At 65.6% G+C, this 57671-nt stretch carries 51 protein-coding genes (2 of these 51 cut by a window edge); 19 read left to right on the top strand and 32 right to left on the bottom strand.

Annotated features, from left to right (window positions below; translation table 11 throughout):
- From FQU96_RS21795 to FQU96_RS21835, 9 genes are all read right to left on the bottom strand, one after another.
- Positions 1-378: the 5' end (the start) of a hydantoinase/oxoprolinase family protein gene (locus FQU96_RS21795; protein WP_146543451.1), read on the bottom strand. The gene continues 1776 nt to the left of window position 1, outside the view; the window shows 378 of its 2154 coding nt (coding positions 1-378); the start codon lies at positions 376-378; its stop codon lies beyond the left edge, outside the window.
- 5 nt (positions 379-383) lie between these two features.
- Entirely contained in the window at positions 384-1667 is a 1284-nt protein-coding gene (locus tag FQU96_RS21800; protein WP_146543452.1) for a hypothetical protein, read from the bottom strand.
- A gap of 123 nt (positions 1668-1790) precedes the next feature.
- On the bottom strand, positions 1791-2624 hold the full coding sequence (locus tag FQU96_RS21805; protein ID WP_146543453.1) for a phytanoyl-CoA dioxygenase family protein: 834 nt from the start codon (positions 2622-2624) through the stop codon (positions 1791-1793).
- Between the two features lie 144 nt (positions 2625-2768).
- Complete coding sequence (locus FQU96_RS21810) at positions 2769-3557, bottom strand: 2-keto-4-pentenoate hydratase (RefSeq protein WP_146543454.1); 789 nt, start codon at positions 3555-3557, stop codon at positions 2769-2771.
- A gap of 7 nt (positions 3558-3564) precedes the next feature.
- Entirely contained in the window at positions 3565-4896 is a 1332-nt protein-coding gene (locus FQU96_RS21815) for a TRAP transporter large permease subunit (RefSeq protein ID WP_146543455.1), read from the bottom strand.
- Entirely contained in the window at positions 4896-5405 is a 510-nt protein-coding gene (locus FQU96_RS21820) for a TRAP transporter small permease (protein ID WP_146543456.1), read from the bottom strand. The genes FQU96_RS21815 and FQU96_RS21820 overlap by 1 nt, the downstream gene beginning before the upstream one ends.
- Before the next feature lie 27 nt (positions 5406-5432).
- Positions 5433-6416: a TRAP transporter substrate-binding protein DctP gene (gene dctP / locus FQU96_RS21825; RefSeq protein WP_146543457.1), complete on the bottom strand. Its 984-nt coding sequence runs from the start codon at positions 6414-6416 to the stop codon at positions 5433-5435.
- 33 nt (positions 6417-6449) lie between these two features.
- Positions 6450-7256: an IclR family transcriptional regulator gene (locus FQU96_RS21830; RefSeq protein WP_146543458.1), complete on the bottom strand. Its 807-nt coding sequence runs from the start codon at positions 7254-7256 to the stop codon at positions 6450-6452.
- A 170-nt stretch (positions 7257-7426) separates the two neighbouring features.
- Entirely contained in the window at positions 7427-8326 is a 900-nt protein-coding gene (locus FQU96_RS21835; protein ID WP_146543459.1) for an amidohydrolase, read from the bottom strand.
- Positions 8327-8467: 141 nt separating this feature from the next.
- On the opposite strand from FQU96_RS21835, the gene FQU96_RS21840 reads away from it, so the two are divergent.
- The 3 genes from FQU96_RS21840 to FQU96_RS21850 are packed head-to-tail and all read left to right on the top strand — an operon-like array spanning position 8468 to position 11656.
- Positions 8468-9658: a nitrate/nitrite transporter gene (locus FQU96_RS21840; protein ID WP_178130634.1), complete on the top strand. Its 1191-nt coding sequence runs from the start codon at positions 8468-8470 to the stop codon at positions 9656-9658.
- A 56-nt stretch (positions 9659-9714) separates the two neighbouring features.
- Positions 9715-11298 carry an ABC transporter substrate-binding protein gene (locus FQU96_RS21845; protein ID WP_146543461.1) on the top strand — a complete coding sequence of 528 codons (1584 nt, stop codon included), beginning with the start codon at positions 9715-9717 and terminating at the stop codon, positions 11296-11298.
- A gap of 7 nt (positions 11299-11305) precedes the next feature.
- Positions 11306-11656 carry a hypothetical protein gene (locus FQU96_RS21850; RefSeq protein WP_146543462.1) on the top strand — a complete coding sequence of 117 codons (351 nt, stop codon included), beginning with the start codon at positions 11306-11308 and terminating at the stop codon, positions 11654-11656.
- A gap of 56 nt (positions 11657-11712) precedes the next feature.
- Here the strand turns inward: FQU96_RS21850 and FQU96_RS21855 are convergent, their stop codons facing one another.
- Positions 11713-12849, bottom strand: a complete 1137-nt coding sequence (locus FQU96_RS21855; RefSeq protein WP_178130635.1) for a mandelate racemase/muconate lactonizing enzyme family protein — start codon at positions 12847-12849, stop codon at positions 11713-11715.
- A 237-nt stretch (positions 12850-13086) separates the two neighbouring features.
- On the opposite strand from FQU96_RS21855, the gene FQU96_RS21860 reads away from it, so the two are divergent.
- The gene (locus FQU96_RS21860) at positions 13087-15309 is read left to right on the top strand and encodes an LPS-assembly protein LptD (protein ID WP_178130636.1); all 2223 of its coding nucleotides are present in this window, start codon (positions 13087-13089) and stop codon (positions 15307-15309) included.
- An 87-nt stretch (positions 15310-15396) separates the two neighbouring features.
- Here the strand turns inward: FQU96_RS21860 and FQU96_RS42235 are convergent, their stop codons facing one another.
- Both FQU96_RS42235 and FQU96_RS42490 read right to left on the bottom strand, forming a co-directional pair.
- Entirely contained in the window at positions 15397-16326 is a 930-nt protein-coding gene (locus FQU96_RS42235; protein ID WP_218574805.1) for a hypothetical protein, read from the bottom strand.
- 515 nt (positions 16327-16841) lie between these two features.
- Positions 16842-17723 carry a hypothetical protein gene (locus FQU96_RS42490; protein WP_218574806.1) on the bottom strand — a complete coding sequence of 294 codons (882 nt, stop codon included), beginning with the start codon at positions 17721-17723 and terminating at the stop codon, positions 16842-16844.
- A 50-nt stretch (positions 17724-17773) separates the two neighbouring features.
- Here FQU96_RS42490 and FQU96_RS42495 point away from each other — a divergent pair, with 50 nt between their 5' ends.
- Positions 17774-18292: a hypothetical protein gene (locus tag FQU96_RS42495; RefSeq protein ID WP_218574807.1), complete on the top strand. Its 519-nt coding sequence runs from the start codon at positions 17774-17776 to the stop codon at positions 18290-18292.
- 151 nt (positions 18293-18443) lie between these two features.
- On the opposite strand, the gene FQU96_RS21875 is transcribed toward FQU96_RS42495, so the two are convergent.
- Positions 18444-19148, bottom strand: a complete 705-nt coding sequence (locus tag FQU96_RS21875) for a tetratricopeptide repeat protein (RefSeq protein WP_178130638.1) — start codon at positions 19146-19148, stop codon at positions 18444-18446.
- A 532-nt stretch (positions 19149-19680) separates the two neighbouring features.
- Here FQU96_RS21875 and FQU96_RS21880 point away from each other — a divergent pair.
- Positions 19681-20994 carry an isoprenylcysteine carboxylmethyltransferase family protein gene (locus FQU96_RS21880; protein ID WP_146543467.1) on the top strand — a complete coding sequence of 438 codons (1314 nt, stop codon included), beginning with the start codon at positions 19681-19683 and terminating at the stop codon, positions 20992-20994.
- A 14-nt stretch (positions 20995-21008) separates the two neighbouring features.
- Here FQU96_RS21880 and FQU96_RS21885 read toward each other — a convergent pair whose 3' ends face one another.
- The 14 genes from FQU96_RS21885 to FQU96_RS21950 form a co-directional block, all read right to left on the bottom strand.
- Positions 21009-21902 carry an MBL fold metallo-hydrolase gene (locus FQU96_RS21885; protein WP_146543468.1) on the bottom strand — a complete coding sequence of 298 codons (894 nt, stop codon included), beginning with the start codon at positions 21900-21902 and terminating at the stop codon, positions 21009-21011.
- Positions 21903-23405, bottom strand: coding sequence for a tripartite tricarboxylate transporter permease (locus tag FQU96_RS21890; protein WP_146543469.1), 1503 nt, complete (start codon positions 23403-23405; stop codon positions 21903-21905). It abuts the gene before it with no gap.
- Between the two features lie 2 nt (positions 23406-23407).
- Complete coding sequence (locus tag FQU96_RS21895; protein WP_146543470.1) at positions 23408-23857, bottom strand: tripartite tricarboxylate transporter TctB family protein; 450 nt, start codon at positions 23855-23857, stop codon at positions 23408-23410.
- Between the two features lie 4 nt (positions 23858-23861).
- Positions 23862-24824, bottom strand: coding sequence for a tripartite tricarboxylate transporter substrate binding protein (locus FQU96_RS21900; protein ID WP_146543471.1), 963 nt, complete (start codon positions 24822-24824; stop codon positions 23862-23864).
- A 27-nt stretch (positions 24825-24851) separates the two neighbouring features.
- Positions 24852-25808, bottom strand: a complete 957-nt coding sequence (locus FQU96_RS21905) for an alpha/beta hydrolase (protein WP_146543472.1) — start codon at positions 25806-25808, stop codon at positions 24852-24854.
- Between the two features lie 38 nt (positions 25809-25846).
- Positions 25847-27328: an FAD-binding oxidoreductase gene (locus tag FQU96_RS21910; RefSeq protein ID WP_146543473.1), complete on the bottom strand. Its 1482-nt coding sequence runs from the start codon at positions 27326-27328 to the stop codon at positions 25847-25849.
- Positions 27329-27349: 21 nt separating this feature from the next.
- On the bottom strand, positions 27350-28441 hold the full coding sequence (locus tag FQU96_RS21915) for an ABC transporter substrate-binding protein (RefSeq protein ID WP_146543474.1): 1092 nt from the start codon (positions 28439-28441) through the stop codon (positions 27350-27352).
- Positions 28438-30231: an iron ABC transporter permease gene (locus tag FQU96_RS21920; RefSeq protein ID WP_146543475.1), complete on the bottom strand. Its 1794-nt coding sequence runs from the start codon at positions 30229-30231 to the stop codon at positions 28438-28440. The genes FQU96_RS21915 and FQU96_RS21920 overlap by 4 nt, the downstream gene beginning before the upstream one ends.
- 66 nt (positions 30232-30297) lie before the next feature.
- A complete protein-coding gene (locus tag FQU96_RS21925) occupies positions 30298-31335 on the bottom strand; it encodes an ABC transporter substrate-binding protein (protein ID WP_178130639.1) in 1038 nt (345 codons plus the stop codon).
- A 32-nt stretch (positions 31336-31367) separates the two neighbouring features.
- Positions 31368-33203: an iron ABC transporter permease gene (locus FQU96_RS21930; RefSeq protein WP_146543477.1), complete on the bottom strand. Its 1836-nt coding sequence runs from the start codon at positions 33201-33203 to the stop codon at positions 31368-31370.
- Positions 33191-34363, bottom strand: a complete 1173-nt coding sequence (locus FQU96_RS21935) for an ABC transporter ATP-binding protein (protein ID WP_146543478.1) — start codon at positions 34361-34363, stop codon at positions 33191-33193. The genes FQU96_RS21930 and FQU96_RS21935 overlap by 13 nt, the downstream gene beginning before the upstream one ends.
- Positions 34360-35334, bottom strand: coding sequence for an alpha/beta hydrolase (locus tag FQU96_RS21940; protein ID WP_146543479.1), 975 nt, complete (start codon positions 35332-35334; stop codon positions 34360-34362). Before FQU96_RS21940 ends, FQU96_RS21935 begins: the two co-directional genes overlap by 4 nt.
- A gap of 222 nt (positions 35335-35556) precedes the next feature.
- Complete coding sequence (locus tag FQU96_RS21945) at positions 35557-36066, bottom strand: 3-hydroxybutyryl-CoA dehydratase (RefSeq protein ID WP_146543480.1); 510 nt, start codon at positions 36064-36066, stop codon at positions 35557-35559.
- 33 nt (positions 36067-36099) lie between these two features.
- Positions 36100-36501 (bottom strand): RidA family protein, encoded by a 402-nt coding sequence (locus FQU96_RS21950; RefSeq protein WP_255468434.1) that lies wholly within the window; start codon positions 36499-36501, stop codon positions 36100-36102.
- A 308-nt stretch (positions 36502-36809) separates the two neighbouring features.
- On the opposite strand from FQU96_RS21950, the gene FQU96_RS21955 reads away from it, so the two are divergent.
- The 3 genes from FQU96_RS21955 to FQU96_RS21965 all read left to right on the top strand — a co-directional run bounded on the left by FQU96_RS21955 (position 36810) and on the right by FQU96_RS21965 (position 39630).
- A complete protein-coding gene (locus FQU96_RS21955) occupies positions 36810-37547 on the top strand; it encodes a GntR family transcriptional regulator (RefSeq protein WP_218574808.1) in 738 nt (245 codons plus the stop codon).
- Between the two features lie 76 nt (positions 37548-37623).
- Positions 37624-38583, top strand: a complete 960-nt coding sequence (locus tag FQU96_RS21960) for an amidohydrolase family protein (RefSeq protein WP_146543483.1) — start codon at positions 37624-37626, stop codon at positions 38581-38583.
- Positions 38584-38637: 54 nt separating this feature from the next.
- Positions 38638-39630, top strand: coding sequence for an aldo/keto reductase (locus FQU96_RS21965; RefSeq protein ID WP_146543484.1), 993 nt, complete (start codon positions 38638-38640; stop codon positions 39628-39630).
- A gap of 3 nt (positions 39631-39633) precedes the next feature.
- Here FQU96_RS21965 and FQU96_RS21970 read toward each other — a convergent pair whose 3' ends face one another.
- Positions 39634-40749, bottom strand: a complete 1116-nt coding sequence (locus tag FQU96_RS21970) for a 5-methyltetrahydropteroyltriglutamate--homocysteine S-methyltransferase (RefSeq protein ID WP_146543485.1) — start codon at positions 40747-40749, stop codon at positions 39634-39636.
- A 216-nt stretch (positions 40750-40965) separates the two neighbouring features.
- Between FQU96_RS21970 and FQU96_RS21975 the strand changes: the two genes are divergently transcribed.
- From FQU96_RS21975 to FQU96_RS21985, 3 genes are all read left to right on the top strand, one after another.
- The gene (locus FQU96_RS21975) at positions 40966-41415 is read left to right on the top strand and encodes a response regulator transcription factor (RefSeq protein ID WP_146543486.1); all 450 of its coding nucleotides are present in this window, start codon (positions 40966-40968) and stop codon (positions 41413-41415) included.
- 129 nt (positions 41416-41544) lie between these two features.
- A complete protein-coding gene (locus FQU96_RS21980) occupies positions 41545-42009 on the top strand; it encodes a hypothetical protein (RefSeq protein WP_146543487.1) in 465 nt (154 codons plus the stop codon).
- 239 nt (positions 42010-42248) lie between these two features.
- Positions 42249-43052: a MarR family winged helix-turn-helix transcriptional regulator gene (locus tag FQU96_RS21985; RefSeq protein ID WP_146543488.1), complete on the top strand. Its 804-nt coding sequence runs from the start codon at positions 42249-42251 to the stop codon at positions 43050-43052.
- 62 nt (positions 43053-43114) lie between these two features.
- Here the strand turns inward: FQU96_RS21985 and FQU96_RS21990 are convergent, their stop codons facing one another.
- Positions 43115-43891 (bottom strand): hypothetical protein, encoded by a 777-nt coding sequence (locus FQU96_RS21990; RefSeq protein ID WP_146543489.1) that lies wholly within the window; start codon positions 43889-43891, stop codon positions 43115-43117.
- A gap of 334 nt (positions 43892-44225) precedes the next feature.
- On the opposite strand from FQU96_RS21990, the gene FQU96_RS21995 reads away from it, so the two are divergent.
- The 4 genes from FQU96_RS21995 (at position 44226) to FQU96_RS22010 (ending at position 49061) form a co-directional block, all read left to right on the top strand.
- Positions 44226-44981: a response regulator gene (locus FQU96_RS21995; RefSeq protein ID WP_178130640.1), complete on the top strand. Its 756-nt coding sequence runs from the start codon at positions 44226-44228 to the stop codon at positions 44979-44981.
- A 117-nt stretch (positions 44982-45098) separates the two neighbouring features.
- Positions 45099-45491: a response regulator gene (locus FQU96_RS22000; RefSeq protein WP_178130641.1), complete on the top strand. Its 393-nt coding sequence runs from the start codon at positions 45099-45101 to the stop codon at positions 45489-45491.
- 325 nt (positions 45492-45816) lie between these two features.
- Complete coding sequence (gene tssH / locus FQU96_RS22005) at positions 45817-48453, top strand: type VI secretion system ATPase TssH (protein WP_146543492.1); 2637 nt, start codon at positions 45817-45819, stop codon at positions 48451-48453.
- Between the two features lie 122 nt (positions 48454-48575).
- Positions 48576-49061, top strand: a complete 486-nt coding sequence (locus FQU96_RS22010; protein ID WP_146543493.1) for a type VI secretion system tube protein Hcp — start codon at positions 48576-48578, stop codon at positions 49059-49061.
- 66 nt (positions 49062-49127) lie between these two features.
- Here FQU96_RS22010 and FQU96_RS22015 read toward each other — a convergent pair whose 3' ends face one another.
- Positions 49128-49808, bottom strand: coding sequence for a hypothetical protein (locus FQU96_RS22015; RefSeq protein WP_146543494.1), 681 nt, complete (start codon positions 49806-49808; stop codon positions 49128-49130).
- 123 nt (positions 49809-49931) lie between these two features.
- On the opposite strand from FQU96_RS22015, the gene FQU96_RS22020 reads away from it, so the two are divergent.
- From FQU96_RS22020 to tagH, 3 genes are all read left to right on the top strand, one after another.
- Positions 49932-51779, top strand: a complete 1848-nt coding sequence (locus tag FQU96_RS22020; protein ID WP_146543495.1) for a type VI secretion system Vgr family protein — start codon at positions 49932-49934, stop codon at positions 51777-51779.
- Positions 51780-51810: 31 nt separating this feature from the next.
- Positions 51811-52410, top strand: coding sequence for a hypothetical protein (locus tag FQU96_RS22025; RefSeq protein WP_146543496.1), 600 nt, complete (start codon positions 51811-51813; stop codon positions 52408-52410).
- Between the two features lie 208 nt (positions 52411-52618).
- The gene (gene tagH, locus FQU96_RS22030) at positions 52619-54832 is read left to right on the top strand and encodes a type VI secretion system-associated FHA domain protein TagH (protein WP_178130642.1); all 2214 of its coding nucleotides are present in this window, start codon (positions 52619-52621) and stop codon (positions 54830-54832) included.
- A gap of 4 nt (positions 54833-54836) precedes the next feature.
- On the opposite strand, the gene tssG is transcribed toward tagH, so the two are convergent.
- Both tssG and tssF read right to left on the bottom strand, forming a co-directional pair.
- Positions 54837-55916: a type VI secretion system baseplate subunit TssG gene (gene tssG / locus FQU96_RS22035; RefSeq protein ID WP_146543498.1), complete on the bottom strand. Its 1080-nt coding sequence runs from the start codon at positions 55914-55916 to the stop codon at positions 54837-54839.
- On the bottom strand, positions 55880-57671 hold the 3' portion of the coding sequence (gene tssF, locus FQU96_RS22040; RefSeq protein ID WP_146543499.1) for a type VI secretion system baseplate subunit TssF. It continues 23 nt past the right edge of the window; only the last 1792 of its 1815 coding nucleotides appear in the window; the start codon falls outside the window, past its right edge; the stop codon is at positions 55880-55882. Before tssF ends, tssG begins: the two co-directional genes overlap by 37 nt.

The raw sequence follows: 57671 nt of genomic DNA on the forward strand, positions 1-57671 counted from the left end.
GAAGCGGTGCGCCGGGCGCAGGAAACGCCCGGGCGCCAGTTCGATCTCCCGGATATTGCTCTGGCCGCGCGCCAGCACCGCCTCGACGCGGCTCGCCATGCCGATCACGCCGACCGCAGCAACGTCGCCCTCGAGCAATGCATTGGTCGCCTGCGTCGTGCTGTGCGCCAGGAAGATCACGTCCCGGGGATCGACGCCGGAGCGTTCCAGGACGTTGCGAAAGACGTCGACGACGCCCTTGGCGACGCCGCGCGGGTCGGCATGCGTGGTCAGCACCGAGTAGCGGCCCACCACGTCGTGCGTGGCGTTGTCGATCAGCACCGCCTTGGTGAAGGTGCCGCCGACATCGATGCCGATGCGATACGCCTTGTGGTCCATGACGCCTACGCCAGCAGGAGGTAGGCGATGGTGGAGTTGATCGCCACCATCAGGCAGCCGAACGGCAGCGCCGTCTTCAAGAACTCGCCGTGCGAGATCTTGGTGTAGCCGATGGTCCACAAGGTCCAGGAGTTCGTCGGATCGACGCTGCCCTGCATCACCGTCGGCGCCAGCCACAGCGAATAGAGCAGCGGCACCGGCAGGTCCTTGTTGGCCAGCACCAGTGCCAGCACGGCGGCACCCGTGCCGATCACCACCAGCGGACCGCGATAGATGCTGCCGATGCCGCCCAGGACGCCGAAGAAGATGGCGGCCTGCAGCGGCGTGTGCGGCAGGATCGGCCCGAAGATCGGCTTCAGCGCCGCCGAGACCTGCGGCATCTGCCCGCACACGATGATCATGCCGCAGATGGTCCACAGCGCGGCGATGGTCGCGATGTCGGGGAACGCATCGTAGAAGGTCTTGTTGAAGAGATTGATGTGGCCCTGCACCGTGCGGTCGTTCCAGGTCAGCGCCAGGGCCAGCACGATGCTGAGGATGAAGGTGGGGATGATCTCCCACTTGGCGATGATGATCATCAGAACCGGAAAGATCGGCACGATGTAGGTGTAGTACGGCGTGCGTCGCCGCGCCGGCGCGCCGCCGGCGGTATCGACCGACGCCATCTGGCGCACGCCGGTCCGTTTCAGCACGATCGCCGTCATCAGCCAGGCGCAGAGCACGTAGACGCAGCCGCCGATCGCCCAGTAGATCAGGTGCGGGCCGCCGTACTCGATGCCGGGAAACAGCTTCTGGAACGTCCCGAACTGCACCAGGTTCACCATGGTGCCGGCACCGATGCCCATGGTGAAGGCCGGCGCCGCCAGCCGCGGCGGGATGCCCTGGCTCATCATGATCGGCAGCGCGATGACCCCGATGGCGATCGCCGCACCGACGCCGTACATCGACGTGAACAGCAGCGCCGTGACAACGGTGACGATCATCGCCGAGACCATGGGCCGATCGCCGGCCAGCTCGACGGCCGAGCGGATCACGCTCTCGGCGATGCCGGTCTGGATCAGGATCTGCGCGAACCAGGCGCCGAACACGATGATGATGACGGCGCTGGCGAACTGCACGCCGCCGCCTTGCAGGATCTTGGCCTGGATGTCGTTCACGCCGATGCCGGAAATCGCCGCCCAGGCGATGGCCAGCACCAGCAGCATGATCACCGGGCTCTGGCCCCGGATGATCAGCACGACGACGATCAGGAACGCCAGCAGCAGCGCCAGGCCGGTCAGCATCTCCATCGGGCTTCCTCCCCTTTTTGTATTTTCGTCGTCCCGAGCGCAGCGAGGGATCTCCCGCAAGGACGCACCATGCGCCATTCGCAGGAGATCCCTCGCTGCGCTCGAGATGACAGCGCACCCGCGCTATGGCCGGAAATGTTCCTGGCCGGTGCCGCGGTAGAGCACCTGCACCTGCCGGCCGACGATGGCGGCGTGGGCCGCCAGCGCCTCGGGCGCGCAATCCGCCGACGGCCGCTCTTCGTGCTCGAAGTGATGATAGGTATCGACGCCGCGCACCAGGGTGGCGCTGTCCTTGGCGCCGACAGCCTGGCTGACGTAGGTCGGCACGTAGCGGATGGCGAAGCCGATCCGGCGGTCGTTGGACTTGTTGGGCGCCGATCCGTGCGCCAGCAGCACGTGATGCAGCGACGCCTGCCCCGGCTTGAGGATCGCCGCCACGCCCTTGGCTTCGTCAACGTTGACAGCAATCTCCTGGCCGCGGCTCAGCAGATTGTTCTTGTCGAAGGTGTCGCGATGCTCGAGCTGCTCGCGGTGGGAATGCGGCATGAATTTCATGCAGCCGTTCAGGAGATTGGCCGGCGTGAAAGCAACCCACACCGTCATCACATCGGGCGAGCTCAGGCCCCAGTAGGTCGCATCCTGGTGCCAGGACACGAAGCCGGCATCCGAGGCTTCCTTGATGAAGAAGCTGGTGCTCCAGCACAGCAGGTTCGGACCCAGCACGTCCTCGACCGCGTCCAGAATCCGCGGATGACGGATGAGGTCGTTCAGCCACGTCAAATAGAGATGCGCCTTGTGGCGCCGGTCACCCTGGATGGGGCTACCCATCGCGGCCTCATGCGCCTCCAGGCGCTGGCGCAGATCACGGGTCTCCGCTTCCGACAGGATATCGAGCGGGAAATAGTAGCCGTCGCGCTGGTACGCCGCGACGGCGTCGTCGGAAAGAAGCTTGGGCATCGGCTTGCCTCTTTGGTCCGAGCATTCCTCGCGCCAGCACATGTCCAGGATTTCACGTGCAAGCGTCGTGAAACTCTAGGGAAGCGCTTCCATTGCCGTCAAGTCGGGCTCACGCATCGCTGGGCTGCGCCGCGTTGCGGGCCGTCAGGCCACCACCGTCATGCCGACCGTGCCGAGGCTGCCAAAATCGGCCACCACGTTAGCCGGTGCGTGGACGATGTGCAGGCCGGTGCAGGTGCCGGCCGCGACGATCGCGCCTGCCGTGAGCGAACGGCCGCGGCGCGACAGGTCGGTGGCGAGCCAGGCCAGGCTGTCGAGCGGATGGCCCAGCACAAGCTGGCCCGTCCCGCGGCCACGCAGCACGCCGTCGATCCGCAGCGTGACGTCATGCGTTGCCAAATCCAGGCCACGCCAGTCTGCGACATCGCCGGCCAGGACCATGCCGCCATGGAATCCGTTGTCGGCCACCATCTGCGCCACGCCGGCCGCCTTCCAGTCCGCCAACCGCGTGTCACAGATCTCGATCGATGGCAGCACCGCCGCCACGGCCTCGGTGACCTCGGCGCGGCTGTACGGACGCTCACGGCTGGGCAGATCGCGGCCGAGTCGGAACGTGAACTCGGCTTCCACGCCGATGGAGAAGAAATCCCCAGCGGCGATCACGGCCGGCGAGTCGAAGCAGGTCGCGGCGTAGACATGCCCGGCGAACGGCCCGGACACGCCGACGAAGCGCTGCGACTCCACCGAGGCGGCGCCGACCTTGTATCCGGCCAGTCGCGATCCGCAGGCCTGCGCGAACGCCTCCTGAATCAGGTAGGCGTCATCGATGGACTGCGGCGCGCTCGCCGCCGGCAGCCGCGCCATCGGCCGGCGCTCGCGACGTGCCGCCAGCAGAGCATCGACGGCGCCATCGAGCGCCCGGGCATCCAGCATGCATGCCTCACATGGTGCGAGTCAGGATCGTGGCGACCGACGGCACGAAGATCACCAGGAACAGCACGGCGAACACCATTACCGTATACGGCAATGCCGCGGCCCAGACCTGCCGCATCGTGATGTGCGGCGGCGCAACGCCTTTCATCACGAACAGGAGCAGTCCGAACGGCGGCGTCAACAGGCCGATCTGCAGCGAGATCAGCAGGATGACGCCGAGCCACACGAGGTCGAGCTGCAACGCGTTGGCCAGCGGCATGAAGAACGGGAAGGTCAGCAGCATCATGCTGACCTGATCCATGAAGCAGCCGAGCACGAGCAGCACGCCAACCATCATCAGCACGGCGATCAGCGGCGTCATCTCCAGCTTGGCCAGTTCGGCGAGCGCGCCATCGGTCGCGCCGGAGAAGGCCAGGATCTGCGCGAATGTCGTCGAGGCGGCGATGATGAAGAAGATCATCGTCGTCACGATGGCGGTGTTCTTGAGGCTCTCCAGCAGGATGGTCCAGCTCAGCGCGCGATACAACAGCGCCAGCACGACCGTCGCCAGGCAGCCGAGCGCCGCCGAATCGGTGGGCGACGCCAGTCCGGCGAACATGCTGCCCATGACGACGACGAAAATCGCCGACAGCGGCACCACATGCACGAAGAAGGGCCGCCAGCGCTGCCACCAACTCATCGGTGGCGGGCTCGCCTCGGCGGGCGCCAGGTCAGGCCGCATCCAGCAGCGCAGCACGATCCAGCAGATGAACAGCGCGCTCATGATGAGCCCCGGCAGGGTGCCGGCGATCAGCAGCTCGGTCACCGACACCTTGTCGCGGCTGACGCCGCTGGCCAGCGTCGCCAGCAGGACCGTGAGCGCCGACGGCGGGATCAGCATGTCGACGCCGCCGATGGCCATGATCGGGCCCATGGCCATGGACGGGTGATAACCGCGGCGCAGCATGTCGGGCAGCAGCGACTGTCCCAGCATGGCGGTGGTGGCGATGGTCGAGCCCGACAGCGCCGAGAACACCGTGCCGCCGGTCACCGCGACAACGGACAGCCGACCGGGCACACGGCGGATCAGCCGGTCGATCGCCTCGATGGCGCGGAAGGCCATGCCCGAGCGCAGCAGGATCTCGCCCATCACCAGGAAGAGCGGCACCGGCGCCAGGTTGAAGTTGCTGATCGACGCCATCGAGCCGCGCACGAACGACATGATGCCGACCTCGCCGCCGAGGAATATCCACGATCCGGCGATGTTGGTCAGGAAGAACGCGAAGGCGACCGGCAGGCCGACGATCATCCACAGGCAGATGAGCCCCAGCATGAGCCCGAGAGCAGCAGGCCAGGCCATCAGATGCTCGGCCGATCGGCGATGGCGTAGTCGTCGCGCACGACACCGCGGACCCGCAGGACACGCAGCACGAACTCGGCCGCCAGCAGCGCGGCGCTCACCGGAATGGCCAGCAACAGCAACCATTCCGGCACATACCACGTCTTGTACTGGACCATGCCGCTGCGCCAGGCGTCGGCCACCACGGCGCTGCCGTAGTAGAGCAGGACCAGGCTGATCAGCAGTCCGCACAGGTCGACCGCCTGTTCCAGCCGCACCGCCAGCCGTTTGGGCACGGCCACGAGCAGTATGTCGACGCGCACGTGGCTGCCCTGGCGCAGCACCCAGGGCGCCGCCAGGAAGGTGCCGGCATACATCAGGTATTCCGTCAGCTCGATCAGCCAGGGCAGCGAGCCCAGGCCCAGATCGCGCAGTCCGACGTCGAGGCAGATGAGCACGATGATCGCGCCCAGCGACAACCCGAAGAGGGTACAGAGGAAGCCGATCAGCTTCTCGAACAGGACAAGCATGGGATCGCCCAGCCCGGCTCGCGGCGTCTATTGTTCGCTCACGAAAAGACGGCGCAGCTTGGGCCCATTGTCGGGGCTGATCCTGTTGACGACATCCCAGGCCGCATCGCGCGCCGCCTTGATGTAGGCCTTCTCATCTTCCGGTGAGAAGCGGATCACCTTCAGCCCGGCGTCGAGATGCTTCTGGCGTTCGGCATCGATCACCGCCTTGTCGGCGTCGCTCTGTTCGACCACCAGCGCCAGGTCCAGGAGCAGCTTGCGCTGCGCATCGTTGAGCTTCTTCGTCCACGTGTCGTTGTTGATCAGCAGCGTGATGTCGGGCTTGTAGAAGCCGGGATCGACCCGGTACTTCGTCACCTTCTGCCAGGAATAGTCGAAGATGCCGCGCGACGCCCAGCCATAGCCATCGACGGTATTGCGCTCCAGCAGCGTATAGACCTCGGGCGGCGCCGAGTTGATGGCGGTGCCGCCCAGCCGCTCGACCAGCGGGCGGTACATCGGCGTCACGCGGATCTTCAGGCCCGTGAAGTCGGGCCTGGTGATCTCCTTGTTCAGGAAGATATGGGCCTGGTCGTAGTTGTAGAACCGGGCCAGGAAATGCGTGTTGGCCTTCTCGATGTGCAGCTTGTCGATCAGTTCAAGGCCGCCGTTGCGCCGCAGCTCGGCCATCGGCACCTCGATCAGCTTCATCGCCTCGGCTTCCGGCAGCACGTTGCCGTAGTAGGCGCCCGATGTGGTGACGATGTCGACGATGCCGTCCTTCAGATTCTTGCCGACATCGAACAGCGGCATCACCTTGGGCGCGCCGCCCAGGTACTGGATGCGGATCAGGCCCTTGCCCTTCTCGTTCACGTCCTTGATGTACTGCTCGAACTTGCGGGCGTAGGTCGATCCTTCCTGGAAGGCCGCCACGCCCTTGAGAACGACCTCCTGCGCCAGCGCCGGCACGGAAGCCGCCACCAGCAGCATGCCACCGAACAAGGATCGCCGCAGGGCGCGCTTCATGGTCATTGTCGTTCCTCCCCTTTTCACCGTTGACCAAGTCTAGATCGAATTACCGGCGATCACCGCCGCGACGTGGGCCAGCTTGGGCCCGACCTCCTGCTCCGCCCGCCGCAGCGAGATCTCGAACGGCGGGCCGCCGCAATTGACGGCCAGCACGACACCGTCGGCCGTCACGATCGGCGCCCCGACACCGACCACGTCGGCGCGCCATTCTCCGGCCGACACGCAGAAGCCACGGCGCTCCAGCGACTCGAAAGCGTGGTCGAGACCGCTGCGGACGCTGCGCCAGGCCTTGCCGCTGTGCTGACGCACGCGTTCCAGCAGGCCTTTGCGGTTGGCCTCCGACAAACCATAGAGATAGGCGCGCCCCATGGCGGTCGTCGCCAGCGGAATGCGGGCACCCAGGTCGAAGCGCGCCGGCGTCGCGCCGGCGTGCCGCACGGTATCGATGTTGATCATGTGCAGCTGGTCGCGCGCACCCAGTGAAACCGGCAGGCGCGTCGAATCGGCCAGGTCCTGCAGCATCGGGCGGGCCGCGATGCGGTACGGCATGCCGGCCAGCAGCGAATGGCACAGCGCCACCACCGCCGCGCCGAGCGTATAGCGACCCAGCCGCGGCACGTATGCCAGATAGCCCAGCGCCGTCAGCGTTTCGGTCAGGCGCGATACGGTGGGTCGCGGCAAGCCGGTACGCTCGGCAAGCTCGGCATTGCTGAGCGCGTTCTCGCCGGGACGGAAAACCCGCAGGACGAGAAGCCCACGGGCAAGTCCCTGGACGGCGTAGGTCTCCTCGCCTTCGAGCTGATCGGTCTCAGCCTTGCGCTGTTGGGGGCTTATTCGCGCCATGATGCATAATTTCAGATTCTGAAATTGAATTGTCAAGACTGCGCTGTCATCCCGAGCGTAGCGAGGGATCTTCTGAAGATGGCGTGCAGTGCATCAAAAGATCCCTCGCTGCGCTCGGGATGACAGCGGAGATCGAACCATCGCGTGCGTCCATACGGAACAGGCTCTCGCTAGAACCCGTAGAGCGTCGCCGGGTTGGTGACGAGGATGCGCTTGCGCAGCGTTGGATCCGGCGCCCAGCGGCCCAGGATCTCCAAGGTCTCGCCGGTGCGCATCATGCGCCGGCCGAAATGCACATGCGGCCAGTCGCTGCCCCACAGCATGCGATCGGGGGCGGCAGCCAAGAGGGCCTGGGCCAGCGGATCGATATCGGTCCAGTCGCGCGCCTGCGCACTGGCCCGATAGGCGCCGGAAAGTTTCACCCAACAGCGGCCGCCCTTCACCAGGTCGAGCATCGCCTTGAACGCAGGGTGTTCGACGCCGTCGGCCGCGCCGACCGAGGCCATGTGATCGATCACGACCGGCACCGGCAGGCCGGCCAGCCGCGGCGCCACGTCGAGCAGCCGCGCCGGAGTGGTGAGCAGCTGCAGGTGCCAACCCATGGCGGCGATGCGTGAAGCCAGTACTTCCAGCGCATCGAAACCGATGCCGCCGCCGACCGACACGTTGAGCCGCAGGCCGCGCACGCCGGCGTCGTGCATGTCGCGCAGCGTGCTCTCGCCGACATCGGCGGCGGCCACGGCGATGCCGCGCAGCCGCATGCGGTGGCTGCGCAGGACCTCCAGCATCAGGTGGTTGTCGGTGCCGTGCACGCTCACCTGCACCAACACGCCGCGCGTCATGCCGAGCCCATCGAGCATGCGAAGGTACGCCGTCTCCGTGGCTTCCGGCGGCGTGTAGCTGCGCTCGGCAACGAAGGGATATTCGTACCCGTCGCCGATGACGTGGGCGTGCGTGTCGCAGGCTCCAAACGGCACCGGCCATGACGGCGGCTGCATGTCGGGACGCGGCCCGGCACAGGCTGGCGCGGCATCGGTCGCCAGCGGATGGACAGGTACGTGGCGGACCATGGCGTTCTCCAGAACGACAGTCGGCGCTGCCCGCCAGTGAAGCACTCCCCCGGCGCGACGACAAATCCTGTCGGCAGCGCAAGGCAGCGACCCGCCGGACGCGGGCGTGCCGCCGGCCGGCCCATGCTAGGGTCGATGTCGATGAATCAACAACGCGCGTGGGCAGCCATCGCTGCCGCAACCCTGCTCAACCTTCCCATGGGATCACTCTACGCCTTCAGCGTGCTGCTGAAGCCGCTGGAGGAGTCGCTGGGTGCCACGCGCTCGGAACTGTCGATCGTGTTCGCGATCGCCACGATCTGCTTCACGCTGGGCATGAACCTGGCGCCGCGGCTGTTCCATGTTGCCCCGGCGCCGGTGCTGATCGCATTGTGCACTGTCGGCGGCACGATCGGGCTGGCGCTGGCGGCGACGGCCGACAGCCTGGTGCGCCTGGCCCTGGGCTACGGCGTCCTGTTCGGCATCTGCGGCGGCGCCGCCTATATCTTCCTGCAGCAGGGCGTCAACCTGCTGGTGCACGGTCACCGCGGCCTGGTGAACGGCTACATCGTCAGCCTCTATCCCGCCGGCGCCATGATCGCGGCACCGGCGTTCGGCTGGGCGCTGACCGACTGGGGCGTGCGCGGCACGATCGCCGGCCTGGCCGGCGTTGTCGCGGCGACAGGGCTGGCGGCCACGGCGCTGGTCCTGCATGCCGGCGTGCAGCTGCCGCCAGCGGCGCGCGCGGCAACCCCGACCAGCGGTCCGTCTCGCGTGGTGATCTTCTGGCAGATCTGGACCGCGTTCTTCCTGGCTGCCGCCGCCGGCCTGACGGTGCTGAGCCAGGCAGCCGGCATCATCGTCGCCTACGGCGGGTCTACGGCGATGGCACTGGGCGCCACGACAGCCATCACGGGCGCCATCGCGGCGGCACGCCTGGGCGGCGGCTGGCTGGTCGACCAGTTCCCGATCCCGGTCGTGATGGCCGCCGCCCACGTGCTGGCGCTCGCCGGCACGATCACGCTGACCCTGTGGCCGACACCCCTGGTGTCCCTGGCAACCTTGGCGATGATCGGCATGGGCTACGGCTTCATCTCCGGATCGACGGCCGGCGCCGTCGCGTTCTATTGGCCCAGCAGCGACTACGGCCGCATCGCCAGCCGCCTCTACATCGCCTGGTGCACCGCCGCCGTCACCCTGCCGGTGCTGGCCGGGCACCTGTATGACCTCTCCGGCGGCTACCGCCTGGCGGTGATCATCGCCGGCGCCGGCAACCTGCTGGGCATCGTCGTCGCCTGCTTCCTGCCGCGGCAATCGCCGGCGGCCGCCAAGCCTGGCGATGTGCGGCCGTGACTCGCCCGGCGCCGGAGGATAGCCTGCCGGCGGCCCAACACCCCGGGAGGCAGGCGATGCTGTCCTACGTCCATCGGCCGCTACGCACCATTGTGACTGCCGCCCTGCTCGCGTTTGCCGCCGCCCTGCCGGCGCAGGCACAGGTCACGCTGCGCGCGGCGTTGCACTCCGACCTCAAGATCCTGGACCCGATCTGGACCACGGCACTGATCTCCTCGCACCACGGCTATCTCGTCTACGACACGCTGTTCGCGCTCGACGAGTCGCTGCAGCCCCAGCCGCAGATGGTCGAGACGTACGACGTCAGCCCCGACAAGCTGGTATGGACCTTCACCCTGCGGGACGGCCTTGCGTTTCACGACGGGGCGCCGGTCACGGCCGAGGACTGCGTACAATCGCTGAAGCGCTGGGCGGCACGCGACACCGTGGGCCAGAAGCTGATGTCGCATGCGGCCGACCTGGCCGTGGTCGACGTCCGCACCTTCCGTCTGACGTTGAAGGAACCTTACGGCCTGGTGGTGCAAAGCCTGGCGAAATCAGGATCCAACGTGCCGTTCATGATGCCCAAGCGCATCGCGGCCACCGACCCCAATACCCAGATCACCGACGCCACGGGCTCCGGCCCCTTCATTTTCCTCAAGGACCAGTGGAAGCCCGGCGAAAAAGCGGTCTACGTCAAGAATCCGAAATACAAGCCGCGCAGCGAACCGGCATCGGGGCTGGCCGGCGGCAAGGTCGCCAAGGTCGACCGGATCGAATGGGTATGGATCCCCGATTCCCAGACCCAGGTGAACGCGCTCATCGGCGGTGAGATCGACATGATCGAGATCATCTCGCCCGACCTGCTGCCGCTGCTCGCCAGCAACGCCGACATCGAAACCCGCGTGGTCAACCGTGCCGGCCGGCAGTACGCCATGCGCTTCAACACCCTGCACAAGCCGTTCGACAATCCCAAGGTCCGCGCCGCGGTGTTCATGGCGTTGAGCCAGAAGGGCTTCCTCGATGCCAATGTCGGCGACGCCAAATGGTACCGCGAATGCAAGTCGCTGTTCCCGTGCGGCTCGCCGCTGGAATCGACCAAGGGCTGGGACGACAAGCTGACCGGCGACGCGGCGCAGGCCAAGACGGCGCTGACCGCCGCCGGCTACGACGGCACGCCAATCGTGCTGCTGCACCAGACCGACACGCCGGGCCATAACAACCTCGCCACCGTCGCCAAGGCGCAGTTGGAACGTGCCGGTTTCAAGATCGATCTGCAGCCCATGGACTGGCAGACCCTGGTGGCGCGACGGGCCAAGAAGGAGCCGCCGGCGCAGGGCGGCTGGCACGCCTACTTCACGTCGTGGAGTTCGGTCGACGTGCTGGATCCGGTCTCCACCAGCTTCCTCAACGCGGCCTGCGACAAGGCGACGTTCGGCTGGCCGTGCGATCCGGGCCTGGAGAAGCTGCGCGACCAGTATGCGCGCGAGACCGATCCTGCCAAACACAAGGCGATCGCCGAGGCGGTCCAGCTCTATGTGCTCAACTATCCGACGCATGTGCCGCTGGGCCAGTTCACGACGCCGACGGCGCTGCGCCGCACCGTGACCGGCCTGCTGACGGCACCGGCCCTGGCCTTCTGGAACATCGAAAAGAAGTAGGTTGTCCATGCGCGTGCACAATCTGTACACCGATGCCAACGGCGAGTCGCATTTCCGCGACATCGAGATTGAATGGGTCGAGGAGACACCCGGCGGCAAGCTGTCGAAGCGGCTGCCCGCCACCGGCATCATCTTCCGCCAGGTGCCGCCGACCTATGATCTGGATTGGCACCCCGCGCCGCGGCGGCAATACATCATCAACCTCGATGCCGGCGTGCAGATCACAGCCAGCGACGGCGAGGCGCGCGTCATCGGCGCCGGCGAGGTGATCCTGGTCGAGGACGTCAGCGGCAAGGGCCATCTGTCCAAGGCGATCAACGGCAAGCTGCGCCACTGCATCTTCGTGCCGATCGATTAGTACCTGGAACACAACCGTCATCCCGAGCGCAGCGAGGGATGGCGGGCGCTCAGCTTTCAGCAGACCCGATAACGATCGACGACCGCACGATCGAGCGTGACGCCCAAGCCGGGACCCGACGGCAGCAGCAGGTGGCCGCCATCCAGCACCAGCGGTTGGCTGAGCAAGTTCGTGCGCAGCGGATTGTCGCTCATGTCGTATTCGACCAGGGTCGGATAGGGCACGTTGTCGCCGTGCGGTGTGACCGGCAATGACGCCACGAGGTGCAAGGCTGCGGCCAGTCCCACGGCGCCGCCCCAGGCATGCGGCGAGACCCGCAGGTTGGCGGCGTGCGCCATCACCGCGATGCGCCGGGCTTCGGTCAGGCCGCCCACCGTCGGGATGGACGGCTGCACGATATCGACGCAGCGCCCATCGATCAGCTGCTTGAAATCACGCAAGGTGTAATGCGCCTCGCCGGCGGCGACCGGAATGGGCGAGCGTGCCCGCAACTCGGCATAGCCCCTGAGATCGGCCGGCGGCAGCGGCTCCTCCAGCCAATGGATGTCGTAGCGCTCGATGGCGCGGATACAGGCCAGCGCCATGTCGACGGTATAGTTGCCGTTCACGTCGACGATCAGGAGCGCGTCGTCCCCCAGCATCTCACGCGCCAGCCTGCAGCGCGCCGCATCGTCCTGCGGTCCGCGGCCGATCTTGATCTTGGCGCCGACATACGGGTGGGCCTTCACCGCCGCCAGCTGATGCTCGAGCTGGTTCGTCGGGTCTTTCGAGAAGAAGCCGGTCGAGGCATAGACCGGCAGCCGGGTCGTCGCACAGCCGCCGATCAGATCGCAGGCCCGCACGCCATGGGTTCGACCGATGGCATCGTGCAGCGCCAGATTGATGCCGGACAGGCAGGCCGTGAGCTGGTTCTGGGCGCCCAGATGGTACATCCGGTTGCGGATGCCGGCTTCGACATGATCGAAGTCGTAGATCGACCGGCCGCGAAACAGGGGCTCGATCATCTGGAAGTAGGCTGCCGTGACGCGGGGATCGCCGAAGGCTTCGCCAACACCTCTCACGCCCGTGTCAGTTTCCAGCTCGATCAGGCCACCCAGGCGGCGGTTGCCGATGGCGCGCGACATGCCGAACGCCTTCTCCGGCGGCATGGCGTATTCCAGGCCGATGAATCCCAATCGTTCGATCGTGGGCACGAGGTCCTCCCGGCGAATGACCTGACGGAGCACCCCTTTACGACGAAAGTTCGGTGCCCGAAACCGGCCTGTGCATTGTCGGGCCGGAAACGATGGATGACTTGCCGCAAGCGCCTTCCTATGATGCCGGCCGTTTTCGCCGACCCGGGGGGCACGTGTGACAGGAGGAGTCTGTGGGTGCATGCAGTCGGGACATTACGGCAGGTCCTCCGCACCGGTTGGCAGCGGTGGCCGCCCGTGACTCCGCGACGCCTCGCGCTCCTGGTCCTCGCCTCCGCATGCCTCGCAACGGCACCCGCCTCGGCCCAGTTCAAACCCGATAGAAAGCCCGACCGCACCGACCCGGACCGCACCCGCCAGCAGCCCATCGCGCCGCCGCGGGTGAAGCCCAGCACCGAGCAACCGGTGCTGGTGCAGGCCAACGAGGTCACCTATGACCGCGCCACCGATGTGGTCACGGCCAGCGGCAACGTCGAGATGTCCCAGAACGACCGCATCCTGATGGCCGACCGCGTCGTCTACGACCGCGCCCGCGACATCATGACGGCGCAGGGCAACGTCCGCATCGTCGAACCGACCGGCGAGGTGATCTACGCCGAGCAGATGCAGGTGACCGGCGACCTCAAGGAGGGCGCCGCGCGCGATATCCGCACCCGGCTTGCCAACGATGCCCGCATCGCGGCCAACAGCGGCATCTTCACGGAAGGCAAGCGCACCGAGGCCAGGCGTGCGGTCTACTCGCCGTGCGATCCGTGCAAGGACGACCCCATGCGCGCCCCGCTGTGGCAGGTGAAGGCGGCGCGGGTCATCCACGACAAGGAAAAGAAGGACATCTATTTCTATGACGCCACGCTGGAGTTCTTCGGAATCCCGGTGGCGTGGACGCCCTACTTCTCCCACCCCGATCCCAGCGTGAAGCGGCGCTCGGGCCTGCTGGCGCCGGTCTTCGAGAGCTCGAAGTCGCTGGGCTACGGCGTGACCCTGCCGTACTACGCCATCCTCGACGACACCGCCGACCTGACGCTCTCGCCGCGCTTCCTGACGAAGCGCGGCCTGCACATGTCGGCCGAGCTGCGCAAACGCTACGACAGCGGCGACCTGCAGGTGCAGGGCTCGCTGGTCCGGGACTGGTTCAACGACCGCGACGGCGCCGATGTGCGTGGTCATTTCTTCGGCAACGCGCGCTTCAATCTCGGCGAAGACTGGCGCGGCGGCCTGCAGGTGCAGCGTGCCACCGACAAGACCTACCTGCGCTTCTACGACATCGACAGCAGTTCGTTCCTGACCAGCAAGGCCTGGGTCGAAACGTTCAACCGGCGCAGCTACGGCTCGATCTTCGCGTATGGCTTCCAGGAGATGCGCTCGACGGCGGCGCAGCGCAACGCGCCCTACGTCCTGCCCGTGGCCAGCTACAACTATGTCGGCGAGCAGACGTCGTTCGGCGGCCACTTCATCGCCGATACCGGCATCCGCTATCTGTTCCGCGATGACGGGGCCGACAGCAGCCGCCTGACCACACGCGTGGGTTACGACTTCTCCCACATCACCCGCGACGGGCATGTGTTCAATGTCCTGGCGACGGTTCGGGCCGATTGGTACGAGGTCAGCCGCGTCACCGATCCGGAAAATCCCGCCAATCGGTACAGCGGCAGTGTGTTTCGCGTCTTCCCGCAGATATCGGCCGACTGGCGCTATCCCTTGATGCGCCGTGCCGGCACGCGGTCCTACATCACGTTCGAGCCGATCGTCGGCTTCGTCGCCGCCCCCTCGATGGGGCGGCAATGGAAGATCCCCAACGAAGACTCCATCGACACGGTCTTCGACGAAACCAATCTCTTCAGCCCCAACCGGTCCACGGGTGATGACCGGCTCGAGGGCGGCCAGCGCGTCAACTATGGGTTCAAGTTGGGGTTGCGCGATGCCGGCGGTGGTTCGAGCTGGCTGTTCATGGGACAGAGCTACCGGCTGCAGCGCGACCGGTCGTTTCCCCACGCCAGCGGCCTGCGCTCAGGCCTCTCGGACCCCATCGCTGCATTGTCGATCAACCCTGGCCGATACTGGGACATCTTCGCGCGGGTCCGCCTCGACAAGGATAGCCTGACACGGGTCCGGCAGGTCGATGCCCTGGTCAATGCCGGGCCCCGCGATTTCCGCGTCTTTGCCAGCTACATCAAGCTACGGGACAACCTCGAGGCGACGAGTTCCCTGGGCAACCGCTCGGAGGGCCGTCTCGGCTTCATCGCCCGGCCGCATCCGAACTGGATCGTGACGGTATGGGGTTCGCGCGATCTCGAACGCGGCGCAACCCGCGAGATCCAGACCAAGCTCGAATACGAAGACGAGTGCTTCCTGATCGGCCTGCGGCTGTCGCGCCGCTATTTCACCGACAAGGAAATCAAGCCCGACAATCGCATCGCCTTCCGTCTCGTCCTGAAGCCCACGACCGACACGACGTACTAGCGCATCGTCGAATGCAAAGAGGGATCCAGAGCGCCTGGATCCCTCTTTCTGTTCCGCGGTGGCGCTCATCGCACCGCCGGCTTGTCCTCAGCGACCGAGGAGCCCGGGCAGCAGGCCGCCAGAGCCCGATGTGCCGCCACCTGTGATCGGCGCCAGAACACCGTTCAACAGGCCGCCGTTGCCGCCGGAGCCCGACGTGCCACCGCCCGTCACGGGTCCCAGCACGCCGTTCAGCAGACCGCCGGAGCCCGAGGTGCCGCCGCCGGTCACGGGTCCCAGCACACCGTTGAGCAGACCACCGGAGCCCGATGTGCCGCCGCCGGTCACCGGCGCCAGCACACCATTGAGCAGACCGCCACCCGTGCCGCCCGAACCCAACAAGCCGTTCAGCAGGCCGCCCGAACCGCCGCCGCCGCCCACGACGCCGGTCACCGGCGCGAGGAGGCCGTTCAGGTTCAGCACGCCGTTCAGCAGACCGCCGCCGGACGTACCACCGGGCGTCCCGATGATGTTGCCCGTGCCCAGCAATCCGCCCAGCAGGCCTGAACTGGCCGGGCTCGCGATCAGCGGCGTCAGGACCGGGTTCAACAGGCCCGACAGCAGGCCGGTACCCGTGGCGCCGCCAGATCCATTGATGGCCTGGTGCAGGGTGATGAAGACGGGGCCGGTGATCGGGCCGAGCAGGCCCGAGTTGCCCACCGTCGGACGCAGGATGGTGCCGACGTTGGCCAGCACCGGTGTCAGCAGCCCGTCTGTCCCGACCAGCGGGTTGATGCTCAGCGATGCCACGCGCAGCATCGTCGAGTGCAGGGTGTCGCCCAGGCGCCGGATCTCGGTGCCGGTCTGGTCGACCGCCGTGCCGATCAGGATCACTGAACCGCCCAGCTGTCCTGCCGGCAGAACATCACCGACCGTGTTGGTCAGGCCACCCACCACCAGGACCGCATCGCCCGTCGTATAGACGGCGTCACGGATCAGCGAGGCCAACGGATTGGTCACCTTCGGCAGCAGCGTCACGCCCGACGTTCCGGACGTACCCGATGTTCCCGAAGTACCGGATGTCCCCGAGGTGCCGGATGTTCCCGACGTACCCGAGGTGCCGGATGTCCCCGACGTGCCGGATGTCCCTGACGTACCAGAGGTGCCCGACGTCCCCGACGTGCCGGAGGTACCCGAGGTACCGGAAGTCCCCGACGTGCCGGAGGTACCGGACGTCCCTGAAGTGCCCGAGCTGCCTGATGACCCTGAGGTGCCCGACGTCCCGGTCGATTTGGTGGTTGTCGGCAAGCCACCGCCGCCACCGCCACACGCCGACAGAACGATCAATGACACAGCCAAGGCGCAGACACCTACGCCGATCCGAGTATTCATTGTGCTCCTCCGATCTCCCAAAGCCGCTGTTTCACTGACAAGGAGATCAAGCCCGACGACCCCAACGCGTCGTTCGCAAGCAGACCACCGATACAAGGTACGCGTGCACCCAAGTCAGGATGGTGTGCGGACGCCATCCCGACTGGGGTTCTCATGTCTTCTCAGCGCCCCAGCAAACCGGGGAGCAGACCACCGGAGCCGGACGTGCCGCCGCCTGTGATCGGTGCCAGCACACCGTTCAGCAGGCCGCCGTTGCCGCCGGAGCCCGACGTGCCGCCGCCAGTCACGGGTCCCAGCACGCCGTTCAGCAGACCACCGGAGCCCGATGTCCCACCGCCGGTCACCGGCGCCAGCACACCGTTGAGCAGACCGCCACCCGTGCCGCCCGAACCGCCCGAGCCCAACAGGCCGTTCAGCAGGCCGCCCGAACCGCCACCGCCGCCCACGACGCCGGTCACCGGCGCGAGGATGCCGTTCAGGTTCAGCACGCCGTTCAGCAGGCCGCCGCCGGACGTACCACCGGGCGTCCCGATGATGTTGCCCGTGCCCAGCAGTCCACCCAGCAGGCCTGAGCTCGCCGGGCTCGCGATCAGCGGCGTCAGGACAGGGTTCAACAGGCCTGACAGCAGGCCGGTACCCGTGGCGCCGCCAGGTCCATTGATGGCCTGGTGCAGCGTGATGAAGACGGGGCCGGTGATCGGGCCGAGCAGGCCCGAGTTGCCCACTGTCGGACGCAGAATGGTGCCGACATTGGCCAGCACCGGTGTCAGCAGCCCATCCGTCCCGACCAGCGGGTTGATGCTCAGCGATGCCACGCGCAGCATCGTCGAGTGCAGGGTGTCGCCCAGGCGCCGGATCTCGGTGCCGGTCTGGTCGACCGCCGTGCCGATCAGGATCACTGAACCGCCCAGCTGTCCTGCCGGCAGAACATCACCGACCGTGTTGGTCAGGCCACCCACCACCAGGACCGCATCGCCCGTCGTATAGACGGCGTCACGGATCAGCGAGGCCAACGGAGTCGTCACCTTCGGCAGCAGCGTCACGCCTGATGTTCCGGAGGTGCCCGACGTCCCTGACGTACCCGAGGTGCCGGATGTTCCTGACGTACCAGAGGTGCCAGACGTTCCGGATGTACCGGATGTCCCTGACGTCCCTGACGTCCCCGAAGTACCGGACGTACCGGATGTCCCCGACGTACCCGAGGTGCCAGACGTTCCGGATGTACCGGAGGTGCCCGACGTCCCAGAAGTACCGGACGTACCGGATGTGCCCGAAGTACCGGACGTGCCGGATGTGCCTGACGTACCGGAGGTGCCCGAGGTGCCAGACGTTCCGGAAGTCCCCGACGTACCAGAGGTGCCAGAGGTGCCAGACGTCCCAGAAGTGCCGGACGTTCCGGATGTACCAGAGGTGCCCGACGTCCCGGATGTACCGGACGTACCGGATGTGCCCGAAGTACCGGACGTGCCGGATGTCCCTGACGTTCCTGAAGAGCCCGACGTTCCGGATGAACCCGAGGTGCCAGACGTTCCTGACGAGCCTGAGGATCCCGAAGAACCGGACGAACCGGAGCTACCCGAGGAGCCGGAGCTGCCTGACGAGCTGCCCGTGACCTTGGTGCCTAACGGAAAGTTCCCGCCGCTTCCGCCGCAGGCCGCCAGCGCGACCAGCGACACGGCCAGAACGCTGACGCCGACACTGATTCGAATAGTCATAGACCTCCTCCGAACTTCCGGTGACCGCCCTCCGGCGGCGCCATGGACTTATCGCGATCTCGAGATTCCCTTGGCAGAAAGCCAAGCGCGGGCGGCGACCTCGCCACGCGCAACCTGTTCGGCTGGGAGTTCATTGCGGAACTGCTGAAGGATCGGTGCTGCCGATGTCAGCTGCTGCGCCGCCAGATAGGCCCACTTGTAAGCCGCGACCGGATCGCGTGCGACGCCGAGCCCGAGATAGTAGAAGCTGGCCAGTTTCAGCTGTGCGGCGGCATAGTTCTGCTCGGCGGCGCTTGTGAAGTAGGAAGCCGCCCGCCCCTTGTCGGCCGCAACGCCGATGCCGCTGGCATAGGCATCACCCAGAGTCGTCTGGGCGAAGTACGAACCTTGTTGCGCCGAGCGCTCCAGCCACGTCACGCCGCGGGCCGGATCCCGGGATACACCTTGCCCGCTCAGATAGAGCAGGCCCACCGCGTACTGGGCGTAGCTGTGTCCGCCGGCGGCAGCCTGTTCGAACCACGCCAGGGCCCGGCGCGGATCGCGCGTCGTGCCGGTGCCTTCCAGGTACATGCTGGCGACCATCGCCTGCGCGTTGTTATCGCCGCGTTCAGCCGTTGCGAGGAACTGCTTGAAGGCCGCGGCAGCATTGCCGGCGCGGTAGTCGGCCATGGCTTCGTCGAAGCCAGCGTGCGCGGCAGGCGCGACCGACATTGCCAGCGCAGCCCCGAGAAGGAGCCACATCGTCCATGCCATGTGTCTTATGCCTCTACACATCGGTTCGCCTCGGGCGATGGTGTTCATGAAGCGCGAGAGCTGATGCGTTCGCGTCATGTCTGTCATTGAATGTTATTTAGTTTTGATAAAAAAATCGCCGATGATCTCAAAATATCGCCACCACATCGGCAATATTTCATTTCGACTTCGGTGTATCCTTCAGATGTCGTCTGAAAGAAATTGCGCGATATTTCTGTTAAGCGTTGTAGAGCATCAATACTTACATCCGATCCGGAAGTATTTTCTTCCGATTCCGGGAACAACCGGTCCTTCCGCTTATTCAGAACGGCTGATAGGCCTTATCGAAGGCGAGTGGCATATGAAGAGAGCGCCCGTGAGTGTTGGCGAGCGGACCAGAGTTGCCGGCAGGTCGCGCCGATCTGTCGAAAACTTCCACAATGCTTCCACGACCCCATCGGCGGTCGTGGCGCAAGCTGCGCCGCCCCGCAGCACGGCTTCGGAGCCCGTTGACATCGCGCGACCCGCTCCCAGCGATCAGCACATTCCGGCCTTGCGGCCGCCCTCGGCGACGTCGTCCGGAACGATCATCGCGGGCCTGTGCGGACTGCTGATCGCCATCGTCGCGATGCGGTATTCGAGTCTGGCCGCCGAGTATCGGACCCTTGTTGCGCTGGCGGCCGCCGCACTGCCGATGATCACCGTCGATCTCTACTGGTATCGGGTCCATCGGCGCGACACGACTGGCCTCGTCTGGGATCAGCCCTGGCAGATCTCGCCGGCGCGCGTCGCCACCAAGCTCCTCGGTGCGGCAGCGACCCTCGCTGCGGTGGCGGCGCCGTATATCGTGCTGCGTGAATACGCCCAGCCGTTCTATCGGCCCTACTGGTCGATCGTCACGACGGCCGGCCCCTGGATTGCCGCCGCGCTGATCCCCTATGTCATCTGGGTCGATGGTCGCCAGCGCGACCCGAAGGATGGTCTGTGGCACGTCGGGCGACTGGTGCTGGGTGCGCCCGAACCCGGCTGGCGCGCCGTCGTTTCCGAGCATGCGCGCGGATGGGCCATCAAGGCGTTCTTCCTGCCGTTGATGTCGATCTATGCGACGAGCGAACTCGACCAACTCTACATCAAGGGCTTCGCGCTCCAGGAGGGCTTCACCTACGTCAAGTTCTACGAGTTCGCCTGGAGCCTCATCTTCACGTTCGACGTGATGTTCGGCACGCTGGGCTATGCCTTGTCCCTGCGGGCGATCGATTCACACATCCGCAGTGCCGAACCGACACCGTTCGGCTGGATCGTCACCGTGATCTGCTATCAGCCGTTCTGGGGCTTCATGTTCGCCTCGTACCTGAACCATGTCGCCGGCCCGGCCTGGAGCGCGTGGCTCAGCGACCAACCCGTACTGCATGCGCTGTGGGGCAGCACGATCCTGCTGCTGATGACCATCTATGGCTGGGCCACCGTGTCCTTCGGCTGCCGTTTCTCGAACCTGACCCACCGCGGCATCATCACGGCCGGCCCCTACCGTTTCACCAAGCACCCCGCTTACGTCTCGAAGAACCTGGCGTACTGGTTGATCTATGTTCCATGGGCAGCAACGGCGTCAGCCAGCTTCGGCGAAGCGGTTCGCTGCTGCCTGTTGCTGCTGTGCGTCAACGGCATCTACGTACTGCGCGCCTGGACCGAGGAGCGCCATCTTTCGCGCGACCCGGTCTACCGCCAGTACGCATCGTTCATCGATCGCCAGGGCTTGTTCCACTGGCTGCAATGGTGGCGGCTGCCACGCCTCGACGGTGAGGCAGCACCGCGTCCGGCTGCCGCCCCCGTGCCACACGGCCGCCGACACCGTGCCTCCCACACGTGACGGCGATGCCGTCCTCAGCCACCCGGCGCCGCCACGAACGCGTGGCTGAAACCCTCCGCCGTGCGCTTGATGGCGGCGACGAACGGTGCGCCGAAGTGCGTGGGAAATAGCAGCGCGTCGCTATCGGCGCAGTGGCCCAGCACGCGCCGGCGCGTCCGGCGTGCCTCCTGCGGATCCTCGCAAAACGCGCTGTTCCAGTCCGGTTCATAGACCTGAACCACGTTGTGCAGCACGTCGCCGCAGAACAGCGCGCGCCGGTCACGGCTTTCCAGCTTTACAACGATATGGCCGGGCGTGTGACCCGGCGCCGGCTCCAGCCTGATCATGTCGTCGATGGCGTGCGCACCATCGACGATCTGGGCCAACCCCGCCGCGACCACCGGCAGCACGCTGTCGTTGTAGACAATGCGTCGGATCGGCTCCAGGTCGGCATTGCGTGCCGGATTCCAGCGTGCGTCCTCGCGATCGGAAAACAGATAGCGGGCGTTCGGGAAGGTCGGCACCCAGCGGCCATTCTCCAGCCGGGTGTTCCAGCCGACATGATCGGCATGCAGATGGGTACAGAGCACGAAGTCGACGGCCTCCGGTTCAGTGCCGGCGGCGCGCAGGTTTTCCAGGAACCGGGTATTGAGCTGATGGAAACGCGGCATCCACGGCCGTTCCTTGTGATTGCCGCAGCAGCCATCGACCAGAATGGTGTACTCGCCGGTCTTCAGCAGCCAGGAATGCATGCTCGACACCAGGCGATCATGCTCGGGCGAATAGTGGTTGGGTGCCAGCCAGGGCACGTGACGATCGAACACCGCCCGATCGAAACCCACCAGGAAGCGGTCGGCGGACATGCCGCCGATGCCGAGTTGTTCCTCGATGCGCGTCACGCGCACCGAGCCGACGGTCCAGGTCAGCATCTAATCCTCCACGGGAAGGCGTTGGCGCCAGCGCTTCGCCGCCGGCACCAGCGTTGCCCACAGCAGTATCGCGGCGGCGGCCAGGCAGATCGCCGCGATCGGGCTGGTGACGAAATAGCTCCAATCGCCGTCGCTGGCGATCAGGCCGCGCCGTAAATGCACCTCCATCAGCGGCCCGAGGACAAAGCCCAGCACCAGCGGCGTCAGGTCATGACCGGTCTTGCGCAAGGCGTAGCCCAGCACGCCGAAGCCGGCCGCAAGATAGAGGTGAAAGGTCGAGCTCGTCGTGCCGTAGACGCCGACGACGCAGAACACCAGGATCATCGGGAACATGATGCCGTAGGGAATGCGCAGGAGCTGCACCCACATGCCGATCAGCGGCAGATTGAGCACCAGCAGCATCACGTTGCCGATGTACATGCTGATGACCACGCCCCAGAACAGATCGGCGTTGTTGACCATCAGCAGCGGCCCCGGTGCCACGCCCTGGATCATCAGGGCCCCCAGCAGGATACCGAGGATGACGTTGGGCGGGATACCGAGCGTCAGCAGCGGGATGAACGCCGCGCTGGCGGCCGCGTTGTTCGCCGACTCCGGACCGGCGACGCCTTCGACGGCACCCTTGCCGAACTGCTCCGGCGTGCGCGACAGACGCTTCTCGATGGCATAGGCCGCGAACGACGCGATCACGCCGCCGCCGCCCGGCAGCAGGCCAAGGCAGAACCCCAGCACCGAGCCGCGCGCGATCGGCGCGCGACTGCGCCGCCAGTCCTCGCGTGTCGGCAGGACGCTCTGGATACGGCCCTCGAGCACGCTGCGTTTCAGGTTAGCCTCGATGTTCATCAGCACCTCGGACACCCCGAACAGTCCGATGACCAAGGTGATGACGTCGATGCCGTCGATGAATTCCGGACGATCGAACGTGAAGCGCGACGCACCGCTCATGGTATCGACGCCCATCAGGCCGAGGACAATCCCCAGCGCGGTCGTCAACGCCGCCTTGGCCAGCGAACCGGACGACAGGCAACTGACGAGCACCAGGCCCAGCACCATGAGGCCGAAATACTCCCGGGCGCCGAACGACAGCGCCGCGCGCGCCAGCGGCGCACTCAGAAAGCACAGGATGATGACGCCGAAAGTCCCGGCGATGAACGAACCGATCGCGGCAATGCCGAGCGCCGGACCGGCGCGGCCGGCGCGTGCCATCTGGTGGCCGTCGATACAGGTGACGATCGATGCCGCTTCGCCCGGGATATTGACCAGAATCGACGTGGTCGAACCACCGTACATCGAGCCATAGTAGATGCCGGCCAGCAGGATGATGCCGGTGGCCGGCGGCAAACCGAAGGTCACGGGCAGCAGCAGTGCGATGGCCGTCGCCGGACCGATGCCCGGCAGGACCCCGATCAGGGTCCCGAGAAAGACGCCCACGAAGCAATACAGCAGATTGGTCGGCAGCAGCGCGACCTTCAAACCGAGGAGTATGCCGTCCACCGAGCTCATGGCTAGCCCAGCACGCCCGCCGGCAGCTGTACGCCGAGCGCGAGTTTGAACAGGGCGTAGGAAACCCCGGACAGGACGGCGGACAACGCCGCCGCCTTCATCCAGTGAAGCTGAGCGAACGCCAGGAACAAGATCGCCAGGAACAGCGCCGTGGCCAGCGGATAGCCCAGGGGCTGCAAGGCCGTGATGTACAGAACCAAGGCGACAGCCAGGCCCATCGTCCGCCACGGCCACGATCCCGGCGCCGCTTTCGCGCGTTGCGATGCCATCAAGCCTACCGCTGCGCGCATGACACCCGCACCGCCCAGGACCACCATGACGATGCCCAGCAGGAATGCCAGCAGCCCCGGCCCGGGCTCACCCGCGGTACCGATACCCAGGTCCCGCGCCGCGAAAGCGATGTAGAGGCCGAGCGCGCACCACCCGACACTGGCCGCAAGCGCGCCTGTCATCGCCTCACTTCTTCTCGGCAAACCGGTTGACGAGTTCGCGCTGCCGTTCGATCTCCTCCAGCGACCACTTCGTGTATTCGGCTGGCCCGCGTTCGAAGCGCACCATGTCGAACTTGGCCAGGAATTTCTCGTGCTCGGGATCGTGCAGCGCCTTGCGGAAGGCGTCGTAGATCTTCTCGACGACCTGCGGGTCCATGCCGGCGGGACCACCCAGCCCGAAGGGTGTCGACTCGACGATGTCGAGGCCGGTTTCCTTCAGGGTCGGCACGTTGGGCCACCGCTTGCTGCGCTGTTCGCCCCACGTCACCAGCAGGCGAAAATCACCCGAGTCCACGAGCGGCCCCCAGGCGCTGCCGTCGGCCGATGCCATCACATGACCGCCGAGCACGGCGGCATTGTTTTCGGCGTTGCCGCGCGAGGGGATGTGCTTCAGCTTCACGCCAGCCGCCGTGCTGATCCGCTCCATCGTCAGATGCAGTGTCGAATTGACGCCGAACGTGGTGTAGGTGAGCTTGCCTGGATTGTCCTTGGCATAGGCCAGGAAGTCCTGCCAGGTCTTGATCGGCGAGTCCGAGCGCACCACGACGCCGAACAGGAATGACGCAAGGCCGCCGATATACGTGAAATCCTTCTTGGGATCGTAGGTGGTCTTGGTCAGGAACGGCGTGCGCAACACCGTCGTGGTGATGTGCGTGATGGTATAGCCGTCGGGCTTGGCGTTGGCGGCCACCAGTGCCGGCCCCAGCGTGCCGACACCGCCCGGCTTGTTCTCGATGACGATCGGCTGGCCCAGATGCTTGCCGGCAATACCAGCAAGCAACCGCAGCTGCAGATCGGGGATGCCGCCCGCCTGCCACGGCACGATCAGCGTGATCGGCCGGGACGGAAACGGGTCGGCGGCCAGTGCAGGCCACGGGCCAAGCACGAGGCAGGCGATGACGAGGACCGCCCGGACGACATACCGCATGCTTCATCCCCCTTTGCAAAATTCCGACTACTTCAAGCGGCGATGCAGCCACTCGGTGATCCGGTGGCGCTCGGGCTCCGACTGTTCGACCACGTGCGGGATCTTCAGGAACTCGTGGTCGGCACCGTCGACGACAGACACGGTTGTCGGCACGTCGACCAGGGTCAGCGCATTGGCCATCGCCAGCGTGTGGCTGAGGAAGGCATCCTCATCGCCGCACGACAAGTAGACCGGCGGCATCTTGGCCAGATGCGGGCTATGGATCGGACTCACCAGCGGGTGGCGAATGCGGTCGGTGAAGTTGGTGCCGAGATACGACATCACGAACAGCTCGGAGATGCCGGCGTAATAGTGCGGCTCGTTCAGCCAGCGCGGCACGTCGAGCACGCCGAACTGCAGCACCGCGCCGCGGAACTTGACGGCAACGCCGGCCAGGTCGCCGCCGTCCAGTCCCTCCTCCGAGCCATGCAGAGCCAGCGTCGTGCAGGCGCTGAGGTTGCCGCCGGCCGACCCGCCGCCGATCGCCAGACGGTTGGGATCGCCGTTGTAGCGCTCGATGTTGCGCACGATCCAACGCGCCGCGTAGATGCAATCCTGCAGGCCGCGCGGGAAAGGATTCTCGGGGGCCAGCGCATAGTCGAGATTGACGACCACGAAGCCGGCGGCGGCGAACTGCATGGCGAGCTTGCGTTCACCCTTGGCGCTGCCGGTGAACCAGCCACCGCCATGGATGTGCAGCAGCACGGGGAACGGCCCCTTGCCCTTGGGGACATAGATCTCGGCGGCCGGCGTCGGACTGCCGTCGGTGCGCATGACGACCCGCTCGCTGAGAGCGACCTCCGGCAGATCGACGTTGAGGTTCTCGAAGATCTTGGCGCCCTGGGCGCGGCGCGACACGAGGTCGGCGATGGACGTCGGACGGACGTACTCGAGCGGCCCCCCAGCGATCTGCTGGCGCCAGTGGCCCATATTGGCATGCGGCATTTGAAACACACTCCTCTAAGCTGTGGTTGCGATGATGGTCAGGTCGGCTGTCGCCGGAATTCGGAGATGGTCGCCGGCGCCAGGCGCGCCAGCGCCTTGTCGAGGCGCGTGGGCTGCCGCCGTTCGCGTTCGGCGCGTTCCTTGCGCGCCACCGCGGCACGCACGAGATGGCCGCCGATGTAGCGGACAGGCTCCGGCGGGTAGCGTCCGTGGCGCGCCCGCTGCAGTGCGCCCTCCAGCGCCGTCCATTCGTCGGCCCGCTTCAGGACCATGGACGCGAGGATGCGGCCGCCCAGCGCACTGGCGCCGACGCCATGTCCCGAGTAGCCGATGCCGTAGAGTATCCGCTCGCTGTTGGCCAACCGGCCGAACCACGGCAGGCCCATGGTCGACCGGTCGATCGGCCCGGCCCAGCTGCGTGCGATCGGCACCTTCTCGAGCTCGGGGTACAGAAAGCGGAAGTCATCCTCGACTTCGGCCGTCTGTTTCGCCGACCAGTCGAACTTGGGGCCGACATGGGCGTCGTAGGCGATCGTACCGCCGCCGCGCCCCAGATAGACCTGCCCTTTCGGCGTGATGCCGCCGTAGTTCAGCATCAGCCGCGAGTTGTGGCCGCCCGGCCGGTGCCGCATGCCGTGCTTGTCGAGCAGTTCGGGGATCGGATCGGTCGCGACGATCTCGCTGGAGACCACCATGACGTATGGCCGGAACTCGGGCAGGTGCGCCATCCAGGCGTTGGCCGCCAGCACCACCTGGTCGGCGATCACTGCGCCGCCGGTCGTCTCGACCTTCACGGCCGCGCCGTGATCGGCGATGCGCGCGACCGGCGAGCGCTCGTAGATCCGCACGCCAGCACCGACGGCAGCCCGGCGCAGACCGCGCGCCAGCAACGCCGGCTGGGCGCGCGTGCCATGCTCGTCCATCACGCCAGCGAGATGCGGGCTGCGGTGCCCGAACAGATCGCGCATCTCTTCCTCGCCCAGGCGTCGCCAGGGCGGCTCCAGGCCGAGCTGCTCGGCGGCCCGGAAGGCGCCCTCCCAGGCCCCGACCTGCGCCGGCGCCGTGGCGCTCCACACCGATTTGGTGTGGCGAAAGTCGCAGTCGATGCCGCGGGCGGCGACAAACGCCTCGATGTCCTCGACCGCGCGCACGCTGGCCTGCAGCACCGAGAGCGCTTCCTGCTTGCCGAGCAGGCGGATGAGCGGTGCCAGCTTGCCCCACCACGTGCCGATGCCGCCCGAGTTGCGCCCGCTGGCGCCGGTGCCGCACAGGTCGGCCTCCACGATCACGACATCCAGCGCCGGATCGAGCTCGCGCAAGCGGATCGCGGTCCACAAGCCAGTAAAGCCGCCGCCCACGATGCACACGCCGGCCCGTGCCTCACCTTCCAAGGGAGTCGGCGCCACGTTCTCCTGGGTCAGCGCCTCGTCCACCCATAACGACCGGTGCTGCGGCGTCGCGATCGACGGGCGCCAGCGCCGAAACCGCAGGTCGATGCCCTGGGATCTGCCTGTCTGCATGCTTCTACTCCAACCGCCGGCCTACTGCAGTGCAGCCCGCACCGTGTCCTCGAACTTGCCGCGCACGCTCATGTAATCGGCCGGTGAAATCGGCTTCAGCGCGTCGACCAGCGCCTTCAGATTGGGCCAGGCCTCCGGCGTCTTGACGCCTGGTGTCAGCGGATAGCTGTAGCCCTTGGTGATCAGCGCTTCCTGCGCCTCGGGCGTGATGTACCAGGCCTGGAATAGCTGAGCGGCCAGGGGATTGGGGGCACCCTTCAGAATGGCCGTGCCGCCATAGAGCGGCACCACCATGCCCGGCACGGCCTGGAAGCCCACCTGGGCGCCGGCTTCCTTGAGCCGCAGGTAGCGCGAGAACGAGCCCCACGGGATCATCTTCACCGAACCGGTCGTCAGGTTCGCGTAGTACGGCGTGATGCTGGGCACGACATTGGCGTTGTCGCGCAGGCCGCGCATCATCTTCGCATCGATCATTCCGCTGTTGGTCAGCTCGATCCAGCACAACGCGATGGCGCCACCGGCCAGCGGGTTGTCCATGATGAAGCCCTTGTGCTTGGCATCCAGCAGGTCGGCGATTTTCTTCGGCAGGTCGGCGCCCGGCACCTTGTCGGTGTTGTAGACGATGCCGAAAACGTCGGCGAACTGCAGGATGAACCGGTTCTGCGGATCGACGTAGCGTTCGGGCAACGCGCCCGCGTTGGGTGGCCGGTACGGCTGCGCGTGGTCCTTGGCGACGTTGGACAGCAGTTCGGTCATGCCGGCCATCAGCACGTCGGCCTCGTGCCGGCCGCTGGCGAATTCGGCATCGAGCTTGCTCACCAGCTGCGGCCCGCTGAGCGGAGTCGGCACGATGGCCAGACCGGGAAAGCGCTGGTTGAAGACTTCCCACAGCGGCTTGTAGATCGACGAGTAGCCGCCGTAGATGACGGCCTGGGTCTGCTTCGCCTGTTTGGCCGCCTCGTAGAGCTGCTTGATGGCCTTGGCGTTCGCTTCACCGCCTGCCCACGCGGCATCGTCTGCCCACGACGGTGCTGCGCCCATCCCCAGGACCGACGTCGTCGCGACCGCAAGACCGGCGCGGCCAACGGCACGTCTTGTTATCGTTTTCATCATACGGGCTTCTCCAGTTGTGGGCGCACCATCGCGCCTGCAGGTTGCGTATCGGTACGACGGGCTGGCGCCGTGTGATCGACGGGCCGGCGGCGCGCGATGCCCACCAGGGCATTGACGGCGGCGAAGAGCAGCGCGATGGCAATGATGGCCAGCAGCAACAGCACCAGGAGCGTGGCCGCTTCGGTCGGAATGCCGGAGATGAGGTGGCTGTACACCAGGATGGCCACGCTGGGCTGTGTCGGCGACAACAGCATCAGCGGGACGTCGAGCGCGCCGGCGGCGATCACCGCCGTCACCAGCCAGCCCGAGGCGAAGCTGCGGCTCATCAGGCGCACGACGATGTCGAACAACACCCGCATCGAGGAGGCGCCTGCCACGGCTGCTGCTTCCTCGAGATCCTTGGCGATCTGCGCCAGCGCGCCGCGCACCGCCCGACTCGCGATCGGCATGATCGCGACCACCAGGCCGATCAGGGCCAGCCAGAACGTGCCGTAGAGTTCCCGCAGGCCCGGCGTCGACACATAGGCCCACAGCAGGCCCACCGCCAGGACGACGCCCGGCAGGACGATGGGCACCAGCGTGGCGGTATCGAGGTAGCGTTCGAGCCAGCGCGGAGATCGCCGTCCCACGTGACCGAACCAGGTCGCCAGCAGCATCGCCAGCAGGCCGCTCAACACCGCCAGCTCGAGCGTCACCTGGAAGGCGCGTACGGTCTGGCGATCAGCCAGCACCGCCTGGAAATTCTTCAATGTGAGCTTGTAGACGCCGATCGCCGGCTGGAACGATGTCAGGACGAGCTGCGTGATGGGCAGCAGCAACGCCACGATCGTGAAGATCACGATCGCGGCCGTACCCACGGACGACCAGCCGCCGAGATCCCAGCGATCCTGCTTGTAGGCCTTGCCGGTCATCGTCACGAACCGGCCGGCCTTCACCACACGCCATTGGATGACCAGCAGAAGCGCCAGGGCGAACACCATGAAGAGCCCGAGCGCGCTCGCCCGCGCGTAGTCCGGCGGCACCGAGAAATTCACGGCCCGGAAGATCTCGGTCGACAGGACCGATATGCCGGCCAGGCCGCCGAGGATCTGCGGGATGTCGAAAGCGCCCAGCCCGAAAACGGTGCCGACGATCACCACGCCGAAGATCGCGGGCGTCATCAGCGGGATGTCGATCAGCAGGACAGTCTTCAGTCGGCCGGCGCCGGCGATCAGCGACGCTTCCTCGAAACTGCGGTTCATCGCCTCGAACGGGCCCAGCAGCAGCAGGTAGCAGAAGCCGGTCAGCTTCAGCGACTGTACGATGATCAGGCCGGCCCACGAGTAGCCGTTGAACGGATTGACCTGGCTCTGCGTGACAAACCGCGCCGCCGCGTTCAACAGCCCGGTGCTGGGGTCAGCCAGCAGCGCCCAGCTGATGGCATAGAAGAGATTGGGCGCCGCGAACACCAGCAGCATCACAGGCGTGATGCACTGGCGCAGCCGGACCGTCGTGCGGGTGGCGAGGAAGGCGAACGCAGCCCCCAGCAGCGTGGCGAGCGCCGTGGTCGACACCGCATAGATGACCGAATTGCCCAGCGCCGTGTAGGTGTCGTAACTGGCGAACGTCCGCACCAAGGGGTCCAGCGTCCATTCGCCCGGCAGCCCGGGTGGCGCGTTGCGGAAGATGCCGATGAACAGCATCGCCACCGGCCAGATGAACAGGAAACCGACCAGCAGAACCAGCGCGAGCGTGCCCACGCGCCGCCCCAGCGCTTGCCTGCGCCAATTGATCTCAGACGCTGCTGCCATGTCTCGACTTCTGCCAACGCTGTGTCACCCCGCGCCACCGGCGAGAGGTCATGAGTTCCGCGACGATCATTTGAAGTTGGCGCGCAGAGCCTGCTCGAGCGCCGTCCGTGCCTTCGCGTATTCGGTGATCGGCGTGATCGGCACCGCTGCCGTGATGTCCTTGTATGACGGCCAGTCCTTCGGCACCGTCGCCCCGCGCGCCACCGGATAGCTGGCGCCCAGCGGCCCCAGCGCATTCTGCGCTTCGGGCGTGATGAACCATGCCATCAGGAGGCGCGCCGCCTTGGGATGCGGTGCCCCCTTGACGACACTCATGCCGCTGAGCACTGGCGTCGCGAGGCCGGGTGTATCGACAAAGCCGACCCGGGCGCCGCTCTCCTTCAACCGCACATAGCGGTTGAAGGTCTGGAACGGCATCATGGCGATCGAGCCCGTCGTGATGTTGGCGAAGTACGGCGCCGTTGTCGGTACGACGGTCAGGTTGGGCCGGATCGCCTTCATCCAGGCACCGTCGATCTTGCCGGCGTGCAAGAGCTCGGTCCACGACAGGGTGGTCAGCGCGCCCGACAGCGGATCGTCGATGACCATGCCTTTGTATTTTGGATCGAGCAGATCGCGCAGCGTGCGCGGCAGGTCATTCGCCGGCATCTTGTCGAGGTTGTGGACGATGCCCACCAGGCCGGCGAAGGTCAGCAGGAAGTGACCGTTGGGATCGATGTACTCGGGCGCCAGCGCGTCCTTGGCGTTGGGCGGCTGGTACTTTTCCGTATGCCCCTGCGCCGATGCCACCAGCTGGTCGGTGATACCCGACGTCATGACATCGACCACGCGCTGGCCGCTGGTGATCTCGGCCTGGATCTTGGCCAGAAGCTGGGCGGCGGAGATGGGATTGCCGACGACCGCGATCTTGGGAAAACGCTTGGAGAAGATGTCCCACAGCGGCTTGTAGCTGATCGTGTAGGCACCATAGGTGACCACCTGAGTCTCGCCGGCCGCGACAGCTTCTTCATAGAGCGCCGTCAGCGCCTTTTCATGAGCTTCGCCGCCGGCCCATGATTGGGCGTGGGCATTGCCCGACAAGCCGCCGACAACTGCCAGTGCCATCCCCAGCACCGTCAGCCCTAACCCCCGAATCGTCATATCGAAGCCCCCGTTTGCGGACGTACCCCTGGTGACATGTTCGTCAGTCCGCCCATCGATCCGGCGCGCCGCATGAGGCGCACCAGCCGTTCGCTCTTGGCAGCCTTCGCGACCAGCACGTACAGCAGACTGACGGCCACGATGGCGCAGATGAGCAGGACCAGCAGCGCACTCGCCTGCGACGGGTAACCGCTGTTCATGTAGCTGTAGGCCAGCACCGACACGTTGGGCGTCGTCGGCGGCAGCAGCAGCAGCGGAAAGTCGAGCGTTCCGGCGGCAATGATGGCCGTCACCAGCCAGCCCACGAGCAGGCTTCGGCTCAGCAGCGGCGCCACGATGTCGAACAGCACCCGGGAGCGCGAGGCGCCGCTGACCGAGGCCGCCTCCTCCAGATCGCCGGCAATCTGCACGATGCCGCCGCGCACGATGCGACTGGCGATTGGCGTGACGAAGACGACGATGCCGATCAGCGCCAGCCAGAACGTGCCGTACAGCAGGCGCAGCCCGGGCACCGAGACGTAGGCCAGCAGCAGCCCCACTGCCAGGACCACGCCGGGCATGATGATCGGCAGCACGGCGACGCTGTCGAGCAGGACCTCGAGCCACCGCGGCGAGTGGCGGCCGGCGTAGGCGACGATGGCGGCCAGCAGCACCGCGATCAGACCGCCGAGCAGGGCCAGGTAGCCGGTCACGCGAAACGCCTGGGCGGTGAGCGGATCGGCAAACACCGCCTGGTAGTTGTGCAGCGTGAAGGCGTTCACGCCCAGCGTGGGCTGGAACGATGTCACCACCAGCTGGGCGCCGGGCAGAAGCAGCGTCACGACGATGTAGGCCACGATGGCAAACGTGCAGGCGTAACCCCAGGGACCAAGATCCCACCGTTCGCTGCGATAGCCCTTGCCGGTGACCGTCACGAACTGGTTGCGGCCGAACAGCTTCCACTGCATCGCCAGCAGCAGAACCAGCGCCACCATCATGAAAAGGCCGAGCGCGCTGGCCGCCGCATAGTCCGGCGGCGTCGCGTAGTTCAGCGACCTGTAGACCTCCGTCGAGATCACCGAGATACCGGCAAGACCGCCCAGGATCTGCGGCAGGTCGAACGCTCCCAGGCCGAACACGCAACCCAGGATCACCACGCCGAAGATCGCGGGCGTCAGCAGCGGCAGGTCGATGCGCAGGAACGTGATGAACCGGCCGGCCCCGGCAATCAGCGACGCCTCCTCGTAAGAGCGGTTCATGCTTTGGAAGGGCGGCAGCAGAAGCAGGTAGCAGAACGCCGTCAGCTTCAGCGTGTGGACCGTCAGCAGTCCGGTCCAGGTATAGGCATTGAACGGCGTACTCTGCGGCCCCAGGAGGAAACGCGCGGCCAGATTGAGCATGCCGTTGCCGGTATCGGCCACCAGGCCCCAGCTCACCGCGTACAGGACATGCGGCGTGGCGAACACCAGAAGCATGGCCGGCGTCAGCCAGCCGGCCAGCGGCACCGTCGAACGCGTCGCCAGAAAGGCGAAGAAGGCACCGAGCACCGTGGCGATGGCCGTGCACAGGACGGCATAGACCAATGAGTTGGAGAGCGCGACGTAGGTCGCTTCTTCCGTGAAGACCCGGATCACGGTTTCCACGGTCCAGACTCCCGGCATGCCGGGCGGACCACTGCGGAACATGCCGACCAGCAGCATCGACACGGGCCACACGAAGAGGATGGCGACGACCACCAGCAGCAGCCCCATGCCGCCACGCGTCAGCCAGCGATCCCTGATGGCATCGGCCGAACGATACGCCTGCGTTGGTCCCGCTGCGCTCGCATCGGCGCGCTGTGTCAGGCCGGACACGGCAACGCCACCGCGTGATGCGGAGATACCCGTAGCGTGACCGGCCGGCCGGCCTCGAGTTCATGCGTCTCGCTGCCGGGGTCGATCATGCGGACCCGCAGGCGGCTGCCATAGGCATTGACGGTGAACTCCGTCACTTCGCCCATGTAGACGACATCCTCGAGCGTGCCGTCGACGCTGTCGGTGTCGCCGCCCGCGCCTGCCTGGAAGGCCGTACTCCGCACGGCCAGTATGGCCCGGCCGCCAGCCCGCAGCGTGCTGTCGCCGCTGGCGGTGCGGCACATCAGCGTGATCGGCCAGTCCCGCGGCCGTACGCGGGCGCGATCACCGCTTCGTTCGAGCACCTCGACGTCAAGGAAGTTCTCGAAGCCGACGAACTCGGCAACCCACCGACTGGCCGGCGTCGCGAAAATCTCGCGCGGCGCGCCGATCTGCTGGATGCGCCCCTGGTTCATCACGGCGATGCGCGTCGAGAGCGTCACCGCCTCGAGCTGGTCGTGCGTCACATAGACCGCCGTCGTGCCGATCTCGCGGTGGATGCGCCGCAACTCGGCCCGCATATGGGCACGCAGCGAGGCATCGAGATTGGACAGTGGCTCGTCGAGCAGCAGCACGCGCGGCTCGCTGGCGAGCGCGCGCGCCAGCGCGGTGCGCTGCTGCTGGCCGCCCGACAACTCCGACACGCCGCGATTGGCCAGATGATCGAGGCCAACCAGGGCGAGCGCATCGATCACGCGCTTGCGAATTTCGCCGGCCGGGCGCTTCTGCAACCGTAGCGGATAGGCGATATTGCCGAACACCGACATGTGCGGCCACAGCGCATAGCTCTGGAAGACCATCCCCAGGCGGCGCTTGTTGGGCGGAACGAAGATGTCCCTCCGGGTGTCGGTCACGACGTCCGCGCCAATTGCGATCCGGCCGGCACTGGGCTGCTCCAGCCCGGCGATGCAGCGCAGGGTCGTCGTCTTGCCGCAGCCACTGGGGCCCAACAGCGAGATGAACTCGCCGTCCCGGACCAGCAGATCGAGGTCGCTCACGACGGTCGAGCCGTCAAATGTCTTGGACAATCCTTCGATGGCGATCTGGCCCGTGCGGCCATCGCCGGCGCTGGATGCCAGGTGCGCGCCGCCGACGTCGATCGAACGCAAATCGCCGTTCATGACGCTGCCCTGTCCAGCTGTTCGTGCAACCAATCGATCATGCGGCGCACTTCCGCCTCGCCGTTGGGTACCTTGTCCGGGATCTTCAGGAATTCATGATCCACACCGGCCAGCACCGAAGCGGTTGTCGGGACGCCCCGCTTCACCAGCGCAGCTGTCATCAGCAGCGTGTTGCTCAGCAGTGCATCCTGATCGCCGCAGGTGAGATAGGTCGGCGGCAGCTTGTCGAGATCCGGACTCATGAGCGGACTGACGAACGGCTCGTTGAGCAGGGTCGTGAAGTTCGGTCCGAGGTAGGCGCCGATCGAGATCTCCGTAGCGCCTGCCGCGTAGCCTGGGTCATAGAGCCAGCGCGCGACGTCCAGCACCGCGAATTCCAGCACCAACGCCGACACCCGCACCGGGACACCGGCAAGGTCGGCGCCATCGAAGGTCGATTCGACGCCATGCAGGGCAAGGCAGGCCGATGCAGCGAGATTGCCGCCCGCCGATGCCCCGCCGATCGCGAGCCGCGCCGGATCACCTTTGTAGCGGGCGATATTGCGCACGATCCAGCGCGCCGCGTAGATCGTATCCTCGACGGCACACGGGAAGGGATGCTCGGGCGCCAGCGCGTAGTCGACGTTGACAACGACGAAGCCGGCCGCCGCCAGCGTCATGCCGAACTTGCGATCGCCGCGCGCATTGCCGGTGAACCAGGCGCCACCGTGCAGATGCATCACGACCGGAAATGGTCCGTCGCCTTTCGGCACGTAGATCTCGGCCGTGGGTGTCTGTCTGCCGGCGCCGTCGGGACGCAGCACGACATGCTCGTGGACGGCACCGATGTCGGGCAGCGTGTGATTGAGGAAATCGTAGGCGTGCGCACCGCGCTCCCGAATGCCGGGAAGCTCGTCAACCGAACGGGGAAGCTTGATGGGCACTGGCTTGCCCATGATCTTGGTGCGCCAGTTCGAGATCTTTTCCGTCATCTGATCGTCTTGCGTTTGCTGGAGCAGGGACTTGATCAGCGCGCGTCGCGCCGATCACCGACAGGTCAGCAGCGCGCGGCTGGCCGTCAGGTGTTCGATTCGGCGACCGCAGATGGCCGGAACAGGTTTATCCCGTCGTCGCTTGGCATTATGGCGTTCACTCCCAACAAACTCGCGGATGCTGTGGCTCTTTTCGAGCTTCTCTGTCGGCGCCAGCAGGCGTCATCCCGGCGGCATCACCTCGCCGCATGACTTGCAGGTGCGGAAGGTTTCATTCTCGAAGAAGCGAGCGTACGCCTTGGAAACCGGGTCAGCTGTATAATCCGATACAATGAACCGTTCGTTGTGCAGCAGCGCGTCGCACTTCAGGCAGTACCACAGGAACTGGTCGACCTCGCCCTCGCGCCGCCGGCGCTCGGTGATCAGGGCGAACGCATCGGGCGGAAACCGCGGCGAATGCGGTATGCCCGCCGGCGTGAAGATCGCGGCCTTCTCGGGAATCGTTGCAATCTCCTCCCGGCCGTCTGGCGTCCGGTAGTGGAGATTCATCGTCCCCTTGATCATGTACATCACTTCATCGCTGGGATTGATGTGAAACTCGCTGCGATACTCGCGACCACGCGCGATGAAGCCGATCGATTCGGAATGCTGCCACAGGACACTGACGCGCTTGCCGCTATCGCCGAGCTGACGCGCGTGCTCCTCAAGATTGACGATGGGCATCGTGAACATGTGAACCTCCTGGCGTGCCGCCGTCGCTGAGCGTCAGTCGAGCACGGCGATGCAGTCGATCTCGACATTCACCCCGGCTCGATGCGGAGTTCCGCCGATGCAGGTCCGCGTCACCTTCTCGCCGTCGAGAACATCGCGGAACACTTCGTTGAACCGCGGGAAGTCCGCGACGTTGCGCAACACCACGCGCATGTTCACGACATTGGCGAGCGTGGCACCGCCGGCCTCCAGCACGCTGATCAGGTTGGCGAGCGTGCGACGCGTCTGGACCTCGATGTCACCTTCCACAACGGTCTTGGTGAGCGGATCGAGCGGTCCCTGACCCGAGACGAACAGCATGCCGCCGGCGCGGATGGCCTGCACGATCGGCGGCGGTTTCGCTGCATCGGTGAAGCCGGTTGTCGGCGCCGACTTCGAGGTGATGATTTCCTTCACGATCCCTCGTCTCCGCTTGATGTGCTCGGGGACGCCACGACCGTGGCGCGATCATTCGCCACCTGAACCGCGACACGATCGAGACCCACCGCGTCGCGCGGCTGACGCGATTCGACGCCGTCCGGCGGCGTCGCAACCTTTTCACTCGCCTGCAACAGTGTCAACAAATTTCGAAATTTTAGCCGTTCATCGATTAAAACAACCTCCAATACTTAGATATCGCCAGGTGCTCGACTTGAAAATATCGAAATTCAATGTTACGTCGCAGCATGCTTGAGCACGAACCCATGGCCCATGCGGATCCGTCCGTGCCCAAGACACTCGCCGACTCGGCCTATGCCGCCATCCGTACCGACATCATCGCCGGCGTGCTGCGCGCCGGCTGCAAGCTGCGCCTGGAGAGCGTGAGCCGGCAATACCAGGTCAGCATGAGTCCGCTGCGGGAAGCACTCTCGCGCCTGGTGAGCGACACGCTGGTTGTCAGCAGAGGGCAGCGCGGATTCTGGGTGGCGCCGTTGTCCCTGGAGGAACTCGACGATCTCACCCGCGTGCGCGGACTGGTCGAGATTGAAGCGCTGCAGCTGTCGCTGCAGAATGGCGATCAGCAATGGGAAGAACGGGTGCGCCTGGCGTTCAGCGAACTCTGTCAGGCGGAGGAACGCTTTCGCAAGCACGGCAATCGCCACGTCAAGGCCTGGGAACTTGCCAATCAACAGTTTCACGAGGCACTGGTGTCGGCATGCCAGTCGCCCTGGCTGATCCGATTGCAGCGCCAGCTCTATGCCCAATCCGAACGCTATCGTCGCGTGTCGCTGCAGGCCCATTCACCGGTGCGGTGCGTTCACGACGAGCACGTGGCGCTGTTCGAAGCAGCCATGGCGCGCCAGGTTCTCAAGGCCAGCCGGATTGCAGATCTGCACTTGCGCAACACGGCCCTCACGGTCCGCGACAACCTCAGCAAGGTTGCAGGCTTCGGCGTCACCAGCGACACGCCGTGCATTTCCGGCACCAGGTCAGCCGGCCGCTCGACGGCTGTTGCGGGCTGAGCGATATCGGTATCAAGCGATCAGCACGCCGCAGTGATGCGGCCACACCAGCCTTCATCTTTGGGAGTGGCATCAGATGAGCGAGAAGCCGCCGCACAGAATCGATGTCCATCACCACTTCCTGCCGCCCGACTACGTGCGGGCGGTGGGTGACGAGCCGATCGGCAGCCTGCTCGTTTCGGGCAAAGTGCCGGACTGGACACCGGCGCGGTCGGTCGAGGTGATGGACCGGCACGGCATCGCATGCGCGGTCGTCTCGATGTCCGCCCCCGGCCTCTGGTTCGGCGATGTCGATGCCACGCGCCGCCTGTGCCGACACTGCAACGAATACGCCGCCAGGATGCGGGCGGACCACCCGGGCCGCTTCGGCCTGTTCGCGTCCCTGCCGCTGCCCGACGTCGATGCGTCTTTGGCCGAGATCGCGTTCGCGCTCGACGAGCTGAAAGCCGATGGCATCGGACTGTTGACCAGCTTCGGCGATCGCTATCCCGGCGACCCGGCCTTCGCTCCCGTGTTCGACGAGCTCAACCGGCGTGGCGCCGTCGTCTATTTCCATCCCGCCGCCGGCGCCTGCGGCCAGTGCCTTGCCGACATTCCCGCCGCGACCCTGGAATTTCCCTTCGATACGACCCGCGCCATCGTCAGCCTGCTGTTCAGCGGCACACTGGCGCGGTGCCGCAACATCAAGTTCATTTTCTCGCATGCCGGCGGCACGGTGCCGTTTCTGGCCGACCGGATCGCCCGCCTCGAGGCGCGGCCGGCATTCAAGCAGCACGTGCCTGACGGCGTGATCGCGGAACTGAGCCGACTGCACTTCGACACGGCCTTGTCGGCGAACCGCTACACGTTCAGCGCGATGCGGCTGCTCGTCGAAACCGACAAGATCCTGTTCGGCAGCGACTATCCGTTCGCACCCGAGGCGACCACGACGGCAACCGTTCGCGGCCTTGCCGCGCTGGGCCTTGCCGCCGACGTGCTGGCCGATATCGAACGCAACAATGCCCTGGCGCTCATGCCGGCGCTTCGCACCACCTAGCCGCCGGCCACCGGTTTGCCCTACGCTGCGGACAAGTGACAGCGGGAGGGCACCATGGAACGCCGACGACTGGGCCGGACGGCATTGCAGACATCGGTGATCGGCTACGGCTGCGGCGCCGTGGGCGGTCTCATGGTGCGCGGCAGCCCGGCCGATCAGGAGCGTGCCATCGCGCGCGCCGTCGAACTGGGGATCAACTATTTCGACACGGCGCCCTTGTATGGTGACGGTGAATCCGAACGCAATCTCGGCCGGGTGCTGGCCACATTGCGACCCGATATCGTGCTGGGCACCAAGGTGAGGCTGATGCCGGTCGAGCGCGGTCAGATCGGCGCCGCCGTGGCAGCGTCGATCGAGGCCAGCCTGCGCCGCCTCGGGCGGGATCATGTCGACCTGTTTCAGCTTCACGACACCATCACGCTGGACGGCAGCAGCACGACGCTGGCCGCGGACGTCGCATTGGACGACGTCCACGCCGCCCTCGACCGCGCGCGCCAGCAGGGCAAGACGCGGTTTATCGGCATCACCGCCACCGGCGCGACGGCGGCGCTTCACAAGGTCATCGACGCCGGCATGTTCGATACGGCACAGGTCGTCTTCAACATGCTGAACCCGACGGCTGGCGACACGGCGCCCACGGGCATGCCGGGCCAGGACTACGGCAGGCTGTTGGACCGGGCGCAGCGTGCAGATACCGGTGTCATCGGCATCCGCGCACTCGCCGGCGGCGCGCTGAGCGGCAGCGAGGCGCGGCATCCGATCAGCATGGCTGTCGTCGCCCCGATCGGCTCCGGCCCGGACTACGCCGCCGATGTTCGGCGCGCCCGGCAGTTCGACGCGCTGGTGCGCGAAGGCCATGCCGGCAGCCTGATTGAGGCGGCGCTGCGCTTCGTCATCGCCCATCCGACGATGACGACGGCGCTGGTCGGCACATCGAGCCTCGATGAGCTTGAGATCGCCGGACAGGCAGCCAACAAAGGGCCGCTGTCGCAGGCCGCCCTCGATCGCGTGGCCGCGATCGCGGCGGCCGATCACCAGACGACCTGAGCGTCAGCCCCAGACGTCACGCGCAGTGTCGACAACGAGCCGAAGCTTGGCGATCTGCTCATCCAACGTCAGCGCATTGCCGTCCACGGTCGACGAGAAGCCACATTGCGGACTGAGGCAGATCTGTTCCAGCGGCACGTATTTCGCTGCCGCATCGATGCGTCGCTTGAGGTCGTCCTTCTTTTCCAGCGCGCCTTTCTTGGTGGTGACCAGACCCAGCACCACCATCTTGCCCTTGGGCACGAACCGCAGCGGCTCGAAGCCGCCGGAACGCGCATCGTCGTACTCCAGGAAAAAGCCATCCACGGCGAGTTGTCCGAACAATGCCTCCGCGACGTGGTCGTAGCCGCCTGACGCGACCCACGAGGATCGGAAATTGCCGCGGCACATGTGAGTGCAGACGGTCATGCCGGGTGGCCGCGCCGCGAGTGCGGTATTGATCAGGCGAATGTACGTGAGATGCTGCTGCTCACCGTTACCGCCCAGTTCGGCGATGTGCTGGCGCTGGGCCGGATCGTTGAGATAGGCGAGGCTGGTATCGTCGAGCTGCAGGTAGGAGCAGCCCAGCTTGCCGAGCGCCGCAACCTCGTCGGCATAGACCTGCGCCAGGTCGGCCCAGAATTGTTCGATGTCCGGATAGACCGATGCATCGATGGCGGCCCGCCCGCCGCGATAGTGCATCATGCTCGGCGACGGAATCGTCAGTTTCGGGGTGGCCGAGGCAACGGACTTCAGAAACTGGAAATCGTCGCCGAAGATGCACGTCTCGAGCTTGAGCCGACCGCTGACACGCAGGGCAGCCGGCGTGAATTCGATGACACCCTCCTCGTTTCGGAACTGGACCTTGAGATTGTCCTGCGTCTTGGTCACCCCACCGACCTGATACAGAAAGTCCATGTGCCATGAGCCGCGGCGAAATTCGCCGTCGGTGACACCTTGCAGGCCGATGTCCTCCTGCAACTTGACGGCATCGCGGATGGCTTTGTCTTCGATGGCGCGCAGTTCGCTGGCTGGCAGGCTGCCCGTCATGCGCTCATCGCGCGCGCGCAACAGGTCTCTGGGTCGCAACAGGCTGCCCACATGGTCGGCGCGAAATGGCGGCTTCTTGTCCCCGGTCATGCGCATTCTCCGCAACGCTGCAATGTGGTGGGACTTTACGGGGGATCGGGCGAAATCCCCAGTCCTGAAAGAACGCCCCTTGCGCCGGACGTTGCCACGAAATGCCTCACGCTTCCCGACTAAGGGAACGGTCCGCTCCGGATTCAATGTCCATTGAGCGGATGTCGCTAGCCCTCTAGACCACGGGGGTGGCTTGGGGGGCCGAGGAGGGCATGCATGCGCCGTAACGCTGTCGTTGTCGCGGACGATGAAGCGATCAGGACGGGAAAAGTCCTGCAATGGCTCGAGTCGCAGGACGTCAGCGCCTACGGTACCTCGGATCAAACGGCCCTCGACATGGTGCGCGAGCTGAAACCGCGTGTCGTGGTCTGCAGCGACAAACCGGACGGCATGTCCTTCTGCCACGCCGTACGCGAATTGCCCGAACCGCCGATGGTCGTCGTACTGTCGGAAGATCCACAGCTGCGTGACGATGTCTATTTCGACGGCCGCACGGTGATCGCCGTGGTACGGGCACCGGTGCGCATGGCGGCGCTCAGCCGGTTCATCAGCACGGCATTGCATATTGCCGCCCGCCTGGACCGCACCGATACGCCCGCCGATGGCAGAACACTGCCTGCTGAATTTCTGTTTCACATTGGCCGCACCGCACGCACGGTGCATTGATCCAAAGCAACTTCTCGCGATCAACAGACCGGACGGGATGGACAAGTCCGTAGCGGATCGGTTGTCGATTGTGAGTGAGCCTTTTCCACGCCTAGATCGACACTGCGAATGAAGAGAGGGGCCCTTCGCATGTCGACCAGCGCCGTCGTTGTGGCCGACGACAATGCCGTCAGTTGCAGTGAGATCGTAGAATGGCTCAGAGCACATGAAATCACGGCCTACGGTACGTCCGATTCGTCCGTCATGGGGCTGATCGAAAACCTGCAGGCCCGCGTTGTCATTTGCCGGCCGGGCTCGACCGGAATCGCCCTGTTCCACGCCCTTCAGGAGGCATCCGATCCGCCGCTGGTCATCCTGCTGTCGGAGGCCGCGTCAGCGAAGGACGAGGTGTACTCCAACGGCCGCCTGCTGGTCGTTGTCATCCGGGCCCCGGTGCAGATGGCACCGCTGGCGCGTTTCATCAAATCCGTCCTGGGCATTGCGTCCCGGCTCGACAGCCAGGCCCTGGCTGCCCTTGCCGCCGCGTCGAACGAGCCTGCCCCCGATCCCGTCCCGGCGCCCCCGGGCCCTTCCCGGCCGCGTCTGGTCCACTGAGCGAACTCCATTCATTTTGGACCAATTGCTATATGTGGAATGAAATGCTGCCAAAAGCGGCATAAATTGCGCTGCGCCTGACTTCAAACAAGCGTCAAAGAGACGTCAAACACGATCCCAGGCGGGCATTTATCGCGGCCGTTTCAAATGCTTGTGGCTCTTTTGCACTGGATATGGTGAAACCCCGCCATAGTCATGAGTGCGAACCAAATAAATCCTCCATTTATTCTAGGTGAAACATGTCTGCGCATTCTGCGCTTCAGCCCGCTGTCCATTCTCCCGTGGCGCTGATCGTCGATGATGAAGTCGCGTGCAGTACGGAAATCGCCGAGTTCCTGACACGCCATCACATTCCCAGCTGCGGTGTTTCAAGCGTGGCGGAAGCGCGCGAAGCACTGGCCAGATGGAACAGCATTCGTGTCCTCATCAGTGATATCCGCATGCCCGGCATGTCGGGCCTGGATTTCGCAGCCGATTTGTCAGCGACCTACGTGTCGGATCACGCGCTGCACCTGTTGTTCATGACCGGCGAAGCGACGGTCGATACAGCCGTGACGGCACTGCGCCTGGGCGCCTCGGACTTCCTGACTAAGCCGCTGAAACCCCGCGATATCGTTCAGCGGGTCGAGAGGCTGCTGTCCACGCCCGGCGGCCTGCTGCCGACCGCGTCCCCGGCCGAATCGACCGGCAAGACCGAAGTGGCCGTCTCCACGCAGGCGCGCTGGCTGCTTCAGGAGCGACGCTATCGCATGGCGCGGGAGCGGGTCATGGGCACGACCTTCAGCGACGAGCCGGGCTGGAACATGTTGATGGAACTGATGCATGCCCGGCTCAGCGGCCAGCAAGTGCCGGTCTCGGCCTTGTGCGCGGCGTCGGGCGTGCCCCAGACCAGCGCCCTGCGCCGTCTCGCCTCCCTGATGTCGGATGGCTATGTCGTGAAGGAGCGCGATCCGAAAGACGCCCGGCGTATCTGGGTCGCCCTGACCGATCGCGCGACGGACCTGGTCAACAAGATCGCGAGCCAGGTCAGCGTCGTCCATTGAGGCGCGCACGCGGCAAATACCCGGCCATCCGCCGGGTATTCGCATGAGCCGCCTGCCTGCACCTACAGCGCTTCGGATTTGAACGTCACGCCGACGAGCGGCAGCACGACACGAAGCTGAATGCCGTTTTCCGAGCTCGACACGCCAACGCTGCAGCCTGGCGCACGTCCGGCGCGCATCAGCAAGGGCAGCGCCGCAGCGACGTCCTCTTCCCGCTGCATGCCCGACCGCCCGCGCGAACCGCCAACGGCGCCGTGCGCGGCTTCAACATCGCCACTGATCGTGACGATCATAGCGTCCCTGGACCGATCCTCACGGCACTGCACCAGGATCCGCCGAACCGCGACCTCATCCAGGGCATCACCCGATGCCTGCTGCGGCATCGCATGGCTAAGCCAAAGAATGGATTCGGTGAGTGCGAAGCCAAACAACGCCTCATTGCCGCTGACCGACTGAGTGTTGGCGGGGCAATCGACGATCAGTTTGAAACCGGCAACGCGCAGGTCGTTGGCAAAGATCCCAGCGACCCGCTCAACAACGGCCGCCGGATCGAACTCCGCGGCTGACTCATCGAGGCTGACGGCGAAGGCGCGGACCCATCGCGTAATGTCGGACGCTTTTCCTGCCTGTTCCACGATCGATTCAACACGCCGCCGCAACCCGCTCAGGACGATGGCGTCCGCCGTACCCGCCGCTTGCAGGTTCGCCACATCCTCAAGGGCATTGTCCGCGAGCAGGTTGACGACGTTCAGCGGCTGCGAGAGTTCATGTACAGCCGAGGCAACAGCCTCCTGAAGGACACGCAGTTCCGATTCGATGTTCTGCCGACGTGTCGTCATGGCCTATCCTGGCTGCGCGCCCAATCGACGCAACCGGCAATGATGTTGATCGCAGCGCCGTCGCGTGTGCGACCTGATATGCGGTCGCCCAGCATGGTATCGCCTAAGGTGACTCCGAATGCGAGAAGACATATTCAAAATGAATGAATCGCTTTTCGTTTGGCTTGGCGAGACCGTCCATGCAAGTTTAGAATAACTTTCTAAGGGGTCACGCGGTCGAAAATCCAGCTTGGGTCGAGCGATGGCCATGAACACTTCGACATCCAGCGAACCTCGAGTGAGCGAAGAAACCGGCGGTTTTCGACCCGCGCCGCGCGTGCAAGAGCCGCTCGTCATGATCGTGGACGACGATCGGGCGACGACAGAGGCGCTGGCTGACATTTTCATCCGGGAACGCATCCCCTGCTGTGCGTTCATGCGCGCTGCACCGGCAATCGCCGCGCTCGAGCGCAGCGATTCGATTCGCGTGATCCTGACCGACGTCGCGATGCCGGAGATCAGCGGCTTGGAGTTCGCCAAGGCCGTGCGCAACCGCAAGCAGGCAGCGCCTTACATCGTCTTCATGTCCGGCCGCGCCAACGTCCCGATGACGGTCTCCGCCTTGCGCCTCGGTGCCGTCGATTTCTTCGCCAAACCGCTGCGCATCGCCGAACTGGTCGCCCGTATCCGCACCCTGGTCGAGCTGCCGCAGGTCGCCACCGTCCGGTCACCGGCACGCGATGCGACAACGCCGCCGGAAAATCGCAAGGACGTCGATGCCCGCCGGGCCTGGGCGTTGCGCGAACTGGAGGCGGTTGGCAAGCGACGGAAGATCCTGGGCGCGCAGTACGAGATCGATCCCGGCTGGATCATGCTGCTCGAGCTGTTCGACGCGCACTGCACCCAGCGGCCCTACCATGTATCGGCGCTGTGCCTGGCGTCGGGCGCGCCACATGCCACCGCGCTGCGCCGGCTGTCACAGATGATCGATGCCGGCCTATTCCGCCGGGAGCAGGACCCGGCCGACGCGCGCCGATCCTGGGTCTTCCTGACGCCCGAGGGCCTGGAGAAGATCTCAGCCTGCGCCGAGACCGGAAGCGCAAGCGCTTGAGCCTCAGTCGATGACGCTCTCGATACCGGGCGGCACGACGGGATTTGACGACAACGAAGGCGTCAACCGTTCGGATGGCGTCTGGTGTTTGACATTGACGCATCAACAGGCCCTACGGTGACCCTTCCAACACGCGTCATACTGGCTGTCGATGACGACGAGGCCGTCCGTCGGGTCGCAGCCGAGAACCTGCGTCGCCTGGGGTTCACCGTCATCGAGGCCCGCGACGGCGAGGAGGCGATGCGGGTGCTGACTGATCCCTCGTCTCCAATCGACTTGCTGTTCACCGACGTTCGCATGCCAGGACCGCTCTCGGGGCCAGCGCTTGCCGAGTTGGCTGTCCGCCAGCAGCCGGGCCTGAAGATCCTGCTGACGTCCGGGAATCTGCGTGACGTCACCGCAGGCGCGGACGATGGCCGGTTCCCGGTGTTGAGCAAGCCCTATCGACGGGCCCAGCTTGCCGCCGCCATCGAGGCGGCTCTCGCCGCCACACTGCCTGCTCATCCGTGATCGCAGGTCAGAGTCACTGACCAACTTCAGCCAAGGGCCAACTTCAGCCAAGGGCCAACTTCAGCCAAGGGAATGTCACGCTGTCGGACGTGTCCATGGTGGTGGTCGCCAGGCCAGAAAGGTCGTTGTCGCAATGCCCAGATATTCGTGCGCGATAGAAATGAACATTCCCTCGACTTTTTCTGAAAATCAGGTCATCCTTCCGACTGGGGACGAAAACTGTCGGTCGGAAGCTTCGGTTTCTTGCGTGCCGTGCGATGCAACGGGGCGGTAACGCTGCCGTGCGAAGCGCGTTCCCAATAGTACGCCGTGGGGAGATGTCAAAATGGCCGTCGATCTGAAATCACTTGTCAGCAAGCTCAATGCTCCGTGTCGCAAGGCCCTCGAAGATGCTGCTGGCCTGACCATGTCGCGCACGCACTACAACGTCGAGATCGAGCATTGGTTACTTAAGCTTATCGAAATCAAGGACGGCGACATCGCCAAAATCCTGTCGCGTTATGAGGCCGACCTCGGCCGCCTGACCGGCGAACTCAACCGCGCGATCGAACGCTTCAAGACCGGCAACGGCCGTCCGCCCGGTCTGTCGCCGCAGGTCGTGGGCCTGGCGCGCGAAGGCTGGATCTACGCCTCGGTCAACCGCCAAGCGCACGAAGTGCGCTCCGGCCACCTGCTCGTCGCCATGCTGAGCGACGAGACCATGTCGATCGCCGCGCGCAATGCGTCGGCGCAACTCGCCAAGATTCCCGTCGAAACACTGGCGCGCGATTTCGATCAGGCCACCGACGGGTCGAGCGAAGCCAAGGCCGCGGCTGCCGTATCGGACGTTCAGGCCGGTGCCGGCGCTGCCGGCGCGGCGCCCCGCAAGGGCCCCAGCGGCGCGCTTGATCTGTACACGACCGACCTGACGGCGCGCGCCAAGGCTGGCAAGCTCGATCCCGTGCTGGGGCGCGATCCCGAGATCCGCCAGTGCATCGACATCCTGCTGCGCCGCCGGCAGAACAACCCGATCCTCACCGGCGAGGCGGGTGTCGGCAAGACATCGGTGGTCGACGGCCTGGCGCTGAAGATCGCGGCCGACGATGTGCCCGACAAGCTCAAGGGCTGTGCCATCCGCGTGCTCGACCTCGGCCTGCTGCAGGCCGGCGCCGGCATGAAGGGCGAGTTCGAGAACCGCCTGAACGGCGTGCTGCAGGACGTCAAGGCCTCGCCGCAGCCCATCATCATGTTCATCGACGAAGCCCACATGATGATCGGTGCCGGCGGCCAGGCCGGCCAGGGCGACGCCGCGAACCTGCTGAAGCCGGCGCTGGCGCGCGGCGAGTTGCGTACCATCGCCGCCACCACGTGGGCGGAATACAAGAAATACTTCGAGCGCGATCCGGCGCTGACACGACGCTTCCAGGTCGTGAAGGTCGAGGAGCCGGACGAGCGCAACGGCATCGAGATGCTGCGCGGTGTCGCCACCGTCATGGAGCAACATCACAAGGTGCGCGTGCTCGACGAGGCTGTGCAGGAAGCGGTGCGCCTGTCGAACCGCTACATCGCCGGTCGCCAGCTGCCAGACAAGGCGATCAGCGTGCTCGACACGGCCTGCGCCCGTGTTGCCATGGCACAGGCCTCGACGCCGGCCGCGGTCGAGGATTCGCGGCGCCAGATCGAGATGCTCGACGTGCGCCTCAACATCCTGCGCCGCGAACAGCAAGCCGGCGGCGACCATGCAACCGACATTGCCGAAGGCGACCTGGAGGCGGCCAAGCTGCGCGAGGAACTGAAGGGCCTCGAGGAGCGCTGGGCCAAGGAGAAGGTGCTGGTCGACGAAGTCACCGTGCTGCGCGCCGATCTCGAAGGCGAGTTGAACGAGGACGAGCGGCCGGCCAAGAAGGCGGCACTAGACGCCAAGTGGTCGGAACTCAAAGCCCTGCAGGGCGAGACGCCGCTGGTCATGCCGCTGGTCGACGGCCAGGCAGCGGCGGCCATCGTCGCCGACTGGACCGGCATTCCCGTCGGCCGCATGATGGGCGACCAGATCCGCACGGTCCTCAATCTCAAGGACAAGATGGCCGAGCGCGTGATCGGCCAGGATCACGCCCTGGAGCTGATCGCCAAGGGCATGCGCACGGCCCGTGCCCGCATGCAGGATCCGCGCAAGCCGCTGGGCGTGTTCATGCTCGCCGGCACGTCAGGCACCGGCAAGACCGAGACGGCGCTGACCTTGGCAGAGCAGATGTATGGCGGCGACCAGGCGCTGACCATCATCAACATGAGCGAGTTCAAGGAGGAGCATAAGGTCTCCATGCTGGTCGGCTCGCCGCCGGGCTATGTCGGTTACGGCGAGGGCGGCGTGCTCACCGAGGCGGTGCGCCGGCACCCCTACTCCGTGGTGCTGCTGGACGAGGTCGAGAAGGCCCACCCCGGCGTGCAGGACGTCTTCTACCAGGTGTTCGACAAGGGCATGCTGCGCGACGGCGAGGGCCGCGACATCGATTTCAAGAATACGGTGATCATCCTCACGTCCAACGCCGGCACCGATTTGATCGCCAAGCTCTGTGCCGACCCCGACACCCGGCCCAATCCGGATGCCCTGAACGAGGCCCTGCACCCGGAGTTGCTGAAGACCTTCAAGCCGGCCTTCCTCGGCCGTATCACGATCGTGCCGTACTACCCGCTGGACGAGCAGACGATCAAGAAGATCGTCCGCCTGCAGCTCGGCCGCGTCGTCAAGCGCGTCGCGGAAAACTACAAAGCATCAATGACTTATGCCGAAGAAATGGTCGACACCATCGCGGCGCGCTGCACCGAGGTTGCCTCCGGTGCCCGCAACATTGAGCAGATCATCCAGCGGACTCTGCTACCCGAACTGTCCAGCAGCTTCCTTGGCGCTTTGGCGGATGGAAAAGTTATCCACAAGGTCCATGTCGGGGTAGACAAGGAAGGACGGTTCGAGTATATGATTGAGTAATCGCTCATATCGAGCTTGTCCTCCGGCGAAACGAGAACGCGGCTCTGCCCGGGAGCCCAGCGGGATCGGGGGACTAACCGGGCGGTGCGTGAGGAGGCCGAGGGGCCCTTTAGGAGGACAAAATGGCTGAAGACAGAACATACCTGAAGCTTGATGGCATCGAAGGTGAGTCGACCGACACCAAGTTTTCGAAGCAGATCCAGGTCATCGGTGAGGTGGCTTGGTCGGTCGCCAACCACGGCGCCCAGATGAGCGCAGGTTATGCCTCGGGCGGTTCGGGCGGTGCCAAGGCGGACTTCTCGCCGATCACCTTCATGAAGTCGGTGGACAAGGGCACGCCCAAGCTGATGACGGCCTGCGCCACCGGCAAGCCGATCCCCAAGGCGGTCTTCTCCGAGATCGAAACCGCGGGCGACGGCACCAGCAGCCTGCGCCGTGAGACGACTCTGGAAGACGTGATGGTGACGGCCGTTCACCGCTCGGGCGGACACGACCAGATCACGATCCACTATCAGAAGATCGAGTTCAAGTTCATCGAGCGCGACGGCAAGGGCAACGCGACGCCCCACTCCGCCAAGTTCGACGTCGCGAAGGCCGAGAAGGGCTGATCTGCCCGGGTTACGGCTCAACCATCCAAGAGCACGGCGCGGCCCCCAAGCCGCGCCGTTGCCTATTCAACGCGATTTACCTTTGGCACCAGAATGGGCATCGGGCTTGTCGGGCGAGAGGATGTAGCTGAGGCGCAGTTGGCGAACAGCGGGACGCGACGAGGTCGGACCGGCGACGGCCAGGATCAGTTCGATCACCCGTTGCTTGTCGTCGGCGCCACGGAACACCACCAGGCGGCCATCGGATGTCGGTATGTTGCGGGCGATCGTTTCCTTCTTGAAACGCAAGTCGTCGGTCAGGAAGTAATTGCGCAAGACGTTGGCAAGGCCGGTCACCATATCCGCTCCGGCGGGGCCGACGGCGTTCCACAGTATGTTGACCTGGATCAGGGCCTTGGACCGTTGCCCCAGCACGTAGGCGATCTGACCATCCCCTGTGCCCTCGATCAGATCACGTGCCACGATCTCAAGCACACGGGTTCGTTCGACGGGATGTTGCGATGCTTTGACAGCGGCATCGGCAAGACCGAAGTCGGTCCGGATCGCGGCACGAACCTGCGCTTCCTTCATGCCGAACCGCGCCGACCGGAAACCTTCGATGCCGGAATGGACGTCCGATGCGGATGTTTGTCCGGTTGTCGGTGTCGTTGCTCCCGGTGTCTGGCTCACGGCTCCAGGCGCGGTGGCAACGGCGCACACCATGACGAAGAGACAGGCGAACTGACGGCGGAGCCAGGTTGCGTTCATTGCGGTTCCATCTGTCGCACAAAAAGTGAGGAAGCGTTCGTTTTTTCTTGACCGCTGGGGAGATGCGACCCAAACTCCCGCATTGATCCAGCGGAACGATCGTGCCGCACAAGGGGTACAGTTATGGCTAGGTTTACGCAGAATCGGAAGTTTCTGCAGATCGAGTCTTCCCTCGGTCCCGACACGCTCATTCTCCAGGGGCTCTCGGGAGAAGACGCGATCAATGAGCTCTACCGCTTTCGGATCGAAGCCATATCGCCGGAAGAGGTGATCGCACCGGCGAAGATCCTCAATCAGCCCGCCGGAATTAGAATCGGCCCCCCGGACGACTCCTATCGGTGGCTGCACGGCATCATCACGCACTACTCGCAACACGGCGCAGTGCGCAATTTCGTATCGGGCGAAACCTATTACCGCTATCGCTTCGACCTTGCGCCCAAGATGTGGCTCCTGACGCAGCGTAAGGAATGCCGCATTTTCCAGAACATGTTCACGAAGGACGTCGTCACCAAGGTCCTGGCCGAGATCGGCGTCACGCCCGCCGTGATGCCCTCTTCGCCAGGGAAGAAGTGGGAGACGTGCGTCCAGTACATGGAAACCGATTTCGCCTTCGTCTCGCGCCTGATGGAAGAGGAAGGCTGGTTCTATTTCCACAAGCACAGCCAGTCCAAACACGACCTCTATATCGTCGACGACTCCAGCAAGTACTACCCGATCGAGGGCGGCCCCAACGTCTATATCGGCCACAAGAATACCCAGACCCACAGCATCAGGGGCTGGGAGGTGGAGCAGCGCATCCTGCCGACGGAGTGGGAGACGGGGGATTTCAGCTATCTGAAAGTCGACCAGTCGAGCGCCAAGCCCGGTACGGTGCTGCCCAAGCCGGTGTCGACGCCGCTGACGATCTTCGACTATCCCGGCGGCCATATGGACACCGGCGACCAGCAGACCCGCGCCAAGCACCGGATGGAGGCCGTCGAGTCCGGCAGCAATGTCGCGACGGGCCACGGCACGTCCGTGTTCTTCTCGGCCGGCGCCCACTTCGTGCTGCAGGATCACTATACTGCCAGCGAAAACGGCAAGCCGTGGGTCATCGCCCGCGTGCAGCACATGGTCACGGACCTGACGGAAATCACGTCGGAGACCACGCCGCCGTCCTATTCGAACACCTTTACCTGCGCGCCCAAGAACAGCAACCTGCGGCCACCGCGCTCGACACCGCGCCCGATCATCCCCGGCACGCAAACGGCCATCGTGACAACGGCCCAAGGGTCGATGGACCCGGAGGGCCATGGCCGGGTCAAGGTGATGTTCCATTGGGTTGCCAAGGGCCGCGGCCGCGGTTCCGGTGAATCGTGCTGGGTCCGCGTGGCACAGCCCTTCGCCGGCCCCAAGTTCGGCTTCCAGTATGTCCCCCAGGTCAACGATGAAGTCATCGTCGCCTTCATGGACGGCAATCCCGATCATCCCCTGATCATCGGATCGGTACACAACGGCAAGGCCAAGTATCCCTGGGACCTGCCCACGAACTGGACTCAGAGCGGTTTCCGTACGCGCGCCAACGGATCGGGCAAGTACGGCGAAAAGTCCAACGTCCTCCAGTTCGAGGACAAGGGCGGCAGCGAGCAAATCTGGCTGAACGCCTCGAAGGATCTGCTGCGCCAGATTGCCTTCAACGACAAATCGCAAGTCGGCAATGACCAGGATCAGCTCGTCGAGATGAACCGTACCCGCAAGGTCGGTATGAACGAGAAGGTCACCATCGGGCTGACCCAGCACATCAAGGCCGGAACCAAGATCGTCCTTGAGTGCGGCGCATCGAAAATAACAATGGATCCGGCCAGTATCAAAATGGAGTCGGTGATGATCACAATCAAAGGTTCGGCGATGCTGAAGGAAGAAGCGCCGATGATCAATATTGAAGCCGCCGGCATGTTGACGCTGAAGGGTGGTATCATATTCATCAACTGAGGTCGTTGGGGCGGCACGGTTGGAGGAGGCGATGGCAGAGCAGGCGCAGCCGTTGGTAAAGCTGGTGACGACCACGGTCGGTGACGTCGCTGCATTGTGCGAACTGACCGCCCCGGCGAAGGACATGGTGCCCGGTGCACCCAACCCCGAGGCCTATATCGGTTCGCTGACCCAGGCGGGGTTGATGTCCGACGCCATCCGTTGGCTGGCGCAGGGCCTGCGTCCGCGGGAGAGCGTGTGGTGGGCCTGCCTGGCGGCACGTGCCTATGTCGAGTGGGGAAACACGCTTCCCGAGCCCGACATTGCCGCGCTCACGGCAGCCGAAACCTGGGTTTTCAAGCCCGAGGAAGAGAACCGGCGCGCAGCCATGGCAAAAGCCCAGGACACAGGATACCAGAGCCCGGCCGCGTGGGCTGCCATTGCCGCGTTCTGGAGCGGCGGCAGCATGGCGCCACCCGAGTCGCCGGCGGTACCACCGCCACAGCATCTGATCGGTCGTGCCGTCTGGGGCGCCATCATGATCGCCACCGGCTCCTCGCCGCCGGCGGACTTGGAGAAACGTCAACGGCAGCTTCTCGATCAAGGCCTGGACATCGCCCGAGGCGGCAACGGCCGCGGCAATGCCGGCTAACATTCCCGACGCGGAAGATCACGTCGGGTTCGGTGTTCATGCTGCAATCGCCGGGCGCCGCTCGCCGAACGCGATCTTCTATCAGCGCGACTGCCGGTAGATAGATCAGACGGCGCGCCGGGATGGCGCGGGCATGTCGCCATTGTGCTATGGTCGCGCCGGGCCCGCGGAACGGAACCTATTGCTGCGGGATTCGGAAGAGACACGCATGAATGCCCCGCTTCGCCTTCGAGTCCACAAGGCGCCCCTGACCGAGACGCCGCCTGCTCCGCTTCTGCTGACGGGCAGCCCGGTGAGTATCGGCCGCCGTGATGACAACGGATGGGTGCTGCCCGACTCGACAGCGAGCGTTTCACGCAAGCACGCCACGGTCATGGAGCAGAACGGCATCTGGCGGGTCGTCGATGAGTCGGCGAACGGGACGCTGCACAACGGCCAACTGGTCGGCCGCGGCAGCGCACGCCCCCTCGCCGCCGGTGACATCATCAAGATCGGCGACTACGAGATCATCGTCGAGCCCTGCGAGGATATGGGCGGCGGCATGCGCCAGGGCATGCCCATGGCGCCGCCGGTGCAGCCGCTGAATGATCCGTATGGTGTGGGCGATTTCGCGCGCGCCGACTTCGGTGCGCCGCCGCCGACGCCATCGGGACCATCGCCGTTCGATCCGCCACCGCCGGAACGGCTGGCCGAAGCGCCTCGTGCGATCGATCTGTTCGGCGATTTTGCCGCCCACCAGGTTGCCCCCGGCGTCGGGGTTCAGGCCAATCATGAGGCCCCCGTTGCCGCGTTCGGCGGACTGGACTCGCCCGTGGATCCGCTGGCGGCCCGCGGACCGAGCCCCTTCGGCGCTCCTGCCGGCGGATCGGACAGTCCGTTCGGCGCGCCGCCCGCCAGCGGGAACGACTGGGGATCGCCCGCGCCGAACCCGGCACCCAGCGCCGGCGCCCTGGTCAACGACCCGTTCTCCAATGTTGGCGGCGGGTCGGTCTTCGGCGACCAGTTCGGTTCGGCGGATGCCATCCGCAATCCCCTGTCGGGGGGATCACCGAGCGCCGATGCCGGCCTGAAGCCGGCTGATCCCTTCAACGCGCCTGGCGGTCCGTCGGTTTTCGGCAACGACGCCAGCCCGTTCGGCAATGCCGACCCTGTCGGCTACGGTCGTGAGCAGCCGCCGGCCGTGTTGGGTTTCGACGCGGTCGCCCTGCCTGAGATCGGCGGGTCCGGCGGCAACGCCGCGCTGCCATCTGATTGGAATACGGCGCCGATGTCGTCGGGACCCGCCGCGCCACCGCCGGAGTTTGATCCGATCGAGCAGGCGCTCGCCGGCCTGCAAACGCCCGGCGCACCCGGCGGCGGGTTGCCAGTCTCGCCGCAGCCGGCGATCCCCCGGCCGGCGGGAAACGACGCCGCGAGCGGCGCCTTGTTTGGTACGCCCGGCCCGGCCCCTGCTGCCGGCGGTATGCCCCCACCGCGACCAGACGCATTGCCATCGGCGGCATCCTTCGGCCCGCTGCCCACAGGCAGTGATCAAGGACCGCCGAAGGGCGCGCCGCCGCCGGGCGGCGACTTTTTCGGTGCGCCGATGGGTGGCGCGCCGGTGATGGAGGATGTCTTCGCGCATCCTGGCGCACCGCCATCGGCCGTCCCTCCGTCGGCCAAGTCCGGCACGGCGGTGGGAACGCCCTCGACGCCCGCCGGTGCGCCGTCCCCGGCCTTCCAGCCACCGGCCGCCGGCGCCGTATGGCAGCAGCCGGCGCCACCACCGGCGCCTTCCCGGCCGGCGACTCCGGCGCCGACACCGGGCGCCGCCAAACCGGCTGCCGCGCCCGGCGGCGATGCCTTGTTGCGCGCCTTCATGGAAGGCGCCGGCCTGCAGCAGGTCCCCCCGGATCTGGACGCCGTACAAGCGATGCGCACGCTGGGATCTTCCAGCCGCGCCATCGTTTCCACGCTGGCACGGCTGCTGGAAGCCCGTCGCCTGCTGAAGGGCGAGTTCCGCATCACGCAAACCGTCGTCGGTGCGCGCGAGAACAACCCGCTCAAGTTCTCGATGGACGAGAGTGAATTGATGCTGGTGCTGCTGGGATCGGTCCGCCCCGGCTTTCAACGCGGCGAAGCCGCGGTGTGGGATGCCGGCCGCGATCTCGAAGCACACCAGTTGGCGATGTTGGCCGCCTTCCGCGCCGTCATGGATGCGGTTTTCGCCCGGCTGGCACCGGAAGCCATCGCGTCGAGCGAAGAGGCCGGCTTCTTCGGCCGCCTGTTGCCGCAGGCGCGCGACGCGGCGCTGTGGGAGCGCTATGCCAAGATCTACGGCGACCTGCGGCAGGACATCGGCAACACCCTGGCCGGCCGGCTCGGGCAAATCTTCGCCGAGGCCTACGAATCCGAGAACGGCCGCCGAGGCGGGTCGCGATAGCCCATCAGGCGATGCGATCGCAAGACAGCAGGGTGTCGTTCTTGTCCTCGACGGCGGGAAGATTGCCGACCCAGGTGTTCCAGCCCAGACGCGGCCCATCGCCACCGCCCCAGTCGCCGAGCTTCAGCGACGGTACGTCTTCCTTCTTCAGCGACAGACGGACATCGAAATAAAGCGCTTCGCCGGCGAACAGACGGGCGAAGTGCACGAGGTGGCGCAGCGGTGAGCGGTCGGGCAGAAACATCCGAAAGCGCTCGTACGAGAGCGGCCCCAACGCGACCCTGTAGGCGCCTTCGGGACGCATGATGCGTTCACCGATCACCGCCTCGTCTCCGAGCCGGCAGAATCCTTGCGGCACCAGCTTGGTCCGTTCGCTCTCGGGCAGCCGATGCCAGTGCGGCGTGAACGTCTCGACGCGGATCGGCTCGGCGAAGTAATCCGACAGGACCGCTTCCAGAACGACGGCGGAGCGCGGATTGCCGGCAAGGGCCCCGGCGTAGAACCGCAAGGCCGCGTGCGGAACCGACAGGCGCCCTTTGAGACCCTCGGTACCGAAGCCGATCAAAGCATCGATCAACCCGGTGATACCGGCCTCGGCAGGCAGGATGTCGCGGGCCGTTTCATCCGGTGGCGTCTGCGCCGTCAGGCGGTACTTGGTCCACGCCCGCATGAAGAAGCTGGCGGCGCGGTGCAGGAAGAGATCGAAGAATGCCGCCAGCGACGTATCCTTGTCGCGGATGCGCGCCTGGATCAGCTCGCTGTAGGCTTGCGGCATCACGCCCGACGGCCCATGGAGGCCGATGAAGGTCACGCCCAACTTGGCTTCCGTTTCCGGCTCCTCGCGGTAGAACGTCAGATCCGACGGTGGAAAGGCCAGCGCCGTCTCGGATACGAAGCGAACGACTTCCTGCTTCGGATGGGCATCGCGGCCTACCGGTGCCGAGCGCCCAGCCCGCTCGGCCGCTTCCTCGCGCGCGGCATGCCGCTCCAGGATCAGAAGCGCCTGCAGCGGGTCGAAGGCCTGCGGTTCAGTCCGCAGGTGCTCGATCAGAGGAGTGTCTTCTCGCCTGTCCGCGGCGGCCATGTTGCAAGTTTCCCTGTGCGACCGGTAAGCCGGACCGACAGCCGGGTAAAGGCGTTGATGGCGGCGTAGAGGCCAAAGAAGCGCTCGAGCACGCTGGCGAGCAAGTAGGCGGTGCCCGGCGAATAGCTCTCGGGGGCGAGAACCAGATCGAGATCCAGCCCATGGGCGATCGCGGTGGACACGCCCGTCGGAACCCGGGCCAGCGCCCGGCGGCTTTCGATCGAGGTGATGCCGCCGATCAGGCCACGCGACTCTTCCCGGTCACCCCAGTCGTAGAGACGCAGTATTTCGCGCAAGGCATCCGCGCCCGCTGCACCATCGGTGATTGACAGGTGACTGAGTGACAAATGCGACAGCAGGCGCCACAGGCGTCCACTCGACAGCGGCGGCCGGCGGGTCGGCGTGAACGGTGTGATCATGCCGATCCGGCGGATGGCCGATACCGGCGTCACCAGATCGAGCCGGATCTGACCACCCGATCCGGACAAGCGCGCCAGCAGATCGCGGTTGAAGCACAACGTATCGACGGACAGAACCCAGTTCGCCGGCGCACCGGCATTCGCTTCGCGATTGAAGATCGACAGGAAGAGTTCGGTGCCGCGATCGCGGGTGATGGCGCTGGCGCGCCGGCTCGCCTGCCAGAAGCGGCTGCCGGGCGCTGCATCATGTCGAATGCCGAAGAAAGGCTCGACGGCGATCTCACCGGATTCCGATGCCGTCGCCGTCACCCGCTCGATGGAATGGATCTCCAGCGCCTCGGGGCGTCGGGCATCGGGAATGACCCGGTTCTCGAACTGCGTTCCGTCGAGCCGCACCGGCTCGGCCCGATGCTGGAACAGGTTGATGACGGGAACGCAATTGAGCTGCAGGTCACCGGCGACGATGCCGCGTTCCAGTTCCTTGTCCGTGTCGTTCAGGTAAAAGAACAGGTCGAGTTCGCGCCCCGCGCCGGCCAGGCAGCGGGCCGCCACACCGCTGATCTCGAAGAACAAGAACTTCTGCGGCAGGGCAAAGTATTCCGTGAGCAGGCGGTATCCCACGAACGATCGGGCCGGGTACGGCAGCATGCCTTCATCGCGCCCGAAACCAACGGCGGTGACAGCGCGCGGCGTCAGGAACACCGGTCGTATGTCGTCCGGGCCCTCCGAAACCGCGATGCTGACCAGCCGGTTCATGATCAGCTCGTACAGCGGCAGCGCCCGCGCCATCGGCGCGGCAACAAAGAAGCGCAGCGGATCAGGCTGCAGCTGATCGAACGTGGCGCCCGCCCCCATGCACCGCAATCGCACATGCAGCACGCCAAGGGCGCCCGTGGCCCTCGGGTTGACGGGAGCCCGGAATGGACGGCCCTGCAGCGCCGTGCTCACGACCTCGATGGGCCAGACGGTCAGGTTCTGCGTGGTCCGAACCCGGCAGCGCTCGCCGTCGACCGGGTCGGTTTCCAGTTCCTCATGCCGGGGCAGGCGCACCGGCTCCGTCGCTTCGGCGGTGGGCTCCATGCGCGCAATGCCCATGGGAGGCACGGGCAGCAGGTAGTGCGGAAAAAGGGCGCCGAGGACCGACTCGGTCAGCTCCGGAAATTCATCCTCGATTTTCAGGCGGACACGTGCATTGAGCAGCGCAACCGCCTCGATCAGACGCTCGACATGAGGATCGGCCGAAACGTCCGGGCCGAGCCTGAGACGGCCTGCGACCTTGGGATAGGCTTCGGCAAATCGCTGCGCGTCGCGGCGCAGAAATTCGAGTTCACGATTG

It is taken from the genome of Reyranella sp. CPCC 100927 (assembly GCF_007859315.1).
Lineage (GTDB): Bacteria > Pseudomonadota > Alphaproteobacteria > Reyranellales > Reyranellaceae > Vineibacter.

What these genes read in the sequence shown, in the direction of transcription:
- FQU96_RS21800 (WP_146543452.1), bottom strand. Translation starts at nt 1,667, where the DNA reads ATGGAGATGCTGACCGGCCTGGCGCTGCTGCTGGCGTTCCTGATCGTC.
- FQU96_RS21805 (WP_146543453.1), bottom strand. Translation starts at nt 2,624, where the DNA reads ATGCCCAAGCTTCTTTCCGACGACGCCGTCGCGGCGTACCAGCGCGAC.
- FQU96_RS21810 (WP_146543454.1), bottom strand. Translation starts at nt 3,557, where the DNA reads ATGCTGGATGCCCGGGCGCTCGATGGCGCCGTCGATGCTCTGCTGGCG.
- FQU96_RS21815 (WP_146543455.1), bottom strand. Translation starts at nt 4,896, where the DNA reads ATGGCCTGGCCTGCTGCTCTCGGGCTCATGCTGGGGCTCATCTGCCTG.
- FQU96_RS21820 (WP_146543456.1), bottom strand. Translation starts at nt 5,405, where the DNA reads ATGCTTGTCCTGTTCGAGAAGCTGATCGGCTTCCTCTGTACCCTCTTC.
- dctP (WP_146543457.1), bottom strand. Translation starts at nt 6,416, where the DNA reads ATGACCATGAAGCGCGCCCTGCGGCGATCCTTGTTCGGTGGCATGCTG.
- FQU96_RS21830 (WP_146543458.1), bottom strand. Translation starts at nt 7,256, where the DNA reads ATGGCGCGAATAAGCCCCCAACAGCGCAAGGCTGAGACCGATCAGCTC.
- FQU96_RS21835 (WP_146543459.1), bottom strand. Translation starts at nt 8,326, where the DNA reads ATGGTCCGCCACGTACCTGTCCATCCGCTGGCGACCGATGCCGCGCCA.
- FQU96_RS21840 (WP_178130634.1), top strand. Translation starts at nt 8,468, where the DNA reads ATGAATCAACAACGCGCGTGGGCAGCCATCGCTGCCGCAACCCTGCTC.
- FQU96_RS21845 (WP_146543461.1), top strand. Translation starts at nt 9,715, where the DNA reads ATGCTGTCCTACGTCCATCGGCCGCTACGCACCATTGTGACTGCCGCC.
- FQU96_RS21850 (WP_146543462.1), top strand. Translation starts at nt 11,306, where the DNA reads ATGCGCGTGCACAATCTGTACACCGATGCCAACGGCGAGTCGCATTTC.
- FQU96_RS42495 (WP_218574807.1), top strand. Translation starts at nt 17,774, where the DNA reads ATGTTCCTGACGTACCAGAGGTGCCAGACGTTCCGGATGTACCGGATG.
- FQU96_RS21875 (WP_178130638.1), bottom strand. Translation starts at nt 19,148, where the DNA reads ATGGCATGGACGATGTGGCTCCTTCTCGGGGCTGCGCTGGCAATGTCG.
- FQU96_RS21885 (WP_146543468.1), bottom strand. Translation starts at nt 21,902, where the DNA reads ATGCTGACCTGGACCGTCGGCTCGGTGCGCGTGACGCGCATCGAGGAA.
- FQU96_RS21890 (WP_146543469.1), bottom strand. Translation starts at nt 23,405, where the DNA reads ATGAGCTCGGTGGACGGCATACTCCTCGGTTTGAAGGTCGCGCTGCTG.
- FQU96_RS21895 (WP_146543470.1), bottom strand. Translation starts at nt 23,857, where the DNA reads ATGACAGGCGCGCTTGCGGCCAGTGTCGGGTGGTGCGCGCTCGGCCTC.
- FQU96_RS21900 (WP_146543471.1), bottom strand. Translation starts at nt 24,824, where the DNA reads ATGCGGTATGTCGTCCGGGCGGTCCTCGTCATCGCCTGCCTCGTGCTT.
- FQU96_RS21905 (WP_146543472.1), bottom strand. Translation starts at nt 25,808, where the DNA reads ATGCCGCATGCCAATATGGGCCACTGGCGCCAGCAGATCGCTGGGGGG.
- FQU96_RS21910 (WP_146543473.1), bottom strand. Translation starts at nt 27,328, where the DNA reads ATGCAGACAGGCAGATCCCAGGGCATCGACCTGCGGTTTCGGCGCTGG.
- FQU96_RS21915 (WP_146543474.1), bottom strand. Translation starts at nt 28,441, where the DNA reads ATGATGAAAACGATAACAAGACGTGCCGTTGGCCGCGCCGGTCTTGCG.
- FQU96_RS21920 (WP_146543475.1), bottom strand. Translation starts at nt 30,231, where the DNA reads ATGGCAGCAGCGTCTGAGATCAATTGGCGCAGGCAAGCGCTGGGGCGG.
- FQU96_RS21925 (WP_178130639.1), bottom strand. Translation starts at nt 31,335, where the DNA reads ATGGCACTGGCAGTTGTCGGCGGCTTGTCGGGCAATGCCCACGCCCAA.
- FQU96_RS21935 (WP_146543478.1), bottom strand. Translation starts at nt 34,363, where the DNA reads ATGAACGGCGATTTGCGTTCGATCGACGTCGGCGGCGCGCACCTGGCA.
- FQU96_RS21940 (WP_146543479.1), bottom strand. Translation starts at nt 35,334, where the DNA reads ATGACGGAAAAGATCTCGAACTGGCGCACCAAGATCATGGGCAAGCCA.
- FQU96_RS21945 (WP_146543480.1), bottom strand. Translation starts at nt 36,066, where the DNA reads ATGTTCACGATGCCCATCGTCAATCTTGAGGAGCACGCGCGTCAGCTC.
- FQU96_RS21960 (WP_146543483.1), top strand. Translation starts at nt 37,624, where the DNA reads ATGAGCGAGAAGCCGCCGCACAGAATCGATGTCCATCACCACTTCCTG.
- FQU96_RS21965 (WP_146543484.1), top strand. Translation starts at nt 38,638, where the DNA reads ATGGAACGCCGACGACTGGGCCGGACGGCATTGCAGACATCGGTGATC.
- FQU96_RS21970 (WP_146543485.1), bottom strand. Translation starts at nt 40,749, where the DNA reads ATGACCGGGGACAAGAAGCCGCCATTTCGCGCCGACCATGTGGGCAGC.
- FQU96_RS21975 (WP_146543486.1), top strand. Translation starts at nt 40,966, where the DNA reads ATGCGCCGTAACGCTGTCGTTGTCGCGGACGATGAAGCGATCAGGACG.
- FQU96_RS21980 (WP_146543487.1), top strand. Translation starts at nt 41,545, where the DNA reads ATGTCGACCAGCGCCGTCGTTGTGGCCGACGACAATGCCGTCAGTTGC.
- FQU96_RS21985 (WP_146543488.1), top strand. Translation starts at nt 42,249, where the DNA reads ATGTCTGCGCATTCTGCGCTTCAGCCCGCTGTCCATTCTCCCGTGGCG.
- FQU96_RS21990 (WP_146543489.1), bottom strand. Translation starts at nt 43,891, where the DNA reads ATGACGACACGTCGGCAGAACATCGAATCGGAACTGCGTGTCCTTCAG.
- FQU96_RS21995 (WP_178130640.1), top strand. Translation starts at nt 44,226, where the DNA reads ATGATCGTGGACGACGATCGGGCGACGACAGAGGCGCTGGCTGACATT.
- tssH (WP_146543492.1), top strand. Translation starts at nt 45,817, where the DNA reads ATGGCCGTCGATCTGAAATCACTTGTCAGCAAGCTCAATGCTCCGTGT.
- FQU96_RS22010 (WP_146543493.1), top strand. Translation starts at nt 48,576, where the DNA reads ATGGCTGAAGACAGAACATACCTGAAGCTTGATGGCATCGAAGGTGAG.
- FQU96_RS22015 (WP_146543494.1), bottom strand. Translation starts at nt 49,808, where the DNA reads ATGAACGCAACCTGGCTCCGCCGTCAGTTCGCCTGTCTCTTCGTCATG.
- FQU96_RS22020 (WP_146543495.1), top strand. Translation starts at nt 49,932, where the DNA reads ATGGCTAGGTTTACGCAGAATCGGAAGTTTCTGCAGATCGAGTCTTCC.
- FQU96_RS22025 (WP_146543496.1), top strand. Translation starts at nt 51,811, where the DNA reads ATGGCAGAGCAGGCGCAGCCGTTGGTAAAGCTGGTGACGACCACGGTC.
- tagH (WP_178130642.1), top strand. Translation starts at nt 52,619, where the DNA reads ATGAATGCCCCGCTTCGCCTTCGAGTCCACAAGGCGCCCCTGACCGAG.
- tssG (WP_146543498.1), bottom strand. Translation starts at nt 55,916, where the DNA reads ATGGCCGCCGCGGACAGGCGAGAAGACACTCCTCTGATCGAGCACCTG.